The 55,506-nt window shown below is 70.4% G+C and carries 60 protein-coding genes (1 of these 60 only partly in view); 20 read left to right on the top strand and 40 right to left on the bottom strand.

Annotation, left to right across the window (positions count from 1 at the left end; translation table 11 throughout):
* The first annotated feature begins 97 nt into the window (after positions 1-97).
* The 6 genes from sucB to MQN93_RS11415 all read left to right on the top strand — a co-directional run bounded on the left by sucB (position 98) and on the right by MQN93_RS11415 (position 7,895).
* A complete protein-coding gene (gene sucB, locus MQN93_RS11440) occupies positions 98-1,912 on the top strand; it encodes a 2-oxoglutarate dehydrogenase, E2 component, dihydrolipoamide succinyltransferase (RefSeq protein ID WP_242709393.1) in 1,815 nt (604 codons plus the stop codon).
* A 194-nt stretch (positions 1,913-2,106) separates the two neighbouring features.
* Entirely contained in the window at positions 2,107-2,730 is a 624-nt protein-coding gene (locus MQN93_RS11435; protein WP_016435753.1) for a GntR family transcriptional regulator, read from the top strand.
* A 259-nt stretch (positions 2,731-2,989) separates the two neighbouring features.
* Positions 2,990-5,692, top strand: a complete 2,703-nt coding sequence (aceE, locus tag MQN93_RS11430; RefSeq protein ID WP_242709392.1) for a pyruvate dehydrogenase (acetyl-transferring), homodimeric type — start codon at positions 2,990-2,992, stop codon at positions 5,690-5,692.
* 75 nt (positions 5,693-5,767) lie between these two features.
* Positions 5,768-6,742 carry a helix-turn-helix transcriptional regulator gene (locus MQN93_RS11425; RefSeq protein ID WP_242709391.1) on the top strand — a complete coding sequence of 325 codons (975 nt, stop codon included), beginning with the start codon at positions 5,768-5,770 and terminating at the stop codon, positions 6,740-6,742.
* Positions 6,743-6,798: 56 nt separating this feature from the next.
* A complete protein-coding gene (locus MQN93_RS11420; protein WP_016435750.1) occupies positions 6,799-7,317 on the top strand; it encodes a DUF4240 domain-containing protein in 519 nt (172 codons plus the stop codon).
* Between the two features lie 38 nt (positions 7,318-7,355).
* Positions 7,356-7,895, top strand: a complete 540-nt coding sequence (locus tag MQN93_RS11415) for a carboxymuconolactone decarboxylase family protein (protein ID WP_242709390.1) — start codon at positions 7,356-7,358, stop codon at positions 7,893-7,895.
* A 330-nt stretch (positions 7,896-8,225) separates the two neighbouring features.
* Here MQN93_RS11415 and MQN93_RS11410 read toward each other — a convergent pair whose 3' ends face one another.
* Positions 8,226-8,966 carry a peptidoglycan recognition protein family protein gene (locus tag MQN93_RS11410; protein WP_242709405.1) on the bottom strand — a complete coding sequence of 247 codons (741 nt, stop codon included), beginning with the start codon at positions 8,964-8,966 and terminating at the stop codon, positions 8,226-8,228.
* Between the two features lie 251 nt (positions 8,967-9,217).
* On the opposite strand from MQN93_RS11410, the gene MQN93_RS11405 reads away from it, so the two are divergent.
* The gene (locus MQN93_RS11405; RefSeq protein WP_242709389.1) at positions 9,218-10,402 is read left to right on the top strand and encodes a MarP family serine protease; all 1,185 of its coding nucleotides are present in this window, start codon (positions 9,218-9,220) and stop codon (positions 10,400-10,402) included.
* Between the two features lie 36 nt (positions 10,403-10,438).
* Here MQN93_RS11405 and MQN93_RS11400 read toward each other — a convergent pair whose 3' ends face one another.
* On the bottom strand, positions 10,439-10,927 hold the full coding sequence (locus MQN93_RS11400) for a GNAT family N-acetyltransferase (RefSeq protein WP_278190574.1): 489 nt from the start codon (positions 10,925-10,927) through the stop codon (positions 10,439-10,441).
* 38 nt (positions 10,928-10,965) lie between these two features.
* Here MQN93_RS11400 and MQN93_RS11395 point away from each other — a divergent pair, with 38 nt between their 5' ends.
* Positions 10,966-11,862: a TIGR01777 family oxidoreductase gene (locus tag MQN93_RS11395; protein ID WP_242709388.1), complete on the top strand. Its 897-nt coding sequence runs from the start codon at positions 10,966-10,968 to the stop codon at positions 11,860-11,862.
* 149 nt (positions 11,863-12,011) lie between these two features.
* Positions 12,012-13,355, top strand: coding sequence for an NAD(P)/FAD-dependent oxidoreductase (locus tag MQN93_RS11390; RefSeq protein ID WP_242709387.1), 1,344 nt, complete (start codon positions 12,012-12,014; stop codon positions 13,353-13,355).
* 105 nt (positions 13,356-13,460) lie between these two features.
* Here the strand turns inward: MQN93_RS11390 and MQN93_RS11385 are convergent, their stop codons facing one another.
* Positions 13,461-14,897 carry an NsdA family TPR-like regulatory protein gene (locus MQN93_RS11385; protein ID WP_016435742.1) on the bottom strand — a complete coding sequence of 479 codons (1,437 nt, stop codon included), beginning with the start codon at positions 14,895-14,897 and terminating at the stop codon, positions 13,461-13,463.
* Between the two features lie 251 nt (positions 14,898-15,148).
* Between MQN93_RS11385 and lipB the strand changes: the two genes are divergently transcribed.
* The 4 genes from lipB to MQN93_RS11365 all read left to right on the top strand — a co-directional run bounded on the left by lipB (position 15,149) and on the right by MQN93_RS11365 (position 18,216).
* A complete protein-coding gene (gene lipB / locus MQN93_RS11380; protein ID WP_016435741.1) occupies positions 15,149-15,949 on the top strand; it encodes a lipoyl(octanoyl) transferase LipB in 801 nt (266 codons plus the stop codon).
* 73 nt (positions 15,950-16,022) lie between these two features.
* A complete protein-coding gene (gene lipA, locus MQN93_RS11375; RefSeq protein WP_242709386.1) occupies positions 16,023-16,988 on the top strand; it encodes a lipoyl synthase in 966 nt (321 codons plus the stop codon).
* Positions 16,989-17,256: 268 nt separating this feature from the next.
* Entirely contained in the window at positions 17,257-17,457 is a 201-nt protein-coding gene (locus MQN93_RS11370; RefSeq protein WP_016435739.1) for an SCO2195 family GlnR-regulated protein, read from the top strand.
* Positions 17,458-17,517: 60 nt separating this feature from the next.
* Positions 17,518-18,216, top strand: a complete 699-nt coding sequence (locus MQN93_RS11365; RefSeq protein WP_016435738.1) for a DUF4191 domain-containing protein — start codon at positions 17,518-17,520, stop codon at positions 18,214-18,216.
* Positions 18,217-18,299: 83 nt separating this feature from the next.
* Here the strand turns inward: MQN93_RS11365 and MQN93_RS11360 are convergent, their stop codons facing one another.
* Complete coding sequence (locus MQN93_RS11360; protein WP_242709385.1) at positions 18,300-18,767, bottom strand: RDD family protein; 468 nt, start codon at positions 18,765-18,767, stop codon at positions 18,300-18,302.
* A gap of 196 nt (positions 18,768-18,963) precedes the next feature.
* Between MQN93_RS11360 and glnA the strand changes: the two genes are divergently transcribed.
* From glnA to pspAB, 4 genes are all read left to right on the top strand, one after another.
* Positions 18,964-20,373 (top strand): type I glutamate--ammonia ligase, encoded by a 1,410-nt coding sequence (glnA, locus tag MQN93_RS11355; protein WP_016435736.1) that lies wholly within the window; start codon positions 18,964-18,966, stop codon positions 20,371-20,373.
* A gap of 106 nt (positions 20,374-20,479) precedes the next feature.
* Positions 20,480-20,743 carry an SCO2583/SCO2584 N-terminal domain-containing protein gene (locus MQN93_RS11350; RefSeq protein ID WP_242709384.1) on the top strand — a complete coding sequence of 88 codons (264 nt, stop codon included), beginning with the start codon at positions 20,480-20,482 and terminating at the stop codon, positions 20,741-20,743.
* A gap of 112 nt (positions 20,744-20,855) precedes the next feature.
* On the top strand, positions 20,856-21,773 hold the full coding sequence (gene htpX / locus MQN93_RS11345; RefSeq protein ID WP_037782922.1) for a zinc metalloprotease HtpX: 918 nt from the start codon (positions 20,856-20,858) through the stop codon (positions 21,771-21,773).
* 3 nt (positions 21,774-21,776) lie between these two features.
* Positions 21,777-22,361 carry a PspA-associated protein PspAB gene (gene pspAB / locus MQN93_RS11340; protein ID WP_016435733.1) on the top strand — a complete coding sequence of 195 codons (585 nt, stop codon included), beginning with the start codon at positions 21,777-21,779 and terminating at the stop codon, positions 22,359-22,361.
* 28 nt (positions 22,362-22,389) lie between these two features.
* Here the strand turns inward: pspAB and MQN93_RS11335 are convergent, their stop codons facing one another.
* The 5 genes from MQN93_RS11335 to MQN93_RS11315 all read right to left on the bottom strand — a co-directional run bounded on the left by MQN93_RS11335 (position 22,390) and on the right by MQN93_RS11315 (position 27,099).
* Positions 22,390-22,692, bottom strand: a complete 303-nt coding sequence (locus tag MQN93_RS11335; RefSeq protein WP_242709383.1) for a hypothetical protein — start codon at positions 22,690-22,692, stop codon at positions 22,390-22,392.
* A gap of 216 nt (positions 22,693-22,908) precedes the next feature.
* Positions 22,909-23,640: an ANTAR domain-containing response regulator gene (locus tag MQN93_RS11330; protein ID WP_242709382.1), complete on the bottom strand. Its 732-nt coding sequence runs from the start codon at positions 23,638-23,640 to the stop codon at positions 22,909-22,911.
* An 81-nt stretch (positions 23,641-23,721) separates the two neighbouring features.
* The gene (locus MQN93_RS11325) at positions 23,722-24,585 is read right to left on the bottom strand and encodes an ANTAR domain-containing protein (RefSeq protein WP_242709381.1); all 864 of its coding nucleotides are present in this window, start codon (positions 24,583-24,585) and stop codon (positions 23,722-23,724) included.
* A 26-nt stretch (positions 24,586-24,611) separates the two neighbouring features.
* The gene (locus MQN93_RS11320; protein ID WP_242709380.1) at positions 24,612-26,480 is read right to left on the bottom strand and encodes a CheR family methyltransferase; all 1,869 of its coding nucleotides are present in this window, start codon (positions 26,478-26,480) and stop codon (positions 24,612-24,614) included.
* A 19-nt stretch (positions 26,481-26,499) separates the two neighbouring features.
* On the bottom strand, positions 26,500-27,099 hold the full coding sequence (locus MQN93_RS11315) for a chemotaxis protein CheB (protein ID WP_242709379.1): 600 nt from the start codon (positions 27,097-27,099) through the stop codon (positions 26,500-26,502).
* A gap of 141 nt (positions 27,100-27,240) precedes the next feature.
* Between MQN93_RS11315 and MQN93_RS11310 the strand changes: the two genes are divergently transcribed.
* Both MQN93_RS11310 and MQN93_RS11305 read left to right on the top strand, forming a co-directional pair.
* Positions 27,241-27,477 (top strand): hypothetical protein, encoded by a 237-nt coding sequence (locus MQN93_RS11310; RefSeq protein WP_234024435.1) that lies wholly within the window; start codon positions 27,241-27,243, stop codon positions 27,475-27,477.
* A 380-nt stretch (positions 27,478-27,857) separates the two neighbouring features.
* A complete protein-coding gene (locus tag MQN93_RS11305) occupies positions 27,858-29,048 on the top strand; it encodes a winged helix DNA-binding domain-containing protein (RefSeq protein WP_242709378.1) in 1,191 nt (396 codons plus the stop codon).
* A gap of 58 nt (positions 29,049-29,106) precedes the next feature.
* On the opposite strand, the gene MQN93_RS11300 is transcribed toward MQN93_RS11305, so the two are convergent.
* Entirely contained in the window at positions 29,107-29,415 is a 309-nt protein-coding gene (locus MQN93_RS11300) for a hypothetical protein (RefSeq protein WP_016435726.1), read from the bottom strand.
* Positions 29,416-29,794: 379 nt separating this feature from the next.
* Here MQN93_RS11300 and MQN93_RS11295 point away from each other — a divergent pair, with 379 nt between their 5' ends.
* Complete coding sequence (locus tag MQN93_RS11295) at positions 29,795-30,031, top strand: helix-turn-helix domain-containing protein (RefSeq protein WP_242709377.1); 237 nt, start codon at positions 29,795-29,797, stop codon at positions 30,029-30,031.
* Between the two features lie 420 nt (positions 30,032-30,451).
* On the opposite strand, the gene MQN93_RS43910 is transcribed toward MQN93_RS11295, so the two are convergent.
* From MQN93_RS43910 to MQN93_RS11145, 30 genes are all read right to left on the bottom strand, one after another.
* The gene (locus MQN93_RS43910) at positions 30,452-30,577 is read right to left on the bottom strand and encodes a hypothetical protein (RefSeq protein ID WP_278190571.1); all 126 of its coding nucleotides are present in this window, start codon (positions 30,575-30,577) and stop codon (positions 30,452-30,454) included.
* A gap of 219 nt (positions 30,578-30,796) precedes the next feature.
* Entirely contained in the window at positions 30,797-31,648 is an 852-nt protein-coding gene (locus tag MQN93_RS11290; RefSeq protein WP_242709376.1) for a helix-turn-helix domain-containing protein, read from the bottom strand.
* Positions 31,649-31,657: 9 nt separating this feature from the next.
* Entirely contained in the window at positions 31,658-32,152 is a 495-nt protein-coding gene (locus tag MQN93_RS11285) for a DUF6879 family protein (RefSeq protein WP_242709375.1), read from the bottom strand.
* On the bottom strand, positions 32,139-32,390 hold the full coding sequence (locus MQN93_RS11280) for a hypothetical protein (protein ID WP_242709374.1): 252 nt from the start codon (positions 32,388-32,390) through the stop codon (positions 32,139-32,141). The genes MQN93_RS11285 and MQN93_RS11280 overlap by 14 nt, the downstream gene beginning before the upstream one ends.
* A gap of 406 nt (positions 32,391-32,796) precedes the next feature.
* Entirely contained in the window at positions 32,797-33,024 is a 228-nt protein-coding gene (locus MQN93_RS11270; protein WP_242709373.1) for a hypothetical protein, read from the bottom strand.
* A gap of 15 nt (positions 33,025-33,039) precedes the next feature.
* Positions 33,040-34,143, bottom strand: a complete 1,104-nt coding sequence (locus tag MQN93_RS11265; RefSeq protein ID WP_242709372.1) for a peptidoglycan-binding protein — start codon at positions 34,141-34,143, stop codon at positions 33,040-33,042.
* A complete protein-coding gene (locus MQN93_RS11260) occupies positions 34,140-34,676 on the bottom strand; it encodes a hypothetical protein (protein WP_242709371.1) in 537 nt (178 codons plus the stop codon). Before MQN93_RS11260 ends, MQN93_RS11265 begins: the two co-directional genes overlap by 4 nt.
* Positions 34,677-34,739: 63 nt before the next feature.
* Positions 34,740-35,147, bottom strand: coding sequence for a hypothetical protein (locus MQN93_RS11255; RefSeq protein ID WP_242709370.1), 408 nt, complete (start codon positions 35,145-35,147; stop codon positions 34,740-34,742).
* 9 nt (positions 35,148-35,156) lie between these two features.
* A complete protein-coding gene (locus MQN93_RS11250; RefSeq protein ID WP_242709369.1) occupies positions 35,157-37,898 on the bottom strand; it encodes a hypothetical protein in 2,742 nt (913 codons plus the stop codon).
* A 6-nt stretch (positions 37,899-37,904) separates the two neighbouring features.
* On the bottom strand, positions 37,905-40,328 hold the full coding sequence (locus MQN93_RS11245) for a phage tail tape measure protein (protein ID WP_242709368.1): 2,424 nt from the start codon (positions 40,326-40,328) through the stop codon (positions 37,905-37,907).
* Between the two features lie 216 nt (positions 40,329-40,544).
* Positions 40,545-41,066: a DUF7426 family protein gene (locus tag MQN93_RS11240; protein ID WP_242709367.1), complete on the bottom strand. Its 522-nt coding sequence runs from the start codon at positions 41,064-41,066 to the stop codon at positions 40,545-40,547.
* On the bottom strand, positions 41,066-41,545 hold the full coding sequence (locus MQN93_RS11235; RefSeq protein WP_242709366.1) for a phage tail tube protein: 480 nt from the start codon (positions 41,543-41,545) through the stop codon (positions 41,066-41,068). Before MQN93_RS11235 ends, MQN93_RS11240 begins: the two co-directional genes overlap by 1 nt.
* Positions 41,546-41,558: 13 nt before the next feature.
* Complete coding sequence (locus MQN93_RS11230) at positions 41,559-41,999, bottom strand: minor capsid protein (RefSeq protein WP_242709365.1); 441 nt, start codon at positions 41,997-41,999, stop codon at positions 41,559-41,561.
* The gene (locus MQN93_RS11225) at positions 41,996-42,346 is read right to left on the bottom strand and encodes a minor capsid protein (protein ID WP_242709364.1); all 351 of its coding nucleotides are present in this window, start codon (positions 42,344-42,346) and stop codon (positions 41,996-41,998) included. The genes MQN93_RS11230 and MQN93_RS11225 overlap by 4 nt, the downstream gene beginning before the upstream one ends.
* Before the next feature lie 12 nt (positions 42,347-42,358).
* Positions 42,359-42,676, bottom strand: coding sequence for a hypothetical protein (locus MQN93_RS11220; RefSeq protein ID WP_242709363.1), 318 nt, complete (start codon positions 42,674-42,676; stop codon positions 42,359-42,361).
* Positions 42,673-43,356, bottom strand: a complete 684-nt coding sequence (locus MQN93_RS11215) for a hypothetical protein (RefSeq protein WP_242709362.1) — start codon at positions 43,354-43,356, stop codon at positions 42,673-42,675. Before MQN93_RS11215 ends, MQN93_RS11220 begins: the two co-directional genes overlap by 4 nt.
* Before the next feature lies 1 nt (position 43,357).
* On the bottom strand, positions 43,358-45,988 hold the full coding sequence (locus MQN93_RS11210; RefSeq protein ID WP_242709361.1) for a hypothetical protein: 2,631 nt from the start codon (positions 45,986-45,988) through the stop codon (positions 43,358-43,360).
* An 18-nt stretch (positions 45,989-46,006) separates the two neighbouring features.
* On the bottom strand, positions 46,007-46,465 hold the full coding sequence (locus MQN93_RS11205) for a hypothetical protein (protein WP_242709360.1): 459 nt from the start codon (positions 46,463-46,465) through the stop codon (positions 46,007-46,009).
* Positions 46,466-46,468: 3 nt separating this feature from the next.
* The gene (locus tag MQN93_RS11200) at positions 46,469-47,437 is read right to left on the bottom strand and encodes a glycosyltransferase family protein (protein ID WP_242709359.1); all 969 of its coding nucleotides are present in this window, start codon (positions 47,435-47,437) and stop codon (positions 46,469-46,471) included.
* A complete protein-coding gene (locus MQN93_RS11195) occupies positions 47,434-48,069 on the bottom strand; it encodes an FkbM family methyltransferase (RefSeq protein ID WP_242709358.1) in 636 nt (211 codons plus the stop codon). Before MQN93_RS11195 ends, MQN93_RS11200 begins: the two co-directional genes overlap by 4 nt.
* Before the next feature lie 3 nt (positions 48,070-48,072).
* Complete coding sequence (locus MQN93_RS11190; protein WP_242709357.1) at positions 48,073-48,669, bottom strand: hypothetical protein; 597 nt, start codon at positions 48,667-48,669, stop codon at positions 48,073-48,075.
* Positions 48,670-48,716: 47 nt separating this feature from the next.
* A complete protein-coding gene (locus tag MQN93_RS11185) occupies positions 48,717-49,643 on the bottom strand; it encodes a glycosyltransferase family protein (RefSeq protein ID WP_242709356.1) in 927 nt (308 codons plus the stop codon).
* A gap of 52 nt (positions 49,644-49,695) precedes the next feature.
* Positions 49,696-50,571, bottom strand: a complete 876-nt coding sequence (locus tag MQN93_RS11180) for a major capsid protein (RefSeq protein WP_242709355.1) — start codon at positions 50,569-50,571, stop codon at positions 49,696-49,698.
* A 25-nt stretch (positions 50,572-50,596) separates the two neighbouring features.
* Complete coding sequence (locus MQN93_RS11175; protein ID WP_242709354.1) at positions 50,597-51,388, bottom strand: hypothetical protein; 792 nt, start codon at positions 51,386-51,388, stop codon at positions 50,597-50,599.
* A gap of 94 nt (positions 51,389-51,482) precedes the next feature.
* Positions 51,483-52,586 (bottom strand): phage minor capsid protein, encoded by a 1,104-nt coding sequence (locus MQN93_RS11170; RefSeq protein ID WP_242709353.1) that lies wholly within the window; start codon positions 52,584-52,586, stop codon positions 51,483-51,485.
* A 4-nt stretch (positions 52,587-52,590) separates the two neighbouring features.
* Positions 52,591-52,986, bottom strand: coding sequence for a DUF3307 domain-containing protein (locus tag MQN93_RS11165; protein ID WP_242709352.1), 396 nt, complete (start codon positions 52,984-52,986; stop codon positions 52,591-52,593).
* Positions 52,983-54,482, bottom strand: a complete 1,500-nt coding sequence (locus MQN93_RS11160; RefSeq protein WP_242709351.1) for a phage portal protein — start codon at positions 54,480-54,482, stop codon at positions 52,983-52,985. Before MQN93_RS11160 ends, MQN93_RS11165 begins: the two co-directional genes overlap by 4 nt.
* A gap of 1 nt (position 54,483) precedes the next feature.
* Positions 54,484-54,705, bottom strand: a complete 222-nt coding sequence (locus MQN93_RS11155) for a hypothetical protein (RefSeq protein WP_242709350.1) — start codon at positions 54,703-54,705, stop codon at positions 54,484-54,486.
* Positions 54,705-54,857, bottom strand: a complete 153-nt coding sequence (locus MQN93_RS11150) for a hypothetical protein (RefSeq protein ID WP_242709349.1) — start codon at positions 54,855-54,857, stop codon at positions 54,705-54,707. Before MQN93_RS11150 ends, MQN93_RS11155 begins: the two co-directional genes overlap by 1 nt.
* A protein-coding gene (locus tag MQN93_RS11145) for a PBSX family phage terminase large subunit (protein WP_242709348.1) crosses the window boundary here: on the bottom strand, positions 54,857-55,506 show its 3' portion. It continues 628 nt past the right edge of the window; only the last 650 of its 1,278 coding nucleotides appear in the window; its start codon lies off the right edge, out of view — the gene reads right to left on this strand; the stop codon is at positions 54,857-54,859. The genes MQN93_RS11150 and MQN93_RS11145 overlap by 1 nt, the downstream gene beginning before the upstream one ends.

The following is a 55,506-nucleotide window of genomic DNA, read 5'->3' as shown; positions in this document are numbered from 1 at the left end:
GCCGCTGCACTCGCACGACTGACCCTCGGTCGACGAAGCGACTCCGCGACTTCGCGACGACACAGACTTCCGCAATTCGTAAGGAGCAACCGAAACCATGGCGGTTTCCGTAACCCTTCCGGCGCTCGGCGAGAGCGTCACCGAGGGCACTGTCACCCGCTGGCTGAAGGCCGAGGGCGAGCGCGTCGAGGCCGACGAGCCGCTGCTCGAGGTGTCGACCGACAAGGTCGACACCGAGATCCCCTCGCCCGCCGCCGGTGTCCTCGCCAGCATCAAGGTCGCCGAGGACGAGACCGTCGAGGTCGGCGCCGAGCTCGCCGTCATCGACGACGGCAGCGGTGCCCCCGCGGCCGCCCCGGCCCCGGCCGCAGAGCCCGCCCCCGAGCCCGCCGCGGCTCCGGAGCCGGCCGCTGCCGCCCCGTCCACCGAGCAGGCCGCCCCGGCCCCGGCTCCCACCGCCGAGGCCGCGTCCGGCGGCGGCAGCGCCGAGGGCACGGACGTCGTCCTGCCCGCGCTCGGCGAGTCCGTCACCGAGGGCACCGTCACCCGCTGGCTGAAGTCGGTCGGCGACTCCGTCGAGGCCGACGAGCCGCTGCTCGAGGTCTCCACGGACAAGGTCGACACCGAGATTCCGGCGCCCGCCTCCGGCACGCTGCTGGAGATCGTGGTCGGCGAGGACGAGACCGCCGAGGTCGGCGCCAAGCTCGCCGTCATCGGCGCCGCGGGTGCCGCTCCCGCGGCCGCCCCGGCCCCCGCCGCCCCGGCTCCGGCGCCCGCCGCCGAGGCGCCCGCCGCTCCGGCTCCGGCCCCGGCCGCCCCCGCGGCTCCGGCGCCCGCTCCGGCCGCCCCGGCCCCGCAGGCCCCGTCGGCTCCGGCCCCGCAGCAGGTGACGACCCCGGCTCCCGCCCCGGCCCCGTCCGCCCCGGCTCCGGCGCCCGCCGCGGCCCCGGCCGCCCCGGCCCCGGCCGCGGGTGCCACCGACGAGGGCGCCTACGTCACCCCGCTGGTGCGCAAGCTCGCCGCCGAGAACGGCGTCGACCTGGCCGGCGTCAAGGGCACCGGCGTCGGCGGCCGTATCCGCAAGCAGGACGTCATCGCCGCCGCCGAGGCCGCGAAGGCCGCCGCCGCTGCCCCGGCTCCGGCCGCCGCCGCCCCGGCCGCCAAGAAGGCGCCGACCCTGGAGGCCTCCCCCCTCCGCGGCCAGACCGTCAAGATGCCGCGCATCCGCAAGGTCATCGGCGACAACATGGTCAAGGCGCTGCACGAGCAGGCGCAGCTGTCCTCGGTCGTCGAGGTCGACGTCACCCGCCTGATGCGCCTGCGCGCCCAGGCCAAGGACTCCTTCGCCGCGCGCGAGGGCGTCAAGCTCTCCCCGATGCCGTTCTTCGTGAAGGCGGCGGCCCAGGCGCTGAAGGCCCACCCGGTCATCAACGCCAAGATCAACGAGGCCGAGGGCACGATCACCTACTTCGACACCGAAAGCGTCGGTATCGCGGTGGACTCCGAGAAGGGCCTGATGACCCCGGTCATCAAGCACGCCGGCGACCTCAACATCGCGGGCATCGCGAAGGCCACCGCGGAGCTGGCCGGCAAGGTCCGCGCCAACAAGATCACGCCGGACGAGCTGTCCGGTGCGACCTTCACCATCTCCAACACCGGGTCGCGCGGTGCGCTCTTCGACACGATCATCGTGCCGCCGGGCCAGGTCGCGATCCTCGGCATCGGTGCCACGGTCAAGCGCCCGGCGGTCATCGAGACCGAGGAGGGCACGGTCATCGGCGTCCGCGACATGACCTACCTGACCCTCTCCTACGACCACCGTCTGGTGGACGGCGCCGACGCCGCCCGCTACCTGACCGCGGTCAAGGCGATCCTGGAGGCCGGCGAGTTCGAGGTCGAGCTCGGCCTGTAGGGCTCCGACAGCAGCCAGAGGCGCCCCCGTCCGGGTTTCCGGGCGGGGGCGTTGTCGTGGGCCCTGACGTGTAAGTCTCGTCTCACCTGCACGAAAGCGCCCCCGTGCGCCCCTCCGGAAAGCGCTCGCGGCCGTATTGTCTAAACGTCAAACGCCCCCGGGGCCGATGGGCGGCCCCTCCTTAAGGAGCCCTCATGACCGCGCCCGTCATCCACTCGCTGCGCGAACAGATCCGCGAGCACATCGTGGAGGGGATCGTCAGCGGGCGCTGGAAGCCGGGCGAGCGGATCGTGGAGCGGCGGATCGCCACCGAGCTGGAGGTCAGCCAGACGCCGGTGCGCGAGGCCCTGCGCGAGCTGGAGTCGCTGCGGCTGATCGAGTCGGCGCCCAACAAGGGCGTGCGGGTGCGCAATCTGACCGCGGCCGACCTGGAGGAGAGCTACCCGGTGCGGGCCGGCCTGGAGGCGATCGCGGCGGAGCTGGCGGCCGAGCGCCTCGCCGAGGACTGCTCGGCCCTTGAGCCGCACGTCAACGCCCTCTACCAGGCCGACCGCGCCGCCGACGGCACCGGCCAGGTGCGGCACACGGTCGCCTTCCACCGCGAACTGGTGCGGGCCGCGGGCAACTCCGTGCTGCTGCACACCTGGGAGGGTCTGGGCATCGAAGTCTTCACGGCACTGTCCATCCGCTGGCTGGGAACCGTTCAGCAGTCGTACGCGGAGGAGCACGAGGAGTTGGTGCAGGCGTTTCGCAGGAGGGACCCGAGGATCGCCGAGCTCGTGAAGGCCCATGTGCTGGGCTGCGCTCCGCGGGCCTGACACAGTCGAGCATCCGCACGCTCACCTGCGGAAATCAATCGAAAACGCGGCACCGCGTGCCATCCCGAAAGGCACCGCATGCCGACTTTCTCGTAATCGAGAAGTTTTACCCCTGAACCCTTTGATCGATCATCGATCAGGGAGTTATTGTCGCCGACGGGCCTGAACCGAGGCCCAGCGCCCTGTCCTGCCAAAGACCAAGGGCACCCCCGAACCCTTACCGATGAGGGAACCCCCTTCGACTGAGGAAGGCGGCGACATGACCGACCCCAACGCCATCCAGCCGAGCGAGCTCGACCAGCTCCCGGACAGGGACCCCGAGGAGACCGCCGAATGGCAGGCCTCCCTGGACGCGGTCGCCAAGGCGGCGGGCCCGCACCGTGCCGCGTATCTGATGCGCCGCACTCTGGAGCGGGCAGAGGGCAACGGCATCGCGCTGCCCAAGCTCCTCGAGACCGACTACGTCAACACCATCCCGACCGCCGCCGAGCCGAGTGTGCCCGGTGACGAGGAGATGGAGCGCCGTATCACCGCGTGGAACCGCTGGAACGCGGCCGCGATGGTGACCCGGGGCGCCAAACACGGCGTCGGCGGCCACATCGCCACCTTCGCCTCCGCAGCCTGGCTCTACGAGACGGGCTTCAACCACTTCTTCCACGGCAAGGAGGGGGACGGCTCGGGCGACCAGCTCTACATCCAGGGCCACGCCTCCCCCGGCATCTACGCCCGCGCCTTCCTCGACGGCCGCCTCACCGAGCAGCACCTGGACAACTTCCGCCAGGAGGCGGGCGGCAACGGCCTGCCGTCGTACCCGCACCCGCGCCGGCTGCCCTGGCTGTGGGAGTTCCCGACGGTGAGCATGGGCCTCGGCCCGCTCTCCGCGATCTACCAGGCGCGCTTCAACCGCTACCTCACCGCGCGCGGCGTCAAGGACGTCTCGTCCTCGCACGTGTGGGCGTTCCTCGGCGACGGCGAGATGGACGAGCCGGAGTCCACGGCCGCCCTCGCCCTCGCCTCCCGCGAGGGTCTGGACAACCTGACCTTCGTCATCAACTGCAACCTGCAGCGCCTCGACGGCCCGGTCCGCGCGAACTTCAAGATCGTGCAGGAGCTGGAGGCCCAGTTCCGCGGCGCCGGCTGGAACGTGATCAAGACGCTGTGGGGCACGGCCTGGGACGAGCTGTTCCAGCTGGACACCACGGGCGCGCTGGTACGCCGGCTGCGCGAGGTACCGGACGCCCAGGTGCAGACGTACCAGACGCGCGACGCGGCCTACATCCGCGAGGACTTCTTCGGCAAGGACCCGGCGCTCGCCGAGATGGCCAAGCTGCTGAGCGACGACAAGATCCTCGAGTGCTTCCACCTCTCCCGCGGTGGCCACGAGGCCCGCAAGGTCTACGCCGCCTACAAGGCCGCCGTCGAGTTCAAGGGCGCGCCGACCGTGATCCTGGCCCAGACCGTCAAGGGCCACACCCTCGGTGAGGGCTTCGCGTCGAAGAACGCCAACCACCAGATGAAGAAGCTGACGGTGGACGAGTTCAAGGCGATGCGTGACCGCCTCGAACTGCCCATCAAGGACAGCGACTTCGTCGACGGCGTGGTCCCCTACGGCCACCCGGGCGCCGACTCCCCCGAGGTCCGCTACCTCCAGGAGCGCCGCGCGGCCCTCGGCGGTCCGGCCCCGGCCCGCCGCACGCACGCGCTCGCCCCGCTGCCCGCCCCCGCCGACAAGGCCTTCGCCGCCTTCGACAAGGGCTCCGGCGCGCAGAATGTGGCCACCACCATGGCCTTCGTCCGCCTGGTCAAGGACCTGGTCCGCGACAAGGAGACCGGAAAGCGCTGGGTGCCGATCGTCCCCGACGAGGCGCGCACCTTCGGCATGGAGAGCCTCTTCCCGTCCCTCGGGATCTACTCCCCGAAGGGCCAGACGTACGAGCCGGTCGACCGCGACCAGCTGATGTACTACAAGGAGGCCAAGAACGGCCAGATCCTCAACGAGGGGATCACCGAGGCCGGTTCGATGGCCGACTTCATCGCCGCGTCCACCGCGTACGCGACGCACGGCGAGGCGATGATCCCGTTCTACATCTTCTACTCGATGTTCGGCTGGCAGCGCACGGCCGACCAGATGTGGCAGCTCGGCGACCAGCTCGGCCGCGGCTTCCTGGTGGGCGCGACGGCCGGCCGTACGACGCTGACCGGTGAGGGTCTGCAGCACGCGGACGGCCACTCGCCGGTGATCGCCGCGACCAACCCGGCGGCGCTGTCGTACGACCCGGCGTTCGCCTACGAGATCGCGGTGATCGTCAAGGACGGTCTGCGCCGTATGTACGGCGAGGCGGCGCCGGGCGAGGACCCGAACGTCTTCTACTACCTCACCGTCTACAACGAGCCGCTGCCGCAGCCGGCGAAGCCGTCCGCGCCCGGCGTCGACGAGGGCATCGTCAAGGGCCTGTACCGCTTCAACACGGCCGAGGAGGCGGGGCTCGCACCGGCGGCCAACGCCCCGCGCATCCAGCTGCTCGGCTCCGGTACGGCGATCCACTGGGCCCTTGAGGCCCAGAAGCTGCTCGCCGAGGAGTGGGGCGTGGCCGCGGACGTCTGGTCGGCGACCAGCTGGACCGAACTGCGCCGTGACGCGATGGAGGCGGACGACGCGCTGCTGCGGGGCGAGGAGCGGGTGCCGTACGTCCGGCAGGCGCTGCACGGGGCCGAGGGCCCGGTGCTCGCGGTCTCCGACTACATGCGCCAGGTCCCCGACCAGATCGCGCAGTGGGTCGAGCAGGACTGGTCCTCGCTCGGCGCCGACGGCTTCGGCCTCTCGGACACCCGCGACGCGGCCCGCCGCCACTTCGGCGTCGACGCCCCGTCCATCGTCGTGGCGGCGCTGGCCCAGCTGGCGCGGCGCGGGGAGGTCAAGGCGACGGCCGTGAAGGAGGCCCGGGAGCGGTACGGGCTGTAACGCGGTGGCACGGACGAAGGGGTACGGCGGCTGCCGTGCCCCTTCGCTGTCAGTGGCCCCCGGCATCATGGCCGTATGCGTGCTGCCCGCCTGATCAAGATGGTGCTGCTTCTGCAGTCCCGGCCCTCCATGACCGCCGCCGAGCTGGCGCGGGAGCTGGAGGTGTCCGAGCGGACCGTGACGCGGGACGCGCAGGCGCTGTCGGAGGCGGGGGTGCCGGTGTACGCGGACCGGGGGCGGGCCGGGGGGTACCGGTTGATCGGCGGGTACCGGACGCGGCTGACCGGGCTGGCGCGCGGCGAGGCCGAGGCGCTGTTCCTGTCCGGTGTGCCGGGCGCCCTGCGGGAGATGGGCCTGGAGGACGCCGCCTCGGCCGCCCGGCTGAAGGTGTCGGCGGCGCTGCTGCCGTCGCTGCGGGACGCCTCCCGCACGGCCGCGCAGCGCTTCCATCTGGACGCCCCGAACTGGTTCACCGAACCGAAGGCGCCGGAGCTGCTGCCCGCGGTCGCGGACGCGGTGTGGGACGACCGCCGGATCAGCGCGCGCTACCGCAGCCGCCAGGCCGAGGTGGAGCGCGAGCTGGAGCCGTACGGGCTGGTTCTCAAGGCGGGGGTCTGGTATCTGTGCGCGCGGGTGCCGGAGCCGGGGTCGTACCGGGTGTACCGGATCGACCGGTTCACGGCGGTGGAGGCGGGCGGGGAACGGTTCGAGCGGGACGAGGAGTTCGATCTGCCGGCCTTCTGGGACGAGCAGGCCGAGCGGTTCGCGCGGTCGATCCTGCGGGCCGAGGTCGTCGTACGGCTGTCGCAGGCCGGGGCGCGCGCACTGCCGTACGCCGTCGATCCCGTCGCCGCCCGGGAGGCCCTGGCGGCCGCGGACGCACCGGACGAGGAGGGGCGGCTGACGCTGACGCTGCCCGTGGAGTCCGAGGAGGTCGCACACGCGCAGCTCGCGGGGCTCGGGCCCGAGGTGGAGGTGCTGGAACCCGGGAGTCTGCGGACACGGTTCGCCGAGGATGCGAGGCGGTTGGCGCGCCTGTACGGGACATAACAATCCGTGGCACTCCACGTGCGCCCCACCCGCCCAGGGCCGATGCTGGACCCGTGATGGACGAGACGGAGTTCTGGGAGCTGGTGGACGCCACCCGCGAGGCTGCCGAGGGCGACCCCGAGGAGCAGGCCGACCTGCTCGTGGACCGGCTCCTGCAGCTGGACCCGGACATGGTGCTCGACTTCGCCCGTCACTTCGAGGCCCGCTACAACCGCGCGTACGCCTGGGACCTGTGGGGCGCGGCCTGGGTGCTGCTCGACGGGGCGAGCGACGACGCGTTCGACTTCTTCCGGTGCTGGCTGATCGGGCAGGGGCGTGAGGTCTACGAGGGCGCCGTGCACCATCCCGACGCGCTGGCCGATCTCCTGGACGACTTCGACGAGGAGATCGACGGGGACGGGGAGGAGCTGGGGTACGCCGCGGACGAGGCCTACGAGCAGCTCACCGGGACCGTCGCCCCCGACCTGGGCATTCCGCCCGCGCCGTCCGAGCCGCTGGGCGCACCGCTCGACTTCGAGAACGAACGGGTGTTGCAGCAGCGCTACCCGAAGCTCTGGGACCGTTTCAGGGGCTGACCACTCAGATCGACCACTTTTTCCATGTCAGGGGGACCATGGCCCGCATCCCGTACCCGGAGCGGCCCGCCGACGCCGTCGCCAGGCTGCCCGTGCCGCTCAACGCCTTCCGCATGCTCTCCCACGCCCCGCCGCTGACGGGCCCGGCGATCGACCTGGGCCTGGCCGTGCTGCGCGAGTCGACGCTGCCGGTCCGGCTGCGCGAACTGGTCGTGCTGGCCGTCGCGTCCGGCACGCGGTGCACATACCTGTCCGTCCAGCACACCCCGATCGCCCTCAACGCCGGTGCCACGCCCGAGCAGTTGGCGGCAATCGCCGAACAGCGCGCCGACGGACCTGAGTTGGACGCAACGGAGTCCGCTGCGGTGACCTCCGCGTTCGAACAGGTCTCCCAACACACCCTGTCCGACCACACACTGACCACCCTCCGCACCCGAGTCCCCGACCGCCAGATCATCGAGATCATGACGACAACCGGCTACTACACCATGCTGGCCGGCCTGATGAACGGCCTGGCGGTGGACATCGACCCGTCGGGCGAGCAGTTCCTCGGTCTCGTCGGCGGCGATTCCGACTGAGCATCAACTCCCCACCGTCCGGCGGCGCCCCGTGTCCGATGGGAAGTACGCCTGGGGCTCGTCCGTCGTTGTGTGGTGTAGGGGGGCCGCGTTGGCCTGATTGAGGGTGGGGGTTGTGGTGGCTGTTGGGAACAGGAGGGCGGCTGTGGCCGCGCAGAGTGCTGCCCAGGGGCCGCGGGGGGTGCGGGGCCGGTCGGGCGGCTGCTTTGTGGTGCCCGTGTTAATGATGTGCATCTTCCCCCACCTCCGGTCGGTGTCTCTGGCCGACGGTAGGCAGGTCGGCTCGGGGAGAGCGGTGAGGCGGCTGCGAGGGACCTGTGAGGCGGTCCGTCAGGGGATTCGGCCCTGTAGCCGTGCCGCCTGCTGTCTGATGGCGGGGAGGCGGGCGCTGAGGGCCTGGCCGGGGCAGGTGGTGCTGTAGGCGTCCTTGTGGGCGGCCAGGGCGGGGAGGGTGGCGGTGGTCCCGGAGCGGTAGCGGCTGAGGCTGTTGCTGGAGACCAGATGCGCCTCGCTGCGCGGGTCGACGTCGGCGAGCCCCAGTTTCCACGCGGCGACGGCGGCGATCGCGTCCGTCATCGCCTTGGGCACGGGCACCCCCGCCGTGAAGGTGCCGATCGCGGCGATACCGGCCGTACGGTGGTTGAAGCCCTGGGTGTGGGCGCCGGTGACCGCGCGGCCGACGCCGCCCGCGCGGCCTTCGTAGACGGTGCCGCAGCGGTCGACGAGGAAGTTGTAGCCGATGTCGTCCCAGTTCCGGGCGTCGGTCTGGCCCGCGTAGAGGTAGCGGATGATGCGGGGCACGTCGGCGCAGTCGTAGCCGTTGGGCGAGTCGGTGTGGTGGACGAAGACCGCGACGACCTTGTCGTCGTAGCGCGGGGGCGGCTGGGCGTGCCGGGCGAACGGATCCAGCCAGACCGACCGGGGCACGATGTGCGGCTCGGCCGCGGTGTGCGGGGTGGTGGGGCGGGCCGCGGCGGGTGGCCGGTGCCGGTCTCCGGTGTGCCCGATGCCGTCCGCGCACAGGACCAGCCCGAGGACGGCGGCCACTCCGGGCAGCCAGGAGAGCAGCACGAGCACGGGTCGGGGTATGTGCGCGCGTGCTTGCCCAGGTCCTCGCCGTCTGCGGACACGCATGACTTCACTTTCGGACCGATCCGCTCCGTCCGCGATGTGTGCTGTGCCACCCGGTGGAACCATCGTCCTGGTCCGAGGCGTTTTTCCGGGTGCACGCACGCGTGGCGGTTTCCTTCGGGCCACACGCGCGTGGCTGATCACTGGACCCGTCCTGCGCGTATGGAGTGATCCGAGAGAAAGGCGGCTCCGTGGACCTGCTCGACATCCTGCTGTTGCTGGTGATCGTGGCCTACGCGGCGTCCGGCTACCGGCGCGGGCTGGTGGCCGGCTGCGTCTCGCTCGCCGGGTTCGTGGGCGGCGCGGTCCTCGGTGTGTGGGTGCTGCCGTGGGTGATGGATCTGGTGACGGCGGGGACGACCCGGGCGACGGTGACGGCGGTGCTGACCGTGCTGCTCCCGGCGGCGGTCGGACACGAGTTGGCGGGGCGGCTCGCCCTGCGACTGCGCAGGGAGCTGGACCGCGGACCGCTGCGGGTGGCGGACGGGGTCGGCGGGGCGGCGGCCAACTCGGTGGCGGTGCTGATCGTGGCGTGGGTCGCCGCGAGCGTGCTCGGCGCCTCCTCCTCGCCGCTTCTCACGACGGCGATCCGTGACTCGACGCTGCTCGGCGCGGTGCAGGACGCCATGCCGGACACGACCCCCGCATGGTTCTCCCGGGCCACCACCGCGCTCACGCAGGCGGGCTTCCCGCAGGTCTTCAACCCGTTCGAGAACGAGTCGACGGCCGAGGTCGCGCGGCCCACCGGCGACAGCGTCACGGCGAGCGCCACGAACGCGGCCAAGCTCAGCACGGTGAAGATCGAGGGTGTCTCCGGCGACCAGGGCCGCGAGGGCAGCGGCTTCGTCTACGCACGCGACCATGTGATGACCAACGCCCACGTGGTGGCCGGCATCGACGACCCGAGCGTGCGCGTCGGCGGGGTCGGGCGGACGTACGAGGCACGGGTGGTGCTCTTCGACCCGGACCGCGACGTGGCCGTGCTGTACGTGCCGGGGCTGCGCGCCCCCGTCCTGCGCTTCGACGACAGTGCCGCGCGCGGCGACTCGGCGGTCGTGGCCGGCTATCCGCAGGACGGCGATCTGAATCTCCAGGCGGCGACCGTCGCGGGCCGGGTGCGGGCGACCGGCCAGAACATCTACAGCGACCGCACGGTCACCCGGGAGATCTACTCGATCCGCTCGACGGTCCGGCCGGGCAACTCCGGCGGCCCGCTGCTGACGACCGACGGCCGGGTCTACGGCGTCGTCTTCGCCCGCTCCACGAGCGACGACGAGACCGGCTATGTGCTGACGGCGGCCGAGGTCGCCTCCGACGCCGACCGCGCGGCGTCCGCGACGGAGGCGGTCGACACCGGGGACCTGGTGACGTCGTAGGGCGCTGCTCCGCCCGTCAGAGGCGCAGCGCTCCCGTCACAGACTGCACCCCATGAGGACGTCGTCCACATACTCGCCCTCCAGCAGGAACTCGCCCGGCAGGACGCCCTCCACGGCGAAGCCCTCGGTCTCGTAGAGCTTCCGGGCCGGTGCGTTGTGGCCGAGGACGCGCAGGGTGAGGCGGCGCGCGCCCTGCTTGCGGGCCTCCTCGCGGACGGCCCGCAGCAGCGCCCGCCCGACGCCGGCGCCACGCGCCTGTTCGGCGACGGCGAGCCCCTGGATCTGCCGCACGTGGGCGTTGCAGGCGAGCGGGGTCGGATAGCCGAGGCGTACATAGCCGACGACCTCGCCGCCGAGCTCGGCGACCAGATGGTCCCGGGGCCCGAACCGCTCGTTGTAGAACGGCTCGAACGGCGGCACCGGGCGCGGCTGCACGGAGTGCAGCGGGGACCAGGTCAGGCGGTCGATGAGCCCCAGCGCCTCCTCGTCGTCGAGAACGGCGTGACGTATGTACGGAACCGGCATGACGGCCACCATATGAGTCCTCCGCGCAGAATGGGCACATGGAGCCTTCCCGAATCGCAGTGGCCGGTGCGTCCGGTCTCATCGGCGGCGCCCTGGCGCGGTCCCTGGCCGCCGACGGGCACGAGGTGGTGCGGCTGGTGCGCCGGCCGCCCCGGACGAAGGACGAGGTCCGCTGGGACCCGGAGGCCGGCCGGGTGGACGCGGCCGGGCTCGCCGGGTGCGAGGCGGTGGTGAACCTCGCGGGCGCCGGCGTGGGCGACAGCCGCTGGACGGACACGTACAAGGCACGCATCCGCAGCAGCCGGGTGCTCGGCACGAGGGCGCTGGCCGAGGCGGTGGCCGGGCTGGAGACGAAGCCGCGGGTGTTCGTGAACGGCAGCGCGATGGGGTACTACGGCGAGACCGGCGAGCGCGCGGTCGACGAGAGCGCGCCGCCCGGCGAGGGCTTTCTGCCCGAGCTGTGCGTGGAGTGGGAGGGTGCCGCCGCGCCCGCGCAGGAGGCGGGCGTACGGACGGTGTTCACCCGCACGGGGCTGGTGGTGTCCCGCGCGGGCGGGGCGTGGGGGCGGCTGTTCCCTCTGTTCCGGGCGGGGCTCGGCGGGCGCCTGGGCGACGGGCGGCAGTACTGGTCGTTCATCTCGCTGCACGACGAGGTGGCGGCGATCCGGCATCTGATGGACACCGACGGGCTGTCCGGGCCGTTCAACCTCACCGCGCCGCAGCCGCTGACGAACCGTGAGATCACCGCGGCCATGGGGCGGGTGCTGCACCGGCCGACGCTCTTCCCGGTGCCCGCGCCGGTGCTCAGGTCCGTGCTCGGCGAGATGGCCGGGGATGTGCTGGGCAGCGCACGGGTGGTGCCGAAGCGGCTGCTGGAGTCCGGCTTCACGTTCGCCTTCCCGGACATCGACGGGGCGCTCAAGGCGGCACTCTGACCGCATGCGACCGCCGTGCGACCGTGCCCTGTCGATGCGCGACTGCCTTTGACCGATCACCGCCCTAACCTCGACCCGAACTCGGGTATTCCCGGAGCCTGTTGGGGGCATGACGTCTCCACCGGCCGCGCAACCTCGAGGAGGGGCACGTGCTTGAGCCCGCGTACCAGGCAGACGTCGTGATCGTAGGAGCCGGGGTCGCCGGACTCTCGGCGGCACATCGGCTGACCAGCGCAGGAGTGACGACCGCGGTCCTGGAGGCCGCCCCTTGCGTGGGGGGCCGCATGTCGACGGAGAAGGTCGACGGGTTCCGGCTCGACCGGATCGGACAGCTGCTGTCCACGGCGTACCCGGAACTGCGGACGACGCCGGGGCTCGATGCGCTGGTTCTGCGCCCGTTCGCGCCCGGCGTGCTGCTGCACAGCGACGGACGTCACTGCCGCGCGGTCGCTCCGGCGGCCGCGGGGGGCGCACGGGGCGCACTCCATGCGGTGCGCGCCCTGGCGAGCGCCCCCGCCAAGAGCGCCCCGCGGTCCGGTGCCCCGCTCGGCGGCGCCGTCGATCAGGCCCGGCTCGGCACCGCGCTCGCCCGGCTCGCCATGACACCCGTCGAACGGCTGCTGTCCCGGCCGGAGTCACCCGCGGGCCAGGCCCTCACGGCCCGCGGTCTGCCCGCGCGCACCGTCGACGGCTTTCTGCGCCCGCTGCTCGCCGCCCTGCTGTGCGACCCGGAGCTGACGACGTCCAGCCGTTGCGCCGACCTCGCGCTGCGCGCCTTCGCGTGCGGTCGGCTGTGCCTGCCGGAGGGAGGCGCCGAGGCGCTGCCCGAACTGCTCGCGCGGACGCTGCCGCCGGGCACCGTGCACACCGGTGTGCGGGTCACCTCCGTCTCCACGAGCGCGGTGACCACCGCCGAGCACGGCGAGATCCGCTGCCGCGCCGTGCTTCTCGCGACGGACGCGCAGGCCGCCGCCGACCTGCTCCCGGGCCTGCGCGTACCCGGCTTCCATCCGGTGACAGTGCTGCACCACACCACGGACGAGCCGCCGGGGACGGGCGCGGCGCTGCTGCTCGACGCGGACCGCGGCGGCCCGGTCGCGCACACGGCGGTGGTGAGCGCGGTGGACCCGAGCCGGGCGCCGGCGGGCCGCGCGCTCATCACCTCCACGGTCCTCGGCCCGCCCCCGCCGGAACTCGACACCGCCGTACGCATGCATCTCGCCCGGCTCTACGGCACCTCGACCGCGCGCTGGGAGACCCTCGCCGTCCACCACACCCCGGCGGCCGTCCCCGCGATGCGCCCGCCGCACGACCTGCGCCGCCCCGTACGCCTCCTGGCCGGTCTCTACGTCTGCGGCGACCACCGGGACACCAGCACGGTCCAGGGAGCCCTCCACTCGGCCCGCCGAGCAACGTCAGCAATCCTCACGGACCTAGGGGCAGCAGGCTCCATACACCGATCGGAGCCCCTCCCATCGGCCAAGGCAGCCTGAAGCACCCTTAGGGGCGCGGGGCTGTATCGATATGCGGCTCCGCCGCGTGGGCGCGATCAACCACGACGAACCCGCACCAGCCCACAAACCCTCGACCCCACGGCGCTACCCCAAGGCCGCAATCCGATCCCGATACCCCCGCACCGGCGCAGCATCCTTATAAGGCTCCAACCTCCGCTCGAAGTCCCGCACATACTCCACCGCCCGCACCGACCGCATCTCCGCGGCGGCCCCCGCCGCCTCGGCGCCCAGCGTGCAGGCCTGGTCGAGCTCGCCCAGGCCGAGCCGCGCGGACGCCAGCACCACGCGGCAGAAGAGCCGGCTGCGGGCGAATGCGGGCGCACGCAGCTGCAGGGAGCGTTCCGCGTGCTGGGCCGCCGCGCGGAACTGCTGCAGATCCCGGTGGCAGTGCCCGAACTCGTCGGCCATCTGCGCCTCGTCGAAGAAGCGTGCCCAGTACGGGACCTCGTCGCCGGGGCGGGCCGCTTCGAGGGCCCGCTCGGCCCGCACGAGCGAGGCGGTGCAGTTGCGCACCTCGCCGAGCACGCCGTGCCCACGCGCCTCGGCCGAGTGCAGCAGGGCCTGGACGACGGGCGGGGCGCTGGTCCCGACGCCCTGCTGGGCGACCCGCGCGAGCTGTACGGCCTCGCGGCCGTGGCCGAGGTAGACGGCCTGGCGGCTCATGGTGACCAGCACGTAGGAGCCGTAGCTGCGGTCCCCCGCCGCCTGCGCGAGGCGCAGTGCCTGCACGAAGTAGCGCTGGGCGAGGCCGTGGGCCGCGATGTCGTACGAGGTCCAGCCGGCCAGCCTGGTCAGGTCGGCCGCCGCGGCGAAGAGCCGGCGCCCGGTCTGCTCGCCGTAGGTGCCGCGCAGCATCGGCTCGCACTCGTGCTCCAGATAGCGCACGAGGGCCTGGCGGGCGTGGCCGCCGCCGTACATGTTGTCCAGGGTGCGGAACAGTTCGCCGACCGAGCGCAGGGCCGCGATGTCGCCGGGGGTGACCTTCTGGCCGGGGCCGCGCTCGGCCTGGCCGCGCTGGCGGGGAACGACCGGGCGGCCCTGGGCGGGGACGCGGACGGGCTGTTCGCCGCGGGCCACCTTGTCGTCGGGGCGGCCGATCAGCCAGTCGCGGCTGGGCACGACCAGACCGGCCGGGGTGAACGCGATCTTGCGCAGTTCGGCGTGCGAGCCGGAATCCTTGCGCCACAGGCCGCCGACGATGTCGATGGCCTCCTCGGGGGTGGCGGCGAACTCCAGCCCGGCGTAGACGGGGGCGCAGGCGTCGAGCCCGAGGTCCTGGGCGCTGAGTCTGCGGCCCAGCCGCCGGGTGAAGACCTCGGCGATCAGGGCGGGCGTGGTGCCGCGGGGCTGCTGGCCCCGCAGCCAGCGGGTGACCGACGTCTTGTCGTATCTGAGGTCGAGGCCGTGTTCGAGACCGAGCTGGTCGACGCGACGGGCAAGACCCGCGTTGGAGAACCCGGCTTCTGCGATGAGCGCGGCGAGCTGGCGGTTGGGAGTGCGCTGCGCGGGTCGTTCCGTCATCTGCGGTGCGGTCTCCTGCCTTTCGGGCCTGGCGGGGCCGTCGGCCCCGTTGTGCCCGGATTGCCTGTGAGCAGCCCTTATGGCCTCTGCGAACGGCGCGAATGTAGCGGAGAGTAAGCAGGCGATCGCACACTTCCCCGCTCGTTCATCCGATCGTGTGAGGATTGCCCGTGGAGCTGACGCGAGACGGTCGGTCGTACAGTGGCGTAGGCATGTTTCATGCCTTACGACCTTCTAGGGAGGCGCTTGCCGTGAGTGAGCTGCGTTTCGTCCGTATGGGATTCGGTGCCGAGGCCGTCGACTACCAGGTGGCCTGGGACGAGCAACGCCGGGTGCACGCGGCACGCTTCGCGGACGAGGTTCCGGACACCGTGCTGCTCCTGGAGCATCCGCCGGTCTACACGGCGGGCCGGCGCACGGCGGACAACGAGCGCCCCCTGGACGGCACTCCGGTCATCGACGTGGACCGCGGCGGCAAGATCACCTGGCACGGCCCGGGCCAGCTGGTGGGCTACCCGATCCAGAAGCTTCCGCGCCCGGTGGACGTGGTCGCGCATCTGCGCCGGCTGGAGGAGGCCATGATCGGCGTCTGCGCGGAGTTCGGCATCGAGACCAGCAGGGTGGAGGGCCGGGCCGGCGTGTGGGTCCTCGGCGACCCGGTGGAGCAGCGCCCGGCCCTCGGCGGCCTCTCGCTCGACTTCGACCCCCGGCTGACCGACGAGGAGTTCGACCCCCGGCTCAACGGCCCCGAGTACGCGCCCTCCAACGCCGGCCAGCGCCGCGAGGACCGCAAGATCTGCGCCGTGGGCATCCGCGTCGCCAAGGGCGTCACCATGCACGGCTTCGCCCTGAACGTGAACCCGGACGTCTCCAACTTCGACAAGATCATCCCCTGCGGCATCCGCGACGCCGGCGTCACCTCCCTCGCGCACGAGCTGGGCCGCGACGTCACCATCGCCGAGGTGCTGCCCGTCGTCGAGCGGCACCTTCAGGCCGTACTGGAGAACGCGGACCTCAGGCCGAGGGTGATCGAGAAGACACCGGCGGCCTGAGACGGCCCGCGGGCTTTCAAATCAACGGGCGTACGCTTGAGCACGCCGAGGAATCAATCGCTAGGGAGCGGTCGTGTCCGCAGTCACCCCCGACGGACGCAAGATGCTGCGCCTGGAGGTCCGCAACAGCCAGACCCCCATCGAGCGCAAGCCCGAGTGGATCAAGACGCGGGCGAAAATGGGCCCCGAGTACACGAAGATGCAGAACCTCGTGAAGAGCGAGGGACTGCACACGGTCTGCCAGGAAGCCGGCTGCCCGAACATCTACGAGTGCTGGGAGGACCGCGAGGCGACCTTCCTCATCGGCGGCGACCAGTGCACCCGGCGCTGCGACTTCTGCCAGATCGACACCGGCAAGCCCGAGGCGCTGGACGTCGACGAGCCGCGCCGCGTCGGCGAGTCCGTGGTCACGATGGACCTGAACTACGCCACCATCACGGGCGTCGCCCGCGACGACCTGGAGGACGGCGGCGCCTGGCTGTACGCCGAGACCGTGCGCCAGATCCACGCCCAGACCGCCGGCCGCGAGGGCGGGCACACCAAGGTCGAACTGCTCGCCCCCGACTTCAACGCGGTCCCCGAGCAGCTCGCCGAGGTCTTCTCCTCCCGCCCCGAGGTCTTCGCGCACAACGTCGAGACGGTGCCGCGGATCTTCAAGCGCATCCGCCCCGGCTTCCGCTACGACCGCTCGCTGAAGGTCATCACCGAGGCCCGCGACTACGGCCTGGTCACCAAGTCGAACCTGATCCTCGGCATGGGCGAGACCCGCGAGGAGATCAGCGACGCGCTGCGGCAACTGCACGAGGCGGGCTGCGAGCTGGTCACCATCACGCAGTACCTGCGCCCGTCGGTGCGCCACCACCCCGTGGAGCGCTGGGTCAAGCCGCAGGAGTTTGTGGAGCTGAAGGAGGAGGCCGAGCAGATCGGCTTCTCCGGCGTGATGTCCGGACCGCTGGTGCGCTCCTCGTACCGCGCCGGCCGTCTCTACCAGATGGCCATCGAGAAGCGGGGTGCCTACGTCGCCTCGCAGGCGGTCTGATGGCACGGAGTGCCACTCGGCGCGTGTGAATCTGCGCACAAGCAGCTACTGCACGGTAGCGGCCGATTGACGCGGTCCTGAGCGTCCTCGCAGCTGAGGACGGCATCAGGGCCGCGTCGGCGTTTCAGGCCGCCGCATCAAGGCTTCATTGGCGTTTGACCGGTGGGTCACGCCCTGGTAACACCAAACAGTGACCCTGGGATCACACCACGTACACCCCGGTGTACACCCCGATCCTGCGCCGACGTTCCGAGGGGGGACCTCCGCCATGCAGGCCGCGCCCGTTCGCGCCACCGCCATCCCGTCCTTCACCACTGCACTGCGTGCAGTCGAGTCGCTGCTCATGAGCGGGGGCCAGCGCACCGCCCGCCGCAACGCCTGGACCTCCGTCCTGGAGGACCGCCGCCGCGCCAAGGACCGGGTCGAGGCCCAGCGCGTGCTGGACCAGACCCTGCTCCCCCGCCCCTGAACCCCACACTTGGGGCACTGCCGTCGTACGGCGCTCCCGGGGCCACGTAGACTTCGGAACATGGCGAGGAAGGAACCTGCAGCGGACGCTGCGAACCCCGGGCGACTGAAGCAGATCGCTCTGACCTACAAGATGACGCGGAAGGCCGACAAGAAGATCGGTCTTGTACTCGCGGCGGTCGGCATCGTCGTCCTCGGTGTCCTCCTCGCGATCGGTTTCTTGATCGGTCACCCCATCTATCTCGGCATCCTGGGCCTGCTGCTCGCCTTCCTCGCGATGGCGATCGTCTTCGGGCGCCGGGCCGAGCGGGCGGCCTTCGGGCAGATGGAGGGCCAGCCGGGCGCGGCGGCCGCGGTGTTGGACAACATCGGCCGGGGCTGGACGACGACGCCCGCGGTGGCCATGAACCGCAATCAGGACGTGGTCCACCGGGCCGTCGGCAAGGCCGGCATCGTCCTGGTCGCCGAGGGCAACCCGAACCGGGTCAAGAGCCTGCTGGCCGCCGAGAAGAAGAAGATGAACCGCATCGTCGTGGACGTGCCGGTGCACGACATCATCGTGGGCCACGGCGAAGGCCAGGTGGAGCTGAAGAAGGTACGCACCACCATGCTCAAGCTGCCGCGCGTGCTCACCGGCCCGCAGGTGACCGCCACCAACGACCGGCTGCGCGCCATGGGCGACCTGATGAGCAACATGCCGCTGCCGAAGGGCCCGATGCCCAAGGGCATGAAGCTCCCCAAGGGCGGCAAGGCCCGCTGACCTTCCCGCTACGGCCTGCTACGGCGAAGGGGGCGACCGGAGAACATCCGGTCGCCCCCTTCGCCGTAGCTGCGGCGGAAATACTAGATGCGGACCTCAACCGTGCGCGCCAGCCGGTCGTGCAGGCCCCTGCCGTCGCGGTCCCAGATCAGGGCCGGGATGGCGACGCAGAGCAGGACCGAGCGCAGTGCGGCCCGCAGGGGGTTCGGACGGCCGGTGTCCAGGGCGACCACGCGCAGCCCGAACAGGCGCTTGCCCGGGGTGAAGCCGATCGTGCCGACGGTCAGGACATGAAGCAGGAGGAAGACGAGCAGCGCCCAGTTGCCGGTCGCCTGGTCGTAACCGTGCGTGATGAGACCGTATGCGATCAAGAGGCACAGTGCCCAGTCGACGGCCAGGGCCCCGAACCGGCGGCCCGGGCGGGCGATCGAGCCCGGCCCCTCCTCCGGCAGACCGAGCTGCTGACCCCTGTATCCGAACTCGACTCCGGCGTCCTCCGCGGCCGCGCGGGGGCCCGAGAGCCATGAGCCGATTGCATCCCTGTTGTCCACGCGTCCACGGTACTGCGGGTGTTTCGCGATCCGGACAGGTGGGGTACTCCGGACTCGGCCCGGTTAACTTGTGCGAAACAAATGGGTCACGCCCGAGAAATCACGCGTCCCTAGGGTCGAGGTCAGCGTGTGCCACCGCACTGGCCGCACAACGAACTACCACCCCGGCGGGACGGTCGGGAGTAGGAGGAGCTGGATGTTCCAGAACGCCGACGAGGCCAAGAAGTTCATCGCGGACGAGGACGTCAAGTTCGTCGACGTCCGCTTCTGCGACCTGCCGGGCGTCATGCAGCACTTCACGGTGCCCGTCGAGGCGTTCGACCCGGACGAGGAGCTCGCGTTCGACGGTTCGTCGATCCGTGGTTTCCAGGCCATCCACGAGTCCGACATGGCGCTGCGCGCGGACCTGTCGACCGCCCGGGTCGACCCCTTCCGCCGTGACAAGACGCTGAACATCAACTTCTTCATCCACGACCCGATCACGGGCGAGCAGTACTCCCGTGACCCGCGCAACGTGGCCAAGAAGGCCGAGGCCTACCTCGCGTCGACCGGGATCGCGGACACCGCGTACTTCGGTCCCGAGGCCGAGTTCTACGTCTTCGACTCCGTCCGCTTCGCCACCACGGCGAACGAGAGCTTCTACCACATCGACTCCGAGGCCGGCGCCTGGAACACCGGCGCCCTCGAGGACAACCGCGGCTACAAGGTCCGCTACAAGGGCGGCTACTTCCCGGTCCCGCCGGTCGACCACTTCGCCGACCTGCGCGCCGAGATCTCCCTGGAGCTGGACAAGCAGGGCCTGAAGGTCGAGCGCCAGCACCACGAGGTGGGCACCGCCGGCCAGGCGGAGATCAACTACAAGTTCAACACCCTGCTCGCCGCCGCCGACGACCTGCAGCTCTTCAAGTACATCGTGAAGAACGTCGCCTGGCGCAACGGCAAGACCGCGACCTTCATGCCGAAGCCGATCTTCGGCGACAACGGCTCGGGCATGCACGTCCACCAGTCGCTGTGGTCGGGCGGCGACCCGCTGTTCTACGACGAGGCCGGGTACGCGGGCCTGTCGGACACCGCCCGCTACTACATCGGCGGCATCCTCAAGCACGCCCCGTCGCTGCTGGCCTTCACCAACCCGACGGTGAACTCCTACCACCGCCTGGTCCCGGGCTTCGAGGCGCCGATCAACCTGGTGTACTCGCAGCGCAACCGCTCCGCCGCCATGCGCATCCCGATCACGGGCTCCAACCCGAAGGCCAAGCGTGTCGAGTTCCGCGCGCCCGACTCCTCCGGCAACCCGTACCTCGCCTTCTCGGCGCTGCTGCTCGCCGGTCTCGACGGCATCAAGAACAAGATCGAGCCGGCCGAGCCGATCGACAAGGACCTCTACGAGCTGGCTCCCGAGGAGCACGCGAACGTCGCGCAGGTCCCGACCTCGCTGCCGGCCGTTCTCGACTCCCTGGAGCGCGACCACGAGTTCCTGCTCGCGGGCGACGTCTTCACGTCCGACCTGATCGAGACGTGGATCGACTTCAAGCGTACGAACGAGATCGCCCCGCTGCAGCTGCGTCCGCACCCGCACGAGTTCGAGCTCTACTTCGACGTGTGATCCACGCCTGACCCGTCGCAGTGCCCGTGCCCCCGCCGTCGTAACGACAGCGGGGGCACGGGCGTATGTTCTATTCTGCCGATGGGACGACACGGGGGTGGACAGGATGCCCGAGCACGACCACGACGACCAGGAGCGCGAGTTCGACCTGAGGTGGGCCGACGGCGCCGAGCACAAGGAGCCCTCGGCGCGGGCGCGGATGCTGGCCGCGCGCTGGAAGGCGAACCCGCCCGAGCCGCAGCCCTTCCGCGCCGACCCCGACCATGTCGGCCGGCGCCGCTCCCCCTGGGTCTCCACGGCGATCGTGCTGGGCAGCATCGCCGCGATCATCCTGGTCCTGGGGTACGCGCAGTTCCGCGCTCCGTACTAGGCCCGACCCGCCCGGACCCTTTACAGCTCCTAGGGCTGATCGGGACCGCTTCATGGGAGAGGGCGGGTGCACACTGGCAGTGGGGCGAGTGCCTGACTGCGGGGTGATGCAGATGCAGAGTCGCTTCCGGAGCGACCGGCGGCTGACCGTGCGGATGACGGTCACGATGTTCCTGCTCGGGTTGCTGTACGTGGCGTTCGTGGCCGCGCTGATCGTTTTGCTGAAGTCGTGGCTGCTCGTCGTGGTGCTGATGGCGGCGCTGTTCGTCGCACAGTTCTGGTTCTCCGACCGGATCGCGATGTTCGCCATGCGCGGGCGGGTCGTGGAGCGCGAGGAGTACCCCGAGCTACACGCGGTGGTCGACCGGCTGTGCGCGATCGCCGACATGCCCAAGCCGGTGGTGGCCGTGTCCGAGATGGACATGCCCAACGCGTTCGCCACCGGGCGCAACCCCGACCACGCCGTCGTCTGCGTGACCACGGGACTGCTGCGGCGGCTGGAGCCCGCCGAGCTGGAGGGCGTGCTCGCGCACGAGCTGTCGCATGTCGCGCACAAGGACGTCGCCGTGATCACCATCGCGTCCTTCCTCGGTGTGATCGCGGGCCTGATCGTGCGGTTCGCCTTCTACTCGCAGCTGTTCGGCGGAGGGCGCCGGGACCAGAACACCGCGGTGATCTTCGCCGCCGTGATGGGGGTGTCGGCGGCCGTGTACGCGATCAGCTTCCTGCTGATCAGGGCCCTGTCGCGGTACCGCGAACTGGCCGCCGACCGGGCCGCGGCGCTGCTCACCGGGCGGCCCTCGGCGCTGGCCTCCGCCCTGACCAAGGTCTCCGGCGAGATCGCGCGGATCCCCACCAAGGACCTGCGGACCGCGCAGGCCTTCAACGCCTTCTACTTCACACCCGCCACCGGCAAGGAGCCCGGCATCGAGCGGTACTTCTCCACCCACCCGTCCCTGCAGCAGCGGCTCGACCAGCTGGGACGGATCTCCGCCGAGCTGGGTGAGGCGCCCGCTCCCGGAAAGGCGTGATGCATGGGCCTGCTGGACATCCTGCTCGGCCGCACCAAACCGGCCCTGCCCGACCTGGACCGGCTCTTCGCGCTGCCGTCGGCGGCCGTGACCCTTCAGGCCGCGGCCGGTTTCACGCCGACCGGCACCGGCGCGGTGTGCTTCGCCACGGTCGAGGGCTCGGCCTTCGAACAGACCCACCGCGAGGTCCAGGCCCTGCTGGACGCCGACGCGGACCGGGACGGACCCCCGGTGGAGCTCGGCAAGGACGAGTACGGCTACTCCTGGCTGGTCTCCCGCCGCTCCCCGGACCAGCTCTCGGCGCTGGTCAACGATCTGCACGCGGTGAACAGCTCGATGGAGGTGAACGGCTTCGGGCCGCAACTGCTGTGCTCGCTGGCCGGGTTCAGGGCCGAGGGGGGCAGAAGCCTGGCGCTGGTCTACCTCTACAAGCGCGGCACGTTCTACCCGTTCGCGCCGCTGCCCGGTGCGGGGCAGCGACGCGACAACGCACTGGAACTGCAGGTGAAGGCGGCGCTCGGCGACGACCTGCGGATGGAGCAGGATCTGAGCCGGTGGTTCCCTGTGTGGGGCGCCCCCGGCCTGTAGGTGAGCCTTGCTTCTGCTCGCCCTTCTGCTACTTGCTCTTCTCGCGTGCCTGCCGGCGTGACTCCAGGGGGCGTTCGCGGCGGTAGCGGCGCTCCCACTTGGCCTGCTGGTCACGGCGCTTGCGGTAGGCCTGGTAGGTGCCGGGCATCGAACCCGCCGAGGATCCCCCCGAGGACGAGGACGAGGAGCTGCGCGAGGCGGAGCCCGCGGAACCGCTGCGTCCGTACTGCGTGTACAGGAAGAGAACGGCGACCGCGGCCAGCCACCAGACGTGGTTTCCGAATCCTAAGAGCACCAGGACGACGGTCCCGGCTATGACGATGGTGCCCATCCGGGCCTCCGTGGGCGTGGGTGAGTACGAGCGGTGTCGGATTGCTGTCCCGACGGGGCGCTGGGGGAAGGGCGGCCGTCCGTCGGTGCGTAGAGAGTAGCCCTGAGTCCGCAAGGTGATGCCTGTCCTGCGGAAAGAGGAGGTGGGCAGCTCCGCCGCGCCTGTCCAGCGTAGGGAGACCGTCACTCGACGTGCATCCCGTTTTCGGGGCGTGGGCTACCCGGTCGGCAGGTCCAGTGTGCGGTCCACGACCTCCCGGGCCACGTCCGACAGGCGGCGGCGGTTGGAGCGGGCGTGGGCGCGCAGGACGCGGAAGGCCTCGTCGACCGAGATGGCGTGCCGGGCCGCGAGGGTGCCCTTGGCCTGTTCGATGACGACGCGGCTGACCAGGGCGTGCTCCAGCTGGTCGGCCAGGGCACGGGTCTCGATCAGCTGCCGGTTGCGCTCCAGGACCCAGCCGGCGGCGTCGGCCAGCGACTGGCCCAGGGCCAGCAGCTGGGGCAGCAGTGGTGTGCTGCCGGGTTCCAGCAGTACGAGGGCACCCGACGCTTCCTGTCCGACGCGCAGGGGCAGGGCGGCGACGCGGCCGTAGCCGAGCTCCAGGGCCCGGGCCGAGAAGCGCGGCCACTTGCTGCGGGCCAGGCCGCCGTCGAGAGCGGTGTCCGCGACGGGACGGCCGCCGAAGGCGTCCTGCCCCGGCCCCTCGCCCCAGCCGACCGCGCTGTGCGCCAGGCGCATCAGGTCCTCCCCGACGCCGGCCACCTCGACGCGGCCGCTCTTGTCGGGCGCGTACAGCACGACTGCGGCGCAGTCACCGAGCAGCTCGCTTCCGTGCAGGGCGAGGCAGGCGAGCAGCCCGGTGGGGTCGGAGGCCGCGGTGACCGGGCTCGCGGCCAGGTCGACGAACGCCTCCGCCAGCCTCTGCGGCGGCGGGAAGATCGTGGTCATCGGATGGCTCCCCTTCACCTGTCGCCCATCGGCCACGGCAGTGTCCAGTCCTCTTGGTCCCATACCGAACTCTCCCCCACCTCAGCCGAGCCGGAGTTCACCCCGGATGATGCGCTCCGCGACCGAGTGAGCGGAGTCGCTCTCGGCAAACGCACGCGCCTTGATCAGCTCCAGGGCGTCGCCCACCGGGCAGCCGAGATGCTCGGAGAGCATGCCCGCGGCCTGATGAACCTGGGCATATGCGTCGATGGCACCGTACAGGCCGGGATCGCCGTCCGGGCTCAGAAGCATGCTTCGGGTGAGTGCTTCGGCCACTTCGCCGAACGTGTCGGCGTCGGCGACCCCTTGTACGGGGTCGAAGACCGCGAGGGCGCCCACGCACCGTCCGGAAAGGCTGAGCGGTACGGCGGCCACCGCGTCTATGCCGAGGTCCGCGAGCGCCGAGCCGTATCCGGGCCAGCGTTCGCGCAGTGCCGCGCCGGCCGCCGTCACCGGACGCGCCTCGCTGGTGGCGTCCCGGGACGGGCCCTCGCCGAGCAGGAACTCCAGCTCCTGCGCGGCGCGGGAGGGTTCGTCGGAGGCGGCCAGGGCCAGCTGTTCCAGGCTCGCTCCGACCAGCGTGACGGAGGCGCTGCCGGTGCCGCAGGCCGCCGCGACCCCGGACATGAACAGGGGTTTCGGTGTACCGCGCTGATGTGCCCAGCCGGTGAGCCGGTCCACGTAGTCGTCCTGGAGCCGGGCGGCGGTCAGGTGGCAGGCCGCGGTCGCCCGGTGGACCCCGGCGATGCGCAGATGCATGTTCTTGAGTGCTTCGGTGCGGGCCTGGCCGGCGAGCAGCTCGTGTCGCTCGGCGCTCGCGGTCTCGTGCGCCGCGCGGGCGCGTGCGAGAGCGGCCTTCCGCTCCGCGGAAGCGATGAGGTCCGAAGCCGCGCCTCCGGTGGCCATAGCGGAATACTACGCTCGCGGTTCTCTCACTCGGAGCTGTTCGCCCGGCCTTCCTCCATGAGCAGCACGACCCCGCCGTTGTGGCCGTCGAAGGGGCTGCACTGCACCATGCAGACGATCGACCTGCCGAGACGGTTGATGGACGGCACGGGCACCGGCTCTCCCCGCCTGCCGGTGTCGACGCACAGCTGGATGGTCTCGCGCAGCTTCTCCGTGGGCAGTCCGAAGTCGAGGCCGTAGAAGGACTGGTCGATGACCTCGTCGGGGCGCAGGCCCCACAGGTCCACGGCGCCGCGGTTCCAGCTCTTGACGTTCATGCCCTGGTCGAGGACGACGACGCCGGCGGCGATGGAGGTCAGCACGGCCTCCAGGAAGGTGCGGGCCTCGTCCAGCTCCTCGGTGCGGACCCGCATCTCCTCGTTCATGGTCTCCAGTTCCTCGTTCCCGGACTGGAGTTCCTCGTTCGTCGTCTCCAACTCCTCGTTGGTCGACTGCAGTTCCTCGTTGGTCGTCTCCAGCTCCTCGATGCTCGACTGGAGTTCCTCGTTGGTCGTCTCCAGCTCCTCGTTGGTGGACTGGAGTTCCTCGTACGCCGTCTCGAGGTCTTCGCGGACGCGTTTGATCTCGGACTTGAGCTGCGTGGAGACCGTGACGTCCGTGAAGGTGATGTGGGTGGCGGACACCGTGCCGTCGGGGCCGGTCAGGGGCTGGATGAGGATGTCGAAGTACTGCAGGCCGTCGGCGACCCGGCGTTCGGCGCCGTTGACCCGCAGGGTGCGCCGCTCGTGGTTGGCCTGTTCGATCAGGGACCGCAGTTCGACGGGGCGGTAGGAGATCTCCAGGTCCTGGAAGGGACGGCCGATGTCGTTGGAGGTGAGGCCGAACTCCACGCGCGCGTGGTTGTTGATGAGCAGGACCTGCCCGTCGGCGTCGACGGCGAGGGCGGCGCCGGGCGCGGCGTCGAGGATGAGGTCGCGCAGCTGACGGTGGCGGGCGGCGCTGTGCAGTTCGCCGGTCAGGCCGGCCCTGATCTTCACCGGAACGGGCTGGTAGGGCGGCGTGGCCTCGCCCGGGCGGCGCCGGAACACCCGCTGCCGCATGCTCATCACTTCGAACCGCTCGGCGTCGTTGAGCAGCATCTCCGCCTTGCCCAGGAAGAGGAAGCCGCCCTCGCGCAGCGCGAAGTGGAAGCGGTCGATGATCTGGGTCTGCGCCTCGACGTTGAAGTACATCAGGGTGTTGCGGCACACCAGCAGGTCGAGACGGGAGATCGGTGCGTCGCGGGTGATGTCGTGACGGCCGAAGATCACCCTGCGCCGCAGGTCGGAGCGGAACGCGAACCGGGCGCCGTTCTGCTCGAAGTACTTGTCGCGCAGCTCGGGGGCGAGCGGTTCGAGCACCTTGGCCGGATACAGGCCGCTGCGGGCGTCGCGCAGCGCCTCGTCGTCGATGTCCGTGCCGTAGATCTTGACGCGTTCCAGGGCCTCGTCGATCCCCAGGGCCTCGGCGAACATGATCGCCAGTGAGTAGGCCTCTTCGCCGCTGGAGCAGCCCGCGCTCCACACCCGGATCTCCTCCTCGCCGTTGCTGCGCGCGAGCAGCTCGGGCAGGACCTCGCGCTGGAGGAAGGTCCAGGCCTCGGGGTCGCGGAAGACGGAGGTGACGTTGATCAGGATGCTGTTGAACAGCGCGTCGAACTCATCGGCGTTCGTCTCCAGGCGGTCGCGGTAGTCGGTGTACGTCGACACCTGGGCATCGCTCATGCGTTTGCGGATACGGCGGCCCAGCGAGGAGCGCTTGTACCCGGTGAAGTCGAAGCCCCGGGCGTCACGCAGGAACCGGAGGAGCTCCTCCAGCTCCTCGTCGGTCTCCACGCCCGGCTGTCCGTCAACCATCAATGCCGCCACTTCTCTGCTACTGCCGCTTGGCCTCGACCAGACCACGGATCACCGCGGCGATCTCCTCAAGAGGTAGCACGAAGTCCACCATGCCCGTACCCACGGCGGCGTCCGGCATGCCGCTGAATTCCGCGCTCTGCGGATCCTGGACGATGACGGTGCCGCCACGCGACTTGACCGCGCTCACGCCCATGGCACCGTCGCGGCCCGTACCGGTCAGTACGCACGCGATGGCCTGCGGCCCGTAGGCCCCCGCGACCGACTCGAACAGCAGGTCGGCGGAGGGGCGGACGAAGTGGACCAGCTCACTGTCGGTGAGGGTGAGCAGGCCTCCGGGGCGGACGAGCAGATGCCGGTCCGGCGGGGCGATGTAGACGGTGCCGGGGCTGGTCCGCTCATGGTCCTCGGCAAGCTTCACCCCCATCTTCGTACGCCGACGCAGAACATCCGCGATCACCGTGCGATGGCGGGGGTCGAGGTGCTGGACGACCAGAACCGGCACCGGCAGCTCGGCGTCAAGTGCCCCGAGCACGGTGGCGAGGCCGTGGATACCGCCGGCGGAGGAGGCGACGGCAACGACGTCGAAGCGATCGGACGCGGGTTCGGTGGGCTGCACACGGCCACACTAGGCCGCACCACCCCTCCGAGCGGACGCCGCGACGAGGGTGCCCCATTCACATGCCTGACGGGGCTATGGGCACAGCGGGCGGCGATCGCCTGCGCCAGGGCTCGTACGGTCCGCAGTGGTCGGGGGGCGGTGGTCTGGTCGGCAGTGTTCGGGGCGGCTGTGGCCTGGTCCGCGGTCGTGGGGGCCGCGCGGCGCAGGACGAAGTCGGCGACGGCCTGCTCGATGGTGTCGGCGCCGCCCGGGCAGGCGGCGATCGGGATGTGGTCACCGGAGCGGGCGGGGGCCAAGGCGGTGCCCGCACGGCCAGGCGCATCCGTGAAGGTCGGCCGGGCGTACCCGCGCAGGTCGGCCCGGATCGTCCCGTGAACGCGGGCGCGGGATGCGCGCATGACGGACGCGGCGATCCGGCGGCGCGGGCGTACAGGCGGGGGCGGCGCGTTCGACTCCAGCGACGATCGCGATGCGGTCGCCGGAGCGGGCGGGGCCGCACGGCCGGGTGTGTCCGCGCAGGTCCGCCGGGATCGTCCCGTGAACGCGGGTGCGAGGGTGCGCGCATGACGGGCGCGGCAATTCGGTGGCGCAGGCTCCGGGCGCGGGCGGTGCCGCATAGCCGGGCGTACCCGCGCAGGTCGGCGGGGCGCTCCGCGCCAGTTGGCGGCGTGTCCGCGCACGTCCGCCCGGCTCGGGCCGGGACGGTGGAGGTGTGTTGTCAGTGGGGTTCGGCAGGATGGGGGTGCGGGTGGTCTATGGGGAGGAGTGGCTGGGTGCGGTATATCGGGGTTGCGGAGCGGCGGGGGCGGTTGGGGGTGCGGCAGCGGCTTGCCAGGGGCGCGCGGGCGGGGAGGCCCGAGGAGGTGGCCGGGTCGTTGGTCGCGCTGCACGGTACGGATCCGGCCACGGTGCATCTGGCCGTGGGCGCGCGGCTCACGGATCCGGGGGTGACCGTGGCGGAGACGGAGCGCGCGCTGTACGGCGACCGTTCGCTGGTCCGGATGCACGGCATGCGGCACACGGTGTTCGTGTTCCCCACCGACCTCACCGCCGTCGTGCACGCCTCGACCGGTCTCGCGGTCGCCGCCCGGGAGCGGGCCGCGCTGCTGAAGGACATGGCGAAGGCCGGGGCGCCGGACGCGGCCTGGCTGAAGGAGGTCGAGGAGTCGGCGCTGGCGGCACTGGTGCGGCGCGGGCAGGCGACGGCGGCCGAACTCGCCGAGGACGAACCACGGTTGAGGGAACAGTTCGTGTACGCGGCCGGGAAGAGCTACGAGGGCGTGCACACCGTCTCCACCCGGCTGCTGAGGGTGCTGGGCGTGGAGGGGAAGGTCGTACGGGGGCGTCCGCTCGGGTCGTGGACGTCCAGCCAGTTCCGCTGGGCCGTGGCTCCGCCGCATCCCGAGCTGGACGTCGCCGAGGCGCAGGCGGTGCTGCTCGGCCGCTGGCTCGCGGTGTGCGGCCCGGCCACGGAGAGCGATCTGAAGTGGTGGACGGGCTGGAAGGTGACCGACGTCCGGCGCGCGCTCGCCTCGATCGGCGCGCAGGCGGTGGAGCTGGACGAGGGCACGGGCTACGTCGTCGAGGGTGACGTCGGGCCGGCGGACGCGCCCGTCGAGCCGTGGGCGGCGCTGCTGCCCGGGCTGGATCCGACGGCGATGGGGTGGCGCGACCGCGACTGGTATCTCGCGCCGGAGCTGCGGCCGCCGCTGTTCGACGGCAGCGGGAACGTGGGACCGACGGTGTGGTGGGACGGCCGGGTGGTGGGCGGCTGGGCCCAGCGGCCGGACGGCGAGATCGCGTGGCGCGTCCTGGTCCCCGGCGGGGTGGGCCGGGAGGCGGAGGCCGCGATCGCCGAGGAGGCCCGGCGGCTGCAGGGGTGGGTGGGCGCGACGAGGGTGACACCGCGCTTTCGGACGCCGTTGGAGCGGGAGTTGGCGGGGTAGGGGCGCGGCGGAGGCGCCGGGTGCCCCCGAAGGGGAGAGAGGGCACCCGGCGCTCCGCTCACCGCGTGTACCGCATCAGGGCCCGCACCATGTGGCAGGTCGTGTCGGACGGCGGATGGACGCCGATGATCTCGGCGGTGTTGCGTATCGTCTCGTTGCGGGCCTGGTTGGGCATGTAGATGCCCAGGTCGAGCAGGGCGATCGCGAGCCGCATCGCCTTGAGGCGGCGGTTGTGCGTGATGTACCACTCGCGCGGACGCCCCGGCGGCAACGGCCGCTTCTCCACCGGGTCGTAGGGCAGGTCGAGCAGTACGGCGCGCTTGGCTGTGGACTGCGTCGGCATCGGCTTCAGTGCGGCAGCGGGCACAGGCATCCTCCTGTCGCGGTCAGGGCGTTCGACGGAGGCTGTTCCACCCCCGGCGACTCCCTCGAACACTGCTTCTAGTTTATCCCTCGGTACTGACATCCAGGGTGTCCAGCACGTCCAGCAAATGCCCTGGTGAAGCAGGAACTTGCCGCCGTGTCACATCAGGTCCGTGAGAAATGTGTGAGACGGCGGCAATCGAACACCAGGCCCGCGCGGGCATGAAGAAACCCGCCCCGCCGAGACTCTTCCGGAGACCTCGACGGGACGGGCGACCGAGGGCGCAAGGTGCGCCATGCATGTATCTACCCGCGCAACCATGATCAGACAAATTAGGGTCAACCCTAATCCCTTTTGATCATGGCGTCGGGAGCGTGGACGGGTGCCACGTCCCACCCCACCCGACGAACGGGTCCTCACCCGCCGCCGCCAGGTCGGGGAGCAGATCCGCCGCGTACGCGAGCACCACAACCTCACCCAACAGGACGTGTGCGGCCGTTCCGGCATCGACGTCGCCAGCTACAGCCGGATCGAGCAAGGCCACTCCTCACCCAAGCTCGACACCCTGATCCGCATCGCTGACGCCATAGGCGTACCGCTCGCCGACCTCGTCCGCTGAACGGGCCGCCCCCGCGGGGACGGAAGCGGCCCGCGTCCACCGCTACCGGCCCCATCGGCGACAGGCTCCAGCGGAGGTCACCAGCTGGTCTTCGTGTACGGATGCCAGTGCTGCCCAGCGTGACCGATCGGCTGGGTGCAATGCACGTGCGTGCCCGAGTGTTCAGCCCAGCAGTAGCGGTGGCCGTTCGGCACACGGGGCAGGGAAGACTTCCTCACGAGTCGGCTCCTGTCTTGACGGGGCGGGCGACGAGCGGCGCGCAGCTCGGGCAGGCGAACACCTCGACGCTCAAGTCGTGGGCACCGCAGCGCCCCTCAGCGCGGCCGGCGGACACGGCGCCCTTGCTGAGACGCACGCGGCAGAACACGCACGCCCATCCGGAGTACTGCGCCCGCGTCAGGTCCTGGGCGGCCGGGAGTCTCACGGCTGGTCGGCGACGGGGACCAGGTGGTGCACGTCGCGGCAGGACTCGCACGCGAAGAGGCGCCGCACACCCACATTGGAGCCAGCGTCCTCGATCTGGACGAGACGGGCGGTGTCGCTCATCCCCTTGTGCCACGCGCAATACGCCCACGACCGCGGGACTAACTGCGCGGACGCTGTGGGGCTTTCCGTCGGAGGCGAGGTCTGCGTAGTCTCGGCCATGTCGACTCCATCCAGTCGGCCAAGCCCGGGACCGTGTCAGCGGTCGCCGGGGTTTTCTGTTACTGACCGTATGGATGGGGCGACGCGCGGCTCCAGCGTGGTGCACGTTGGTGCACCGATTCATCCGAGCGCTGTGATCGCCTCGCGGATCAGGCAGCGGGCCGTGTCCCCGTGGACCGCCAGCTGGTGCAGCTCCTGGAACACGCGCGCGTACATCGTGATCTCGCGGGGCTGCGTGATCGTCAGGTAGCCGGAGACCAGCTCCACCGCCACCTGCGAACTGTCGAAGATCCAGAAGTCCTCAACCGGCCGCTGCACCGAGCGGTCCGGCTGCATGGGCACGATGCCCAGCGACACGTTCGGCAGGAAGCCCACCACCAGCAGATGCCGCAGCTGCTCCCGCATCACCTCCCGGCCGCCCACGCCGTTACGAAGCACGGACTCCTCCAGCACGAACGCGAACGTGCGCGGCCCCTCGTACAGGACGTGCTGACGGTCCATGCGCTCGGCGACCGCGGCCTCCACGTCGTCGACCAGGCCGCGGCGCCGGCGTGTGGCGTGCAGGATCGCCCGCGTGTAGGCCATCGTCTGCAACAGGCCGGGGATGAGCCAGCCGTCGTACACGCGGTGCGCGTGCGTGCGCTCGTACAGCGGCCGCACGGACTCCTGCGCCGCCTTCAGCCCGGCCCGCTCCATGCGGGACCACTCCACCCACATGCCGTCGACCGCACGCAGCGCGGCGACGAGCTCGTCGGCCTGGTCCTGCACGCCGCACGCGCGCGCCCACGCGCGCACATCCTCCGGGGCCGGCCTCGTCCGCACCGTCTCGATCCGCGACACCTTGGAGTGGCTGAAGCCGGTCCGCTCGGCGAGCCCGCGCACCGTCAACTCAGCGTCCAGGCGCAGGTCCCGCAGCCGGGCGGCGAGGGCCTGGCGCGCTGCTTCGGCGCTGGACGACGGTGACGCGGGCATGGTGCTGGGTCAGACCTTGAAGTCCTCGTGCGGGATAGCGCGTTCCCAGACGGCGACGAACGCGGCGGCGCACAGGCCGGCGACCACGGGCTCCTCCGTCCACTCCTCGCCGAGGACCTCGCCGTCCCCGGAGAAGTGCCCGAACCGTACGAGCTGGCCGTCGAGGATCCAGAAGTCGTTGCCGGGCAGGGCGATATCGGAGGCACGGCGGCGGGGCAGCCACCGCACCTCTTCGCCGGCGTCGAGGTTCATGGTCGTGGTGGCGTGCTCGAACTTGATGTAGTCGGTGACGGGTTCGGACACGATGCGAGCTCGCCGCATGGTGACGCCGCGACTGGTTGCCTCGCGCACGAGGTCCGCCCACGGCTGGAACACGGCCTGGAAATCAGGCTGTTCGCCCCGCTTCCAGGCCAGGTACGTCGGGTCGGTCGGGGTGTAGCTGTCGCGCATCTCCAGGTGGAACGCCGTGCGCTCGGTCTCGCGGAGGCGGTCAGGAAAGCTCACGGTCAGCCTCACGGGGCAGGAACTGCCGCATCACTGCGGGCAGCCGAATGATCGTCTCGTGGTCCGGCACGTCGGTGGAATGGCCGGGGATGGAGCCGATCTCCGCGCACGCTTTCACCTCGGCCTCCGTGGCCTTGTAGGACTGGATGAACAGGTCCCCCGTGTCCTCGTCGAGCCAGATCGTCGGACTGTCGACGTTGGGCGTGTTCGGGATGATGCCGAGGAACTTAAGGCGCATGGCGGTCTCCTCCGCTGGCTGTTGCACATTGGTGCAACACACCGTGGTCGCATGGCAGATCAGCCGTCAAGACGGCGTCACCCCTCGTGACCACGTCTGGGCATGATGAAAGGCCCCCTCCCGCCCGCAGGCGGAAGGGGGCAATGATCATCTTGTTACTTGCCGAGAGCCTGCCAGGCCGACACGACTAGCGCTCCCACCCCAGTCATCGCAGCGACGGCCGGCAACGGCCATCGGTTCCGCTCCAGAGCGTCCAACCTCGACTCGTGCTCGTCCAGCTTCTTATCCGTCTGCTCGCCGCGCTGCACCAGGAGGGCAAGCTGGCCACGCTGCTCGGTGAACCCCACCTCCATCGTGCGTCTCAGCTCGGCCAGCTCAAGCGCGATCGAGGTGGATTCCGGGGGCGTCACTCGCGGCTCGCCGCGACGTCCGTGCGCAGCCACGATGGCAGCAGCGCCTGAACCCCGGGCAGCGCCATCACGCGGGCCAGTCCGGCAGCGACGGCGAGCGAGCCAGCGACCCACGGCAGCGACTCGGGCACGCCCGACGCGTCCACGATCTGAGGCAGCATCACGGCCACGCCCACAGTGGTCTGCACGCCCGTCCGGATGGTGCGCTTCGTCGAATCCAGCACGGTGATCCCTCACTTTCAGGAGAGGAGGAGCCGCCAGGTGAGCGGCCCCGGGTAGCCGTAGGCGTCCCCGGCCAGGGCGGGAGTCGCGCGCTGGAAGTCGCGCACGTTCTCGCGGGTGTACTCGGTGAAGCGCGGCCCGGGCTGGTAGCCGTTGCCGTCGTTGTGACGGGTGTAGCCCTTCCGGACCAGGCCTCGGTCAAGCGTCGAGACAGCCGGGTTGGACTTGCCGAGGACGAACGCACTGCGCCCCGGGAACGGCGGCACGCTCGAGGACGTTGTCTTGCCGGGCAGGCTGCCCAACAGCTGGTGGAGGCTGACCTCGCCTGGCACGCCGTCGGCGTCCTGGTGCGGGGCCGTCCCCTTGTAGCCGAGGGACAGCTGGAAGTCCTGATAGTTCCGGGTGTCGGCGTCGGTCCACTCCGGGCCCGGCCCCACCTTGTAGTGCTTGCCGAAGCCCTTCGCGACGAGAGTCTGGCCGACCTTCGTGATGTGCGACCCGGTCGCCCCGTAGCCGTACTTCAGGCCGTTGATCTCGACCTGGTAGCGGGCGATCGAGCTGCCCGATGCCGTGCCGCTGGTGCCGCCCTGGGGGCTGCTCCCGTCCGGGCGGTGCGCGCCCGCGCGCACCCACGCATACAGGGGGTCGCCCGGGCACGCGGTGGCGTAGCCGTCCCGGTGACCGAGGACCTCCGGGCCGGCCGAGCCGCCGTTGCGGAGCCAGTCGATCGCGTCGACCAGTCCGCCGAGGAGGGCGTCCGTCGGCTGCACGAGGCCGGACGAGCCGACCATGGCGCACACCGCGTAGTCCTTCGCGTTGAGCGTCTGGTTGCCGTTGGCGCCGGTCTTGCGGTGCAGCCCGCGGCCCTCAAAGACGTACCCGTGCGGGCAGACGACAGCGTTGTACGCGATGTCGCTGTAGTCCTCGGCCGTGTTGGCGAGGTGAGAGGCCTGGATGTCGCGCATATGGCCAGCGCAGGCACTGTGCGCGTCGGCGGCCGCGAGAGACTTCGGGACGTACGCGCCCTCGTAGTGGATCTTCACGCCGCTCGTGGCGCCGATGTAGACCAGCGAGTACTTCGACGGCCGGGCGCCCCACACCGCGCGCGTGACGAGCCTCATCGGGTCGCCCCCTTCCGCGACCACTGGCCAGCGGCCGTGCCCTCGGCGCGCGAGGTCGCCCAGAGCGTGTCGTTGCCGTCCAGCAGCACCTGCAGATTGCATGTCACGGTGCTCTCGGCGTGGACCTGGACGACGACGGCCGGGAGGAGGTCGCCCTCCTGGACCCAGTTGCCGAAGTGGGCGATGAAGCCCGTGTGGTCGTCTCCCGGGCCGTTGTTCTGGAAGTCCTGGCGGCGCCGGTTGGTGGCCTCGGCCTCGTCCGCGGTGACCCGGTACAGGACGACGTCACCGACCGCGGGCGCCGGCGGGGCCGCTCCTCCGAGGGCCGCCGTGCTCGCCGCGAGCACAGCCCAGTTCTTCGCAGCCCAGAGAGCGTCGAGGCCCTTCGTCACCTCCGGCCCAGTGAGCGTCTCCGCCAGCTGGTGCGCGAGGTCGTGGAACGGCCGGCTCACCTCCTGGAGGTTGGCGGGCAGGTGGTCGTAGCGGAAGTTGCCCAGCATCTGCGCAACGGCAGGGTGAAGCTCGGCAGCCATGAGGACCTCCAGGACATAGAAGAGCCCCGAGCCGGGTGGCACGGGGCTGACGAGAAAGTGAGGTCAGAGGGTGTATGAGGCCGTGACCCGGATGTTCGTGCTGTTCGCAACGGACTGGTTATAACTGATCGTTCTCAGATCGACCGTGCCCGAGGTAGAGATCACGCACTGCCCGTTGACGATTCCGTTGTCCCACGCCGCTCCGACCGCTTCGCTCGGCCACCAGCCGGCCGGCAAGGTGGCGATAGTCGGATCACCAACGATGTTCTCTGTGTTGCTGTCAGCCGCGAGAGTCCCTCCCGTCTTGGTGATGAGCAGATTCACGTAGACCTCATCGCCGACCCTCCGTGCCACGAACTGGCTGACGCTGTAGTTCGTAGCCGCAGTCACGCCAGTCGTGATCTCCGTCGGGTCGAGACCGTCGTTAAGCCGCGCGGCAGTGATCACCATGCCGGGTTGCCAAGTCGTCACCAGATCCTCCTACCGGCCCGTGATTGCCTGTTGCGCCAGCCGCACTACGCTCCCCGACGCCTGCTCCTTGACGACCCCGTTGACCGAGCGGGCCACGGTGAACGTCTGCGGCGACGAAGCGCCAGAGATCCCGGTAACCGTCATCACCTCACCCCCGACGAGGATGTCGAAGTCGACTTCGTACACCCACGGCAAGCCATCTGAGACAGCCACAGAGAGCGCCGTGTCGTCCTCATCCGCAGCCGCCGCCAACGTGCTCGCACCCGAGTCGGCGATCCCGAGCACCTCATCGTCGGCGATGGCTACCGTGTACGGCCCAGCGGGACTGCAGTTGAACGTGATCTCCCACTTCCGTGGGAGCATGGTCTCCGTCCACCCGTCGATCAGCAGCTCAACCGCGCCCCCGCCCGCGAACTTCTTCGGCAGGTTCTCGATGCGGATCTTGTCGCCGACGTCCAGCGACAACACGGCCGGGATGAAAGCCGGGTGCCGATGCAACTGCAGCGTCACCGACGGATACCGAGCCTCATCCCACGAGGTGAGGTGCAGCTGCCATCCAGCCGCGTCGCTGGTCTGGTCGTCGCTGAACAGGTTGAGCGTCGTCGAGTCGTCGTACAGGCCGATGCCGTCCGGCGGATCCTGCACCGACAGCCGTCCCTCGGTCAGGGTGGCGTAGCCGCTGCTCCCTCCGTCCCGGGTGACAGTCCAGTCGTTGCGGATCTGGTCGTCCTCGACCGGCTCGAACGGCGGCGCCATCTGCTTCTGGGCGTAGTCGAGGGTCAGCTTCGGGTCCTGGTTGTAGAGGCTGAGTCGGGTGCGGTACACCAGCTCGCGTCGCTCTCGCAGCTCCCCGAAGATCCCGCCGTCTGCATCCGCGCACTCGCGCAACAGGTCGAGCAGCGCCTTCGGCCGCTGCGGTCCCACGAGCTCGGTGTCCGAGGGATCACCCACGATGGTCAGCGGGACGTTCTCCTCGGCGCACAGCCGCTGCATCCGCTCGCCTGCGGTCTCGCCCGCCCATGCATCTACCGCTCCCGCGTAGGCGGATACGGTGACGGAATCCCACACCGACCACACGGAAATGTGGCCGAGCGCCAGGCCGTCGATGTCAGAGGCGTAACCGTCCGGCGGAGACGCCACCCCCGTGGGATAGCCGATCGTGCCAGAGAACGAACCTGAGCCGGCGCCTGCATCGCCACCCACGTCGGTCCATACGATCTGCCAGTTGACCGAGGAACCGCTCTGGCTGACCTGGAACTGGACGGCGATCCACTGCCCCCACAGGTCGGTACCGATGCCGGTCTCGCCGGTGAACACTGCGTTGCCGTCGCTGTCCCTGCCGATGATGCGAGAGATACCGCTTCCCATCTGGATGTACCAGTCGGAGATGGTGCCGGTGGACCGGATCCGCAGGAAGGTGCGGACTGTCGTGTTCACCGTGTCGAGGCGATACATGTACTGCACCAGCCAGCTGGACAGCGGAGTCGAGGCCGGTCTTGGCACGCTCCCGCTGAGCAGGCACGCCGCGCTGCCAGAGGAATCGATGGTCGGCAGAGGCGATGAGGAGGCCAGGGTGTCAACGTTCGCCCAGTTCGCCGGGGCCAGCTTCAGAGGCCCGACGCCTGCGATGGGCGAGGAGGCCTGGGAGGCGTCCTTGCCTTCCTCCATGGGCCAGTACGCCAGGAGGTTGGAGACGGTGGGGATCTTCCGGCGCAGCGTCGAAGCAAGGCTCTTCTGCCCCTGGCCCATGCGCCGCAGGATGCCTGCGGCTTCGATCGGCGTCCACGCGTCCGCTTCTGACGGCGACCACTTCGGGGGCCACTCGGGGATTTCGCCGGCGAAGCGCGTCACGCGGTCGCTGAGCTCGGCGTCCCCGGCGAGCGTCCACGTCAGCCCCGTGTCGTCGGTGAAGCTACTTGCGCCGACGGTCTGCGCGGTGAAGTCGACGTCCGCGACCACCGTCCCGTCGATGCCGTTGCGCAGCTGGAACGCGAAGATCTTGCCCTCGGGGCGGACGAACGCGGTCACCGTGTCGATGTCGCCGACGGCCAGCGGCGAGGCCGAGCTGAAGATGGTCGAGCCGGCGCCCGCAGCGGAGGCCAAACCGAGCTGTGTCCACGGGCCGTCGATGCTCGGCGCTGTGTAATGGGTGATCTGCCCGTTGGAGGCATCGCGGGTGGAACGCACCGCGATGCGGCCGCGCAGTGCGGTATCCGAGATCGCTTCCGTCGAGCCGAACTGAGGCTGCGAGGTGCCGTCAGGCGAGTAGCGAAGGATCAGTTCACCCTGCGCGCCGATCAGCATCAGCCATGACCGCTGGCTTCCGGTGACCAGCCACTTCCCGCCCAGGATCACACCGTTGGCCTGCGGCAGGTTGTCGATCTGGATCTCGAACCGGATGTCGATGCTGCCGGTGATGTCGAGCGCCGCGGCGTCGGGGGTGGTGGCCCGGTCGGTGCCGCCCTTCAGGGCGAGGTAGACGTCCGGCCCGCCCGGCAGGTCGAACTGGAAGGGGGTGTTCCGGCCGATCAGCCCGTAGTAGGGGCCCTCCGGATTCCGCTCGCTGTACCGACCGTCCCTGTTCTTGATCGTGGCGGAGCAGCTGGCTGGGTCAGCCGCGTTCGCTCGGTACGCGCGCCCGCGCTTGTGAGTGATCGCATCGCGGGTGTAGAGGTCCGCCGTGATGTCTTGCAGGTCCGATCCCAGCCGGAGCCTGCCGCGCAGGCCGAGGGGTTCTTGAGGGAACGCCACTGCGCCTCACTTCCCGAGCACGAACTGAACGTCGCCGCCGAGTGCGGCCATCTTCTTGCGGAGCGTGTCGATCAGCAGGTCGCCGAACGCGGAGCCGTCGGATCCGATCCTCACGACCTTCGGCGCCATCGCGGTGTGGCCGGCAGTCCCACCGCCCATCGCCGAGCTGACGCCCAGCGCCATCGAGGCGGACGGGGTCGGGACGTCCACCAGCGACTGCATGGTGTCCTCGATCACGCCCGCGTTGTCCTCCGCGCCCTTCGCGATACCGGCCGGGATCCAGTGACCGACCTGCTTGGCCATCACCTTCGAGGGCGAGCCGATACCCAGCGCCTTCGCGACAGGCCCCGGGATGATCGCCTTCGCCCAGCCGATCAACTTGGAGCGGAGCCAACTGCCCATGCCGACGATCCCGTTCCACAGACCGAGCACAATGTCCCGGCCCTTGCTGTAGAGCAGGTTCTTCACGGCGCCGATCGCCCCGCTCACCCGGCCCGGAATGCCACGCGCCCAGCTGATCAACGACGTCACCTTCGCCGACGCCGAGCTCCGGAAGGCGTTGAAGGCCTCGACGGCCTTCGACTTCAGGAAGCCGGCCATCGCCGCGAGCGCGCCCGCCACCTTGCCCGGGATACCGCGCACCCAGCCGAGCCAGGTCACGACGATGTCAGCGACCTTCCTCACCATCGAGGAGAAGAAGCCCGAGACCATGCCGGGGATCTTGGACAGGTAGCCGACGACCAGAAGCACAAGGTCGATCGCGCCGGAGACCTTCCCTGAGATCCAGTCCCAGGCCGTCAGGGTCGCCGCCTTGATCTGGTCCCAGTAGGTGATGACCAGCAGGACCAGGCCGGCCACCGCGACGATGATGCCCGCGACGATCCAGAACACCGGGTTGGCGAGCATCGCGCTGTTGAAAGCCCACACCCCGATGGCTGCAATGCTGAACGCGGTGCCGAGGATGCCTACGAAGAGCGCGGCCGTCTTGAAAGCTGTGGAGTGCTCTGAAACGAAGTCGAACAGGTCGGTCAACTTCGGGATGACCTTGGTCCCGAGGAACTCCACAAGGTTCTGCTGCATGCCCCGCTTGAAGGCCTCCAGGCGAGTGCCCGCGTTGTCGCGCAGCCGGTCGCCCATCTTGTCGGCCGAGCCGCCCACCGTGCCCAGAGCATCCGCCGCACTCGACGGGTCGAGAGCCAGCAGCGCCTTCTGAGTGTCCTCGCTCTTGGTGGCGAACAACTGGAGGGCGACAGAGTTCCGCTTCGCCGGATCCTTGATCTTCCGCAATCCGTCGAAGACCTGATCCAGAGCCTTCCGTGCCGGAGGGCCGCCCTGGACGAAGGTCTTTTGCATCTCCTTGCCGTTGAGGCCGATCGCCTTGAAGGCCGAGTCGACCTTGCCGCCCTGGGCGATCAGGACGAACTCCTTCAGCGCGTCGGCGACGACGTCGGTATCGCGCGCGCCCGCCTTCATGCCTTGGCTGAGCAGGCCCGTCGCCGTGGTGGCGTCCAGGCCCATCTGCCGGAATTGCGTCGAGTACTCGTTGAACGTGTCCGCAATGTCGTCCGCCCGGGGGCCCATCCGCTGCAGGCCTGCGGTGAGCGCGTCGACCGCCTGGACGCCGTCCTTCGCCAGACCCGTCTTGATCATCTGGCCGACAGCGTTCGCGGTCTGTCCCAGGTCCAGATCGAAGGTGTTCGACAAGTCGGACACCTTCGTAGCGATCGACTGCAGCTGCGCCTCAGTCGCATCTGGAGGTGCGATGCCAGCGCGCATCACGGCGCTGATCGCATCGGCCGCGCCCTGGAAGTCTTCCGTCACCGCGTTCGCGTACAGGTTGCCCGCGATGTGCCCATACTTCTGCGCTTCGGCCGGGGTGGCGCCGAGCTGAGCCGCCAGACGGCCCGTGATCTGGCCCTGCTCCATCGCCTGGCTGAGACTGTCGATCAGCAGCGCGCCCGCGGCCGCGCCGATCCCGGCCGCCGCCAGCTTCAGCTTCCCCAGGCCCTGCTCCAGCCGCCCGGCCGTCTCCTCACCCTCGCCCTGGGCGCTGTCCCCCAGGCCGTCGCCGAGCGCATCCCCAGCATCGCCGCCCGCACGGCGGGCGCCCGCGGTGAGCCCGTCGTCCAGGTCGTCGGTCAGGCCCGCAGCAATGCGCGCCCCAGCGATGTGCGCCTCACGCTCAGCTTCGAGGCGGGCCTGGGTGACGGCGTCGACCAAGCCGCCGCCGAGCTGCCGCCACTGACCGTCCGCGCCCCGCACGAAGTTCCCACCGAGCTGCTGCCCAGCGTTCTGCCCGGCCTGCTGCGCGTCCGATCCGAGGCGCTGCCCGGTCGCCCGCATGGCCTGCTCGGTACGCCGCAGGCCCGGGTCTACCGCCCTGTCGTCGATGGTGATGAGGGCATTGAGTTCGCCGACGGTGAGCGCCACGGCGCTACCTCCTCCGGGGTGTGCGGGGCTGCTTCGGTGGGGGAGGTGCGAAGTGCCGGCTGATACGGGACTCGGCAGAGACGAGGCCGTAGAGGCGGGTGCAGAACCAGCGCCACGACCGCTCCCGCATGAGGCCGGGTGTGGACAGGTCGAGGCCGTAGGTGTCCTGGAAGTCCGCCTCTACCAGCGACCACTGCTCCAGCAGGTCGTGGCGGCTTACCCGCTTGCCTTTGGACCGGGCTTGCGACGCCGGCGGGAGCCCGCCCTCGTACCACTCGTAGAGCCCCGTGACCGGGTCCCGCTCGCCGCAGCCGACGCCGATGGCGCTGACTTCGGCTGCCGACGGGCCGCCCGGTTCGGGGCGAGGAGAGAAGGGTCGCCACCGGATTCCCAGTACGCCGCGGCGCGGTCGCGGTCCTGGAGTACCCACACCATGGTGGTCAGGGCGACGTGCCGGAAGCGGGCCCATGAGAGCTGTGCGGCGATCTCGTCGTGGACGGAGCCGAGGACCAGTTTGAACAGGTCCTTCTCTTCGTCGTTGTCGAGCAGCTCCTGGTCCGGCTCGGTGCCGTCGAGGTAGAGGCGGGCCGCGGCCTTGGTGATCGCCTCGACGCGCAGCCCGTCCTCAGCAGCCGGGGACGGGATCTTGAGCGTGCGGGTCTGCCCGTCCTTGCACTTGGCCGGCAGCTCCAGCCAGTCATCAAGGAAGTCGTCGAGCGCCTGGAACTTTGCCGCCATCAGCTACCCGCGAGCGGGTTGTCGATCGGCGTGAGCGGCCCGTCACCGGTGAAGGTGATCTCCGTCTCTCCGAGCGCCGTGTACTCGCCGCCGGACGGCGCCCACGTCGGGATCGCCTTGCCCTCGTACGCCTCGGGCAGACCGTTGCGGTTCATGTACCGCAGGTGCACCTTGTTCGCGTCGCCGTACGCGAAGTGCGCCAGCCTGATCGCCTCGTGGACCGGCGAGTAGACCTTGGAGGTCTTGTTCGCCTTGCGGCGGATCGTGACCGCCAGCTCCCAACTCTGGGCGGTCTTCTCGTTCGACGCCCAGCCGTCGGAGTCGTAGTCGGAGGCGTCCTCGATGTTCGGCTCGCTGCTGGGCTGGAACTCGCGCACCCCGGGGCAGAGCTGCCAGTCCGGGGCCTCGTCCGTACCCATGTTGATCTCAAGTCGCCATTCCCGTGCGAGCTCGGTCTCGTCGGTGACCGGAGTCGTCATGACCGTTTCCCTTTCAGTCGATCAGGTGGGCTCCGGACCTGACCGTCCGGAAGTAGTAGTTCGCGCTGATCTCCATGCGGCCGGTCGTGTCCTGGCCGATCCAGGCTTGGGAGTTGCGCCACGAGATCTCGACCTGCACGCCGTGCGCCTGCCAGTTCTGGCGGTTGTGCAGGACGTTGAAGATGTCGTTCGCCAGCTGCACCACGGCCGTCGGGTTCGTGCCTGCGCGTAGGCGCGCCTGCACGCCCGTCACGGCGTCCGTGGAGTCGTCGTCGGACACCGGATACGGGGTCAGCCCGATCGCCCGGTCCGGGCCGTCTGGCACGCGGCCGAGAACGATCCCCGTCCCGTCGGCAGGCAGGACTCCCGCCTCGTCGTAGGTTCCGACGTCCTCCGCGGCGAGGAGCTCGGCCACACCTCGCAGGAGGTCGACGTCGTGTGTCTCGCCGCTCATCTCAGGGCCCTCCGCATCTGCGCCGCGATGATCCGGAGCACGTCGTCTCGGGACGCGTTGAGCGGCCCTTCCAGGTACTTCGCGGTGCGGCCCGGGGCGTGCCGGTAGTCCAGCTCCTCGTGCTGGCGTACGGCGTACGGGGTGTTGTAGGAGACCGCGGCCTGCAACGTGCCCTCGTCCACGGAGGTCTCGCCCGAGTCCTGCAGCGGCCCCTCATCGAGCGGCACGACCTCGGTGGACTGAGCGAGCACGAACTCCGCACCCAGCAGCAGGCCGCGCGCGGCACCCGCCCGCATCTCCCGCTGCACCTGCGGCCCGTGGAAGGTCAGCCGGAAGTTCGCTGCCATCGGGCCTCCCAGCTACTGGAGTTGGATCTCCAGGTGGTCGGGTGTCGGCAGGCCTCCGCCGTCGCGCGGCAGAGCGGCGATGACCGTGGTCTTCCGGCCGTCGGGCAGCGTCACCCGGGACAGCGCCGGCGCCACAGTTTCCGGGGCCGCGTAGGCCGTGGATGACGAGGTGGTCTCCTCACCGCCCGCCGACCGGACGGCCCGGGTCTGCTGGTCGACGAAGGCGCGCACCGTGACCGCAGGCCCATACCGGGGGCCGGTGCTCGACTCGCCCAAGTACGGCTCGATCGTGATCTGGTGGCGCAGCAGCCAGCCCGGGATCTTGCTCACCAGGGCACCGCCAGCGCGCCAATGAACAACTTGTCGTGGAGGTCCGGGGCGCGGAGTTCGTCCATGACCTGCGGGGCGATCTGGCGGGCCGCGGAGTCGTCGCCTGAGACACCCGTGCCAGAGCGGCCGAGACTGACGGATCCGATCGACACGCTGTCATAGCCGGCACCGACCGCGCCGCGGCTGTCGCCGACCTCGTCCCACCAGGCGACCTGCGCGCAGACGGCCCGGGCGATCGCGGCCGCAACGGCTTCGTCGGTGGGCATGCCGTCGTCGTCCACGTCGTACCGGCAGAACGCCAGGAGGCGCGCCTCCAGCATCCGCGTAGCGTCCGCCAGGAGGCCCGCAGCGCCTGTCGGGGGTGCGGCCCGCAGGTAGTTCGCCAGGTCCGTTGTCGTCGCGTATACGCGCCCGGTCGCGCCCGCGCCCGGGGTCGGCGCCACCGATACCTGCTGGTTCTCCGCCGAGGCGCCAGTGCCGGTCACCACCCAGTGCAGCAGCCAGACGCCCGCCGCGGTGTACGTGAGTGGTGCCGTCCATGTGGCGCCGCCGTCCGCCGTTGAGACGGACGGTGTGGACGTGGTGCCGTCGGGGGCGGTCACGGTGAGCGAGGCCTGCGTGTCCCCGGCGTGCGGGGACACTGCCAGGCTCGCGGTGACCTTGTCTCCCACGTCGGGCATGTCAGCCTCCCTGCGTCGAAGTCGCGTGCAGCGACGGACCGGTAACGGTCGCGGTCAGAACCGGCCCGCTCGTAGATGGAGTAAGCACGGGCCCGGACACGCTGGGGAGCAGCTCGTCGGCCGGCCGCTGCTTCTGCGCATCCCACGCCGTGGCCCGGGCCACGGCGTGCGCGGTCCGCAGGCGCCGGATCTGGAACGGCTGCCGCACCCGGCCAGCCGCCGCGACTTCGCGGGCCGCGCCGAGAGTGGTGTGCCCGCTGATGGTGAGCGCGGTGGCCTGCTCGCTGCAGCGTGCCGGGCCGAGCCGCACGGTCTTGCCCGCGGCCAGGTCTCGAGCGCGCTCGACGGCGCGCGCCCGGCCGAGCGGGATCCGATGCCCGGCCTCGAGCGGCTGGGCGATCTCGGCAGCCCGGGCGGGACCGAGCGTGACAGCCTTCGCCGCCGTGAGCGGGCGCGCTCCCTCAATGGCGCGGGCGAAGCCGAGGCCTCCGGACGTGACCACGCCCAACACCTCGGCGGCCGCCTGCTCGCGGGCCGTGCCGAGGACGATCCGCTTGGCGCCCGTGAGTGCGCCCGCGTGGGCCCGCTCGCGCGCGCCCGCCACCGTGCGCGCCTTCCCGCCCGCCAACGCCCGCGCACTGTCCACCGTGGCGGCCGCCGACAGTCGCCCGGCCTTCCCTCCAGCGAGGGGCCCGGCGAGGTCCTGCGCGGCCGCCGCGGTGAGCGTGCTGGCCTTGCTCCCGGTGAGTGGCCGGCCCGTCTCGCGGCTGGCGGCCGCGCTGATGCGGGTCTCGCCCGCTGTTGCTACGGCGCCTGCCTGCTCTGGGCTGCGGGCGGTGCCGAGCCGCATCGTCTTGGCCGCGGTGATGGGCTGCGCGCTGTCGACGCTGCCCGCCGGGCCGGTGGCCACGGTGTGTCCGGCGGTCAGCGGTAGCGCGGTGTCCGTGTCCGCGGCCGCGCCGACCAGAGCCGTCCTCGCGTGCCCCACAGCACCCGCTGCTGACACTTCCCGGGCCACGCCTAGGACCGTGTGCTTCGACGCTGTGAGCGGTCGTCCAGCGGCTTCCTCGCGCCCCGGCCCGAGCGTGGCCGTGCGGGCCACGGTGAGCGGGCCCGAAGTGCTGGTCTCCTGCGCCAGGCCGAGCGGCACGACGACCGTGGCCGTGAGTGTCTGCGCGGTGGCTGTCTCCTGGGCCGCGCCGAGGGTTGCGGCCCGGGAGACGGTCAACGGGCGGGCCTCGTCCGCGACTTGGGCCGTGCCCAGCGTCGTGCTCTTCGCGGCCGTCAGCGAGCCGCCAGCGTCCGTCACGGCCGCCGCGCCGAGCGGCGAGGCCTTGCCCACGGCCAGGCCGCGCGCCGCACTCGCCTCGTGCGCTGTCCCAGGGAACACTTCCTGCCCGGTCGGCAGGGTGTTCACGTTGTCGAACTCGGTGATCGTGTCCGCGCCCGTATCGCGGTGCGAGATCAGCTGCAGCGCGTTGTCATCGGCCGCCGCCCACGTGGGAGTGGTCGCGGTGCGGCGCTGCGTCCACGTCTCGCCGTCCGGGGCCGTCTCCCAGTACAGGGTTCCTGCGTCCTCCCGGATGCGGAACCACGCGTGCGCCTCGGGGTCGTACGGGATGCGTACGGCGTCCGGGTCGAAGTAGTCGACGCGCAGCGCCATGTTCAGCTCGTCCGCGATGGCGTCGACTTCCATGACGAGGTCGGTGCCGGGCGTTGCCGAGGTGACGAGGACCTGTGACCAGGCCTCAAGGGTCCCGCCCCCGGCAGGGCTGGGGAACACCTGGACGTGGAACGTCGACCCGGTCAGTGTGTAGGTGCTGCCGACGGCGAAGGCGTTGTAGTCGGTGCCGCAGGTGACCCGGGCGCGGCCGCCCGTCTCGCTGATCCGGCCGGTGTTGTACGAGTCCGTCCAGAGGTCTTCGTTGATCGTGCCGTCGTTGAAGTTGTCCACGATGGTGGACAAGTTGGGCACGTAGCGGGTGATCGGCCGGGCCGCGCTCGTCTCGCGGGCCGTGCCGAGGGTGACCTCTTGGTCGGTGGCGACGGGTCCGGGGAGCCCGTTGTCGCTGCTCCCGGTGCTGTCGTTGACGGCGATGTCGTCGAAGTAGATGTCCGCCGTCGTCGGGTTGATCACTCCGAAGCGGGCGTAGACGCCGCCTTCGAGGGCGATGCCGGTCCGCGTAGTCGCGAGCGTCCCGTCGATGTAGATCTTCCCGGTGCCGTTCGGGTCGTCGTAGTCGAACTCGACCCGGGTCCAGGTGTTCAGCGGGATCGCCGCGGTGGCGGTGCCGCCTGTGGTGCTCCCGCTGGCTGTGATGATCAGTGTCCGAGACGCCGTCATCTTGACGCCGTAGAAGTCGGAGACGTCGGTGCTCTCGCCGGACCATGCCATGATCCCGGTCATCGCGGCAGGCGCCGTAGCCACGTTGATGTACGCCCTCAGGAACACATGATCGCGGTTGCCGTCGGGGTCGATCTCCTGCGAGATGGAGGTCTGCTGGCTGGTGGTCGGGTGGCAGCGTAGGGAGTGCGTGCCGCTGTTCGCCTGCGTCGTGACGATGGTGGGCGAGCCGTTGGTGGTGTCCCATTCGGTACCGGCCTCGAAGCCGGTGGTGAACTTCCGCGCCATCGGCCCGCCCTCCTTCGGCTACGACGGGTTGCTGGAGACAGCGACGCCGTCCGCGTCCACGCTCGCGGTGATCGTGGTTCCGTCTGGGGTGACCGCGAAGTCGTGGATCGTGAGCGGGATGAGCCCGGTGTCTGCGGTCGCACCGGTCGGGTCGTAGCAGATGACGATCTTGCCGGTGGCGTTGCCGGTCGCGTCCGTCCAGACCAGGTCGTCTGCAGTCCACGAGGCCTCGTTGCCGGTGTCGTCCACCGTGACCGTCACGTTCGCCAGGTCCTTGCGGCCCATCGTGGTCTGCTCGTTGGACGCCCCGGCCAGCAGCGCGGACAGGGTGTCGTAGTCCTGCAGCGCGTCGTCCGTCTCAAGGCCCGTCGCCTCCAGGACGACGGCCGTCAGCACCGCACCGCCGGTACCGGCCTCGGCAACGGAGGCATAGTGAACATGCCTTCCTTTCCCGACGTTGGTTACGAAGTCCCCCATGGCTCAGGCCTCCTTGCCGTAGCGCTCGACCAGCTCCGCCTTCGTGAGCGTCGCGATCTCGGCCGCCTCTTCAGAGTCCTTGGCGACGCTGTTCGCGTACTCCACCCACTTGACCTTCGCGTCCTGCGCGGTTGGCCGCTCCGGCGGTCCCGCCGGCGGAGTCTGCTCCGGCTCCGGGGTGAGCTCGGCGATGCGCTTCCAGTTCGGCAGCATCTCCAGCCGAGCATCAGGGCGGGCCCGCTCTACCTCGTCCCCGGTGTTGTCGTTGCGGTACCTGTACGTCATCGGTGATCCCTCCAGCGGGGTCGGACAGAACTCGGCCACGAGCGCCCGCATCTGGGCTTGCTGGCCGGACGCCGCCTGATAGCGGCGGTAGCGGGCGAGAGACTCGGCCGAACCGACCGAGCGGGACCGGCGCGGAGCGGGCGGATGCCACAGGTGGAACAGGTCGCTGTCGCCTCGCCACATCGGGCCGGCCAGCGTCTCCAGAGCGAGCGCCCAGGCCTGGTCTTCCTGCCCCCACCCCTGGAACTGCGGGTCCATGGGAACGCCTTCGAGGACCTGGCGGTCGAGGACGACGATGCCGCCACCCGGCATGCCCCGGTGGATCTCTGCGGTTGGCTGGCCGGACAGCGAGGCTCCGCCCAAGACCGACCGCGTGGCTTCCTCGGTGAGGCGCCGGACGTTCTGGTGCGGCATCGCCCACCGGGCCCGTCCGGAGACGACCTCCTCGATGGCGTACAGCACGGTCGGGCACCACACGTCCGCATCGGCGACGACCAGGACGTCGGCGTCGGTCTGCGCCAGGGCGTCGGCGACGGCTGCACCCTTGGACCACGGGCCGTCCGGGCAGGCCCCGGTGACGATCTCGCAGTCGGGATGCCAGTTGGCCCACTGCCGGTGTGACCATTCCCAGACCGCTTGCCGCGGGCCGCCGTCGGGCCGCCACGGCACGAGGATGGCGACGCTCACGCAGGCTCCCGGTAGAAGACGACGTCCCGCACTTCGCCACCGCGCCGTGCCAGGCCGGGGCCGCGGCCCCACTTGGAGACCCAGTCGTAGTCGCGGACCCAGCGGTCGACCTCAGCAAAGCCGTGCCCGGCCATGAACGCGACCGTTTCGGCGTATGGGCTGGCCATCGTCGGGTCGTCGACCGTGCACGTCTCCACGACGACCAGGCGCAGGCTGTCCCATGGGGCCGCGTAGAGGACGTCCAGCTCCAGGCCCTGCGCGTCGATGACCGCGGCGTCCGCGTCGGGGGCGACCTCGTCCAGGCGGCGCACGTCCACGTCGATGGTCTGCGCCACCTTGTCGATGTCCTGCGGTGGGGCCAGCGTCGACAGGTTGGTCCGGGCCATGATGTGCAGCCGCGTCCACGCGTTCGCGGGCCCGCACGCGCACTGGTGCACGACGACGTCCGGATGCTCGCGGTGCAGCTGCTCGGCGAGCCACGGGATCGGCTCGACCAGAGTGATCCGGGGGATGCCCGCCTCGCGGTAGAACGGCATCTCCTCGCCGAGATGAGCACCGACATGCACCAGATGCTGCGGCGCCCAGCCGAGCCGCTTCAGGAGCGCGGGGAAGGCCCGCATGACGTTGGCCACCGGTCAGGCTCCTCGGGTCGCTGGGTGGCGTACGTAGTCGGCCACGGTGTCGAAGTCGTCCGTCCAGTCATTGATCTCGGTGAACCAGCCCGGATCCACCCGGTGCTGATCGAGCGGTGTGCGCTGCCAGGACCGCAGCAGCATCCATCCCGGCGGCCGCGTGACGATCTGGGCGGCACGCAACTCGTGGACCTGCCGCAGCCGGACGTCCATCCGCGTGTGCTGCCCAGGCCACCACGAAGCGGCGAAGATCTCGCCGTACGGGGTGCCCGTGATCCGGGAAGATTGCGCCCGGCCGAACACGCGGTAGGTGTGCGACCGCCAGGCCGCGATCGTCTCCATGGCCCGGTCAGTGAAGTACACGTCGCCGAGCAGGAGCACAGTCCGCCCGTCCTCGTTCCACAGGCCGCGCGTCGCCGCGTACTCGGACGGCGCGCTCCCCTCCTGCTCGTGCACCGTCACGCCGGGAATCTTGTACCGGGTGTCGCCGGCCGGGCAGGTGAGGTGCACGTCGTCGCTGATCTCGCGGGCCTGCCCTACCGTGCGGTACAGCAGCGGCACCCCGGAGTGGGCTCGCAGCGGCACCAGGTGGGAGGGCACGCCGAGGTGGTTGCCCCACTTCGCTTGCGACCCTGCACAGGCGATGATCACCCGCATCCGAAGACCTCCCGCTGAATGTCCCGGAGCCGGTGCTCCCACAGATGCCGCTCCTCAACCAGCGTGATCGCAGCGTCCGTCAGTTCCCGCCGGCGGGCAGCGGTGAGTGCGTCGATCCGCTCGCCAAGACCGCGGAAGTCGCCGCGCTCGTAGGTGAGCATCACGTCGTCCGTGAGGCCGAGCTCCGTCATGCCTTCCGTGCGCGGGTGCGCGAGCAGGCCCCCGCGCCCGAGCGTGCACACCATCCGGTCCGACCAGTAGCGGGCGGCCGGAGCCGAGTCGCCCAGCACGACCTCGGCTGAGGCGTACAGGGTGCCGAGGTCCGCGCCCCACACGGGGCGGCTGCGGCCGTACTGCTGGAAGCGGTAGCTGTACTGGCGTTGAGCCCAGGTGAGGAGGTCGGCACGGTGTTGGCCGTGGATGCCGGGGACGTAGCTGCCGACGAACACGGCCCGGCCCGGGAAGCGGCGCCGGTCCGGTTTGCTGCGGCCGAGCCAGCGGCGGCCGAGCGGTGGCGGCAGCCACCGGTGGTTGACACCGCGGGCGAGGAACTCTGCCTGGTGTCCGCCGTCCGCGGTGAACACCCACTGGCAGGACCACCACGGGTCCATACCGATCTGCGGTTCGCGGCCGCGGATGCCCCAGTACAGGTCGAGGTGCAGGCCCACCGTGGCGGTGCCGTTGTCCTCGATCGCGCACAGCATGCGCGGGATATCGCCGGTCGGGTTGTGGCCGTGGGTGCGGGCCCAGATCAGCAGGTCCGCCCCACGGCAGGCGGCCACGACCTCTTCAGCGGGGATGTCCCGGGCGGGCAGGTGGAGCATGTCCCACCCCAACTCGGTCCCGCCTTCGGTCAGGCAGTCCTTCCAGCGGTTGAGGTGGAGCGGGCGGGGGGCGCCGAGCACAACGACACGCATCGACGCCCCCCTGTCACCCCACATCACCCTTGCCCTCGCCAGGGAAGGGGTCTCAGGAACCGGCGCCTTCGAGGATGACGGCGCGGTTCGCGTCGAGGGTCTTCGTGCCGTACAGGCAGTCGACGGAGACGACCGTCTGCTTGTACTTGATGTCGTAGTCGTAGACCACGCGCAGGCCGAATCCCTTGTAGTTCATGATCACCGCGTCCTGGGCGCCCGGGGGCACCTCCAGCGGACGCATTACGAGCGCGAACGCGGTCCGGTGGAAGGCAATGCCCTCCTCCGGCTCGGTGACGTGCTGCGTCCAGTACGGGTCGAAGCCGAACAGCCGGCGGCCGATGTACGCCTCCCGCAGCGCCTCAGTGCCGCCCGACTCGTTGACCTTCTTCAGGACGTCGGAGTCGAGCCAGTCGGCGTTGGTGACCGGGCCCACGACCGCGGATCGGTCCGTTGTCGGCACCTTGTTCTGGTTGAGGACCTTGCCTGCGTCGATGAGGACCTCCGGCTTGTCCAGCTCGCGGCCGGTGGTGCTGCCGACGGTGTGGGAGATGTCGGAGCGCAGCGCCAGGAGATCGGTGTCGATCTTCTGGGCGATGGCCTCCATCGCCGGGTCGAGGAGCTGCGTGCCGAAGTCCTCGATCTCCAGCGTCAGCTGCTCGGTCGTGACGTTGAACGACACGTCGGAGAAGTGGTTCAGCGTGACGTCCACGCCGGACTCGGTCGCGTTCTGCGGGACGATTCCGGTGCCGCGGTTGAACTCGGCCGCGGTGAACGTGGCCGGCTTGCGGACGGTGATGGTGTCGCCCTGCTTGCCGCGGAAGTCGCCGTCGTAGTCGCGGTGCACGAGCTGCGCCATGACGGTCGTCTCGTACAGCGTTGCGAGCGCCCTCGTGGCGATCAGGTCGGGGGTCAGAAACGTGTTGGCCACGGGGGCCTCCTTCTAAGCGGGAGGCTCAGCTGCGCGCCTTGCGGCGGGCCTCGCGCTGTGCCTCGATGCTGTTCTGGTTCTTGGGCTTCTCCGTGCTGCCGGAGAAGTCGCCGGAGTTGCGCGCGGGCGCCTGGCTCGCGGCCTTGAGCTTGGGGTTGTCGGCCACCGCGGACTTGATCGCGGCGTCGACCTTCTTCGCGAACCCGTCGGCAGTCGGGTCGAGGTCGGCGATGGACTTCAGGAAGGCCCGGCTGTCGGTGAGCGCATCCGGGTCGGCGCCGTACTTCGACGCACCTCGGTACACGGCCAGCTCGACTGCGGTCTCCCTGTGCGCCGCCGTGGCGGACTCGATCTGCGCTTTCAGCGCGGCGGGGTCGGGGGGCGTCTTGTCGTCGTCCTCGACCAGCCCGAGAACCTTGCCGAGCTCCTTCATGATCTCGGCGCGTGCCTCATCGGCTGCGGCCTTCTTGGCGCCGGTGCGAGCCTTCGCAGCCTCGCCGTTCGCCGCCTTGAGCTCCTTCTGGAGTCGGGCGATCGTCGCGGCCGGGTCTTCGTCGGCGTCCTTCTTCGCGGGTGGCTTGGGCTTGGCCTTCTGCTTGCCCGCGTCGTCGTCCTGGCCGTCGTCATCGCCGGTCCCGCCGGCATCGTCGTCGTCCTGGCCGTCGTCGTCCCCGCCGTCGTCACCGTCGGCGTTGTCGGATCCGGAGTCGTCTCCGTCCCCGCCGTCGGCGTACAGGTACGGGTCGAAAGGGCCCATCGCGTAGGGGTGTGCCCAGCCAGTGCCGAAGCCGTGGCGGGCGAGGGTTCGCTTCTGCATGCGTGCACTCCTGGTGCGCGTCGGTGAAAAGGCCCCGCACCTGGCGGAGCCGTACTGCAATCCAGCCCGCGCCAGGCGGGCGGAAACTCTGGGGTCAGCGAGCCGTGGCGATCTGCTCGCGGTGCGACTTGCGCGGCAGGCCCGTGTCCGCGGTCAGCTCGCGGATCTTCGCCTGATACGCGCGCACCCGCGCCCGGGCGGCCGTGCGCGCGGCATCGTCCATCGCCGCGTCCTGGCGCCGCTTCCACTTCCGTACCTGCCGCTCCAGGTACCGCTGCTTCTGTGTGTCCTCGAAGGTGCCGCGGGAGGGCTGCGCCTTCGGGATGCGGGAGACACCCGGGAGGTATGCGGACACCGTGTGTCGGCAGTTGGGGTGCAGCAGTCCGGCCGCGCGTGCTTCGGGCAAGCTGCCGGCCACCGTGACGGTCACGGTCCGGTCGTCCTCGGTGGCGTGCTGCACCTGCACCTGCCGGACCCCGGGTGCCCCGGTGCGGGCGAGGATCTTCCGCTCCCACGGGCGACACAGCGGGCACTCCTCGGGCGCCTGCGACACGATCACCAGGTCCACCCCGGCCGCGCCGAGCCGCTCCGTGTGCGCCTCCACGGACGCCCGGGCAACGGCGCTGCGGGTCGCCATCTCGATGTACGACCGCATATCCCACGCCCGCCCGGCGCGGTCGACGAAGCCGGTGACGCCTCGGTTGGCGAACTGGTCGAGTGCGGCCTGTGCCGCCTGCCGCCGGGTCTGCGCGCCCAGCACAGCGGGCGCCGAGGCCCGGCCGATCACGGCACGGTAGACGTCCGTCGACTGGCGCAGGATCCGCGTATACACGGGCCCGGTGTCGTCGATGAGGGACTGCGCGATGCGGTCTACGGCGTGGGAGCCGGCGGGGATCGCGGCCACTGTGGGGGCAATAGCGCCGAGTTCGGCCACGGCCGCCTGTGTGCCGCGGTTGTAGGCCTCGGCCACGGCCTGATGGATCGCCCCGGACGCGTTCGCCTGCAGCGCCACGATCACTTCGTTGATCGCGGACTGGAGCGTGCCGAGTTGGGCCATCTTCAGCTGTGCCCACAGCGGGCTGTCCCAGCCCTCGTTCAGGGCGTCCCGGATCTGCTGGATCAGCACGCCTTGCGCGGCCTCGTACAGGTCGGCGACGGCTGCGGCGAGGTCCTCGGACATGGCCGGAGAGACGGGCACGGGGTCACCTCCCGAGCCACACCACAGCCGCCGTGTTGATCGCGAGGTGAATCGTGTTGTCAGCGATGATCATCAGCCAGACGGCCAGCCACGGTGGCCGGTCTTGGTGATAGCCCGTCCCCGAGCACTCTGACCACGAGTGCCGGTACGTCTTCGGGGCCATCAGGTTCTTCGCCCACACGACGTGTCGGGCCAGCCGGTACCGGTCGATGACGGCGTGCGTGACGACGATGACCACGAGCGCGAGAGGCGACTGAGTGACCAGCACGTACGGCAGGCCGTACGTTACGGCGTGCGCCCATGCTGGCCACCAGCGCTTCGTCTTCTCGTTCGCCATCCAGTCGGACTGGATGAGGTAGTCCCCGGCGAGATGCGCCAGCACGATGCCGAGCCCCGTCACGGAAGTTCGCCGCTCTGCATCGGGTCAGGGACCGACATGCCGTTCTCCTGCTGGATCCGATGGACCTCAGCCTTCACCTGGTCGTCGTCCCACTCCGGGTGCACCCACCGGACCTTCGTGTCGATCGATGCGGCCTGCGCCTGCGACAGCACGTTGACCGTGTTCGCCAACGACAGCGGATCCTCCTGCACCGAGTCCTCGAACTCGATCGTCGGCCGCTGCGGGGTGAGGCCTCCGCCGAACACGTACTGATCCACGGCCAGCAGCGCCTCAACGGCATGCGCCAGCCCGGGTCGCCAGCGCAGGATCTTCTTGCCGCGGGTGGTCATGGAACGCCGCTCGCGCGCGACGACCTCGGTCGCCGTGGCGGCGACGTCACCGCCGAGCCCGAACGTCTGGCCCGAGTAGCCGGCCGAGCGGAGGATCTGGTTCACGAGGTCCTCGGCTGTCGCCTGGTGCTCCTGCACCCTGATCTCGAACTGTGCCACGGTGAGCTGCCCGGCCCCGTCCGCGCGTGCCAGCGAGTTGATACCCGAGTACGCCTCCTGATCAGGGTTCCAGCTCGCTCCCCGACCGGGCCCGTTGGACTGCAGATACTGGTTGGGGACGATGATGCGGCCTTTGCCGAGCCGGATGTCCCGCATCCACGAGGCGTATGTCTCGTCCAGCGAGTCCATGAGTGGCTCGATGCCGTCGAGGTCGGAGCGTCCCCAGTCCTTCAGCTTCGGGTTGCAGCGCCACCGTCGGCTGTTCTGGTTGGGGATGTACGAGACGTCGAGGCCGTCGTAGCCGGTCGGGATCGCACCGTCAGCGTTCACCAGGGGCGCGAACGGCGCGGTTGCCTCGGAGTCCTCCAGGGGGACGGGGCGGCCTAGCTTGTCCTTCGTGCCCTGGTACAGGCCGTGCATGATGACGCCTGGTTCGTGCCGCTGGAGCCAGCGCCAGACCTGGCTGTCCTCCTCGCGGACCACCTTCCAGAACGTGACCGCGGACAGCTTGCCCCACATGAACTCCGGCCACGCCCGGTCCGCGTGCTCGGCTGTGATCCACGGCCGGTCCGACAGCTTCTGGTCGAACACGGGCCGCAGGTACACGCCCCCCAGGGCGGCACCGATCTCGGCAGCGGTCTGGAGGGTGGCCAGCATGCCGTCGTCGGCCAGGAGATCAAGGCGCTTCTGCGTGGTCTCGTCTTCGACGGTGAACTTCGGTGGCTCGCTGAACAGGAGGTCGGCGCTGCCGCCGCAGATGTCGCCGGCGATCGGCACGTGCAGCTTCGTGCGCCGTTCGCCCGGGGCGGTCGGGGTGCCCCACCACCAGCGGGCGATGCGGCCGACCATGCCGTTGCTCATGGTCAGCGCGAGCCGCTTGGGGTCGGGTCCGCCTCCGGTGCTGCCGCCGTAGAGCTGTTCCAACCGGTCGGGGTCGCCAGACCACCAGGTGTCCCAGGTGTGCATGGCGTCGAGGGCGGGCGCGAGGGAGGGTGGAGGCCACGTCATGTCACCTGTCGGCAGGGGCATCGGGCACCTCCTCCTGCTCGTCGTCGTCCTCGCTCGGGTTCTCCAGCACGTCCGCTGCCTCGCGCAGGAACGCGGCCAGCTGCGTGCGCACGCCGGAGAGCGGCACGCCTCCGTCGGCCAGCTGGACGGTGATGTCGCCGAAGCGGGCTTCGATGTGGTCGCCGACGCGGACGTGCACGGGCAACGTGATCTCGGCAGGCATCAGGCGCGCTCCTTCTCCATGAGCAAGCTCGCCATGGACAGCCACGAGCAGGCGAGTTGATCGAGACGCTCCATCAGCGCCAGGTTCGTTTCCATCTCCGCCTGCTCCAGCAGCCGGGCAGCGTTCGCCAAGGCCTGCTCGATGGTGGGCATCAGGCAGCCACCTCCAGATGCGTCGGCAGGTACGGCCGCCAGATCGATTCCGTCGTCCGTACGCCGTAGCGGAGGGCGTCGCAGGAGTGGTCGTTCTCCTTGATCGGCTTGTCGTCGCCGCGCTCGGCTGCCTCGTCATCCCAGGAGTAGCCGGGGATCTCGTCGATCAGGCCCGCAGCGGATTCGTGGATGTACAGGTCCTCCGTCGAGAACAGCGAGGACACGGTGCGGATGCCGTCCAGCACGGTGTTGTCGGCCTGCGTCACACCGAGGACCTTGTCCCGGTGCAGCTGCTCGATGTACGACGACGCGGACGGGTCGACAACCGTCCACTCCGGCTGGACGCCGACCACGCTGGTGCCAGGCTGCGGCACCTTCGCGAGCCACTGCCGGCGGGCCCGCGAGTACTCGGCATCCGTCATCTGCTTCCGCTCGCGGCGGGAGTCGTACCGGTACTCGGAGACGACGTACAGCTTCCGGTCCGCCCCGAGCCCGATCAACAGGTCGGCGTACGGGTTGACGGTGCCGTAGTCGATCGCGTCGCACAGCCACCGGTCCATGCGCGGCAGCGTGGAGACGACGTGCTTCTTGACGTCGAACTGCTCGTAGATCGCGCCCTCGGACTGCACCCAGTGGCCGAGGATGTAGC

The sequence above is a fragment of the Streptomyces spinosisporus genome, from assembly GCF_022698145.1.
Classification (GTDB): Bacteria; Actinomycetota; Actinomycetes; order Streptomycetales; family Streptomycetaceae; genus Streptomyces; species Streptomyces spinosisporus.
Note: the sequence above shows the minus strand (reverse complement) of the source record. Positions and strands in the feature narration are given on the sequence as shown.

Bases quoted from the DNA above. Each gene is read 5' to 3' on its own strand.
- MQN93_RS11280 (WP_242709374.1), bottom strand. From the start codon at position 32,390: ATGCGCCTTAAGTTCCTCGGCATCATCCCGAACACGCCCAACGTCGAC.
- MQN93_RS11160 (WP_242709351.1), bottom strand. From the start codon at position 54,482: ATGACGTGGCCTCCACCCTCCCTCGCGCCCGCCCTCGACGCCATGCAC.
- MQN93_RS11150 (WP_242709349.1), bottom strand. From the start codon at position 54,857: ATGCCCACCATCGAGCAGGCCTTGGCGAACGCTGCCCGGCTGCTGGAG.
- MQN93_RS11210 (WP_242709361.1), bottom strand. From the start codon at position 45,988: ATGGCGCGGAAGTTCACCACCGGCTTCGAGGCCGGTACCGAATGGGAC.
- MQN93_RS11155 (WP_242709350.1), bottom strand. From the start codon at position 54,705: ATGCCTGCCGAGATCACGTTGCCCGTGCACGTCCGCGTCGGCGACCAC.
- MQN93_RS11365 (WP_016435738.1), top strand. From the start codon at position 17,518: ATGGCGAGGAAGGAACCTGCAGCGGACGCTGCGAACCCCGGGCGACTG.
- MQN93_RS11235 (WP_242709366.1), bottom strand. From the start codon at position 41,545: ATGACGACTCCGGTCACCGACGAGACCGAGCTCGCACGGGAATGGCGA.
- MQN93_RS11395 (WP_242709388.1), top strand. From the start codon at position 10,966: ATGGAGCCTTCCCGAATCGCAGTGGCCGGTGCGTCCGGTCTCATCGGC.
- pspAB (WP_016435733.1), top strand. From the start codon at position 21,777: ATGGGCCTGCTGGACATCCTGCTCGGCCGCACCAAACCGGCCCTGCCC.
- MQN93_RS11400 (WP_278190574.1), bottom strand. From the start codon at position 10,927: ATGCCGGTTCCGTACATACGTCACGCCGTTCTCGACGACGAGGAGGCG.
- MQN93_RS11385 (WP_016435742.1), bottom strand. From the start codon at position 14,897: ATGACGGAACGACCCGCGCAGCGCACTCCCAACCGCCAGCTCGCCGCG.
- MQN93_RS11260 (WP_242709371.1), bottom strand. From the start codon at position 34,676: ATGGCTGCCGAGCTTCACCCTGCCGTTGCGCAGATGCTGGGCAACTTC.
- MQN93_RS11350 (WP_242709384.1), top strand. From the start codon at position 20,480: ATGCCCGAGCACGACCACGACGACCAGGAGCGCGAGTTCGACCTGAGG.
- MQN93_RS11205 (WP_242709360.1), bottom strand. From the start codon at position 46,465: ATGGGGGACTTCGTAACCAACGTCGGGAAAGGAAGGCATGTTCACTAT.
- glnA (WP_016435736.1), top strand. From the start codon at position 18,964: ATGTTCCAGAACGCCGACGAGGCCAAGAAGTTCATCGCGGACGAGGAC.
- MQN93_RS11225 (WP_242709364.1), bottom strand. From the start codon at position 42,346: ATGGCAGCGAACTTCCGGCTGACCTTCCACGGGCCGCAGGTGCAGCGG.
- MQN93_RS11325 (WP_242709381.1), bottom strand. From the start codon at position 24,585: ATGGCCACCGGAGGCGCGGCTTCGGACCTCATCGCTTCCGCGGAGCGG.
- MQN93_RS43910 (WP_278190571.1), bottom strand. From the start codon at position 30,577: ATGAGCGACACCGCCCGTCTCGTCCAGATCGAGGACGCTGGCTCCAAT.
- sucB (WP_242709393.1), top strand. From the start codon at position 98: ATGGCGGTTTCCGTAACCCTTCCGGCGCTCGGCGAGAGCGTCACCGAG.
- MQN93_RS11185 (WP_242709356.1), bottom strand. From the start codon at position 49,643: ATGCGTGTCGTTGTGCTCGGCGCCCCCCGCCCGCTCCACCTCAACCGC.
- MQN93_RS11415 (WP_242709390.1), top strand. From the start codon at position 7,356: ATGGCCCGCATCCCGTACCCGGAGCGGCCCGCCGACGCCGTCGCCAGG.
- MQN93_RS11320 (WP_242709380.1), bottom strand. From the start codon at position 26,480: ATGGTTGACGGACAGCCGGGCGTGGAGACCGACGAGGAGCTGGAGGAG.
- MQN93_RS11215 (WP_242709362.1), bottom strand. From the start codon at position 43,356: ATGCCCGACGTGGGAGACAAGGTCACCGCGAGCCTGGCAGTGTCCCCG.
- MQN93_RS11420 (WP_016435750.1), top strand. From the start codon at position 6,799: ATGGACGAGACGGAGTTCTGGGAGCTGGTGGACGCCACCCGCGAGGCT.
- MQN93_RS11240 (WP_242709367.1), bottom strand. From the start codon at position 41,066: ATGGCGGCAAAGTTCCAGGCGCTCGACGACTTCCTTGATGACTGGCTG.
- MQN93_RS11330 (WP_242709382.1), bottom strand. From the start codon at position 23,640: ATGACCACGATCTTCCCGCCGCCGCAGAGGCTGGCGGAGGCGTTCGTC.
- MQN93_RS11425 (WP_242709391.1), top strand. From the start codon at position 5,768: ATGCGTGCTGCCCGCCTGATCAAGATGGTGCTGCTTCTGCAGTCCCGG.
- MQN93_RS11305 (WP_242709378.1), top strand. From the start codon at position 27,858: ATGGGGAGGAGTGGCTGGGTGCGGTATATCGGGGTTGCGGAGCGGCGG.
- MQN93_RS11370 (WP_016435739.1), top strand. From the start codon at position 17,257: ATGCAGGCCGCGCCCGTTCGCGCCACCGCCATCCCGTCCTTCACCACT.
- aceE (WP_242709392.1), top strand. From the start codon at position 2,990: ATGACCGACCCCAACGCCATCCAGCCGAGCGAGCTCGACCAGCTCCCG.
- MQN93_RS11290 (WP_242709376.1), bottom strand. From the start codon at position 31,648: ATGCCCGCGTCACCGTCGTCCAGCGCCGAAGCAGCGCGCCAGGCCCTC.
- MQN93_RS11435 (WP_016435753.1), top strand. From the start codon at position 2,107: ATGACCGCGCCCGTCATCCACTCGCTGCGCGAACAGATCCGCGAGCAC.
- MQN93_RS11230 (WP_242709365.1), bottom strand. From the start codon at position 41,999: ATGAGCGGCGAGACACACGACGTCGACCTCCTGCGAGGTGTGGCCGAG.
- MQN93_RS11175 (WP_242709354.1), bottom strand. From the start codon at position 51,388: ATGCAGAAGCGAACCCTCGCCCGCCACGGCTTCGGCACTGGCTGGGCA.
- MQN93_RS11265 (WP_242709372.1), bottom strand. From the start codon at position 34,143: ATGAGGCTCGTCACGCGCGCGGTGTGGGGCGCCCGGCCGTCGAAGTAC.
- htpX (WP_037782922.1), top strand. From the start codon at position 20,856: ATGCAGAGTCGCTTCCGGAGCGACCGGCGGCTGACCGTGCGGATGACG.
- MQN93_RS11335 (WP_242709383.1), bottom strand. From the start codon at position 22,692: ATGGGCACCATCGTCATAGCCGGGACCGTCGTCCTGGTGCTCTTAGGA.